Genomic DNA, 40,753 nt, shown 5'->3' on the forward strand with positions numbered 1-40,753 from the left:
CCAGCGCCGCCTCGTCAAGCGCGGCCTCGGCTGCTGCAAGTTATGACCAGTTCGACGACCGCTACCTTGGCCCCAAGTCTGCAAACCCAATCCTCGACAACGACGGCAACACTTTGCTTGTTGGTGCCATGTACTTCAACACCGCGGCTATGGAAACCCGCGTATGGAACGGCACCGCATGGCAAAGCGCCAGCGTTGTTGGCGGCACTGTCAATAGCTTGAATGTGACCGGGGCGCTTAGCTACCAAGGAACGCTGACTGGGGGGACGGGGGTTGTTAATCTTGGTGGTGGGCAGTTGGTTAAGGACATAGCTGGGAATTTAGGGCTTGGAATTGCGCCGAGTCCATTCATCTCGCCAACCATTCAAATCGGAGGTTTCGGGTCGGTGTTTGGTGATGGTAACACCCTTGCTTTAGGTCACGGTTATACAACATCCCCGTTCAATGGTAGCTCGATACATGCAACAACAGGTGAACGACCCCTTACCCTCAGAATCGACAAGAGCGATGGTGCGTTTAAGTTTTTTGTCGCACCTGCCGGAACTGCAGGTCAACCTGTTTCTTTTTTTGAGGCAGTCAGATTTACCGCCGACCTTAAGGTAGGCATTTCTCAACCGAACCCGAACGCTAAGCTTGACATTTTGCAAGGTGAAATTCGAGCCGGTACGCAAGAGTCTACCGGTGGATCAACGATACTTTCTGGGCAGTACTCTGGTAACGAGACAATCAATATATTCGGTGCGCGGCGTTCGTCGGGCGGCACAGTCATTGGTTATTCAGCAGAGCCAAGACCGGACGATGCAGGTTACAGATCAACCCAAGGTCAGTTTGTAGCGGCCCCGAAAGTGATTGAAATGGACAGCGATGGGTTCAAATTTTTAAGTGCCCCCAACGCGTTGACTTCAAGAAATGTCGCACTGACTATGAACGAACTGGGCAGGATGTCGAATAACGGTAACTTGCTTCTAGCTACGACAAACCAATTGGGGGCACTGGGAGGTTCGATTCGTCTAGGCGATGTAACAGCAATTGACCAAGATACGAACTCAACATATATCGCGGCGGGCTCCAGTGGCGCGGAGGTGTCCACTCGGTTGAAAACAGGGAACCTACCCGTTCAAATATCTTTAAACTCCGCTAGTGGTGCGATTATTTTCCGCAGATCACTTGCCGGAGCGGCTGGTGAGGTTTTCGCTTTTGCCGAGTCTGGGCGATTTACCTCGGGGGGGTACTTCAAGGTGAGTCCGACAGGGCAGTACGTTGATGGATCTAACTCCAACCGAATTGCAACCGATAATCATCTATTCATATCTAATGCCGGTGATGCTACTGTAATTGCATCAAATTTAATAGAAAACGTCTCGCAAGCTGCAACTTATGGATCAATTGTCAAGGCCGCTTTCACTGGTACGCATTTTATTGCGTTTACGGGCGGTTCCCTTGCATACCAAGTCCTCGCCAATGGCTCGGTTCAAAACGCCACCAACAGCTACGGTGCAATTTCCGATCCAAAGCTTAAAAACATTCTGGGCTCCAAAGGCTCTACTTGGCAGAAAACCAAAGCGTACAACTGGATCGAGTATTACCTAAAGTCAGATACCGAGCAAAACACCAAAATGCTTGGTCTGAACGCTGCCGATGCTCTCGAAGTTTCGCCTGGTGTAGTCGATTTCTCTGACGACATGCGCGAAGAAATTTATACGGAGACGTTCACCAAGATGGTGCCTGTCACCCAAACCGTTGTCAAAGAAAGCACCACAACTTCGATTGAGTTGGTTGATGGTCAATATCGTCAGGTGCTGAGCACAAAACCGGTTGAGGTTGAAGAACCTGTTCTCGATGAATTCCCGCTGTTTGATGAAAGCGGTGAACCTGTCTTGGAAGAGGTGTCGCCTTATAAAGCAGCAGTGCTTGATGAAAATGGCGAGGTGATAGAACCCGAGCAGCCCCCCGAATACCGGCAAAAAATGCATCTTGTGCAGCGCATGGAAGAGGTTACAGAGCAAGTTGAAAAACGCCGCATGGTGCCAACCGGTGAACAAACAATGTCGGTCAAGTACTCGGTCATTGGTATGCAGTATTTCCGCACTGTTCAAGAGTGCCAAAGCCGAATTGAAGGCCTTGAGACCTTCAGCCTTCAGTCTTCAGAGGTAATTGATCAGTTAATGGCGCGTGTCGCATCGCTCGAAGCCGCAAGCAATTGACTAAACCCCCACAGTAAACCCAAATCAAAAAGGACAAATAAACATGCAAGCAAACGGCAAAACCACAGAAATGAGCTACGACATCAAGGGTTTAAAAGCCAGTCAAGTGAACTACTTGCTCGAAGTGTTGGCCAATGTGCAGGCACCAATGGTGATTACACGGCCAATTTACGACCACATTGCAAACCAGGTCGAAGCGGTCAACAAAGCTCGCGAAGAGGCCCAGGCAAAAGCAAAGGCCGAGCTCGAAGCGCAAGCCAAAGCAAAGGCGGCAAGCGGGTCAATTCCAAACGAGGCTCCGGTGCTGAGCCAATAAGTAAGCAGCAAGCCACCACACCCACCAAACCACCTTCGGGTGGTTTTTTTTCGTCTGGAGGTTTTGTAATGCTGATTCTCACGAAGCTGGCCATAGCCGTTCTCGTTGCTTTTTGCCTTGGGTTTGCTCACGCAAACGATCACGACCAAGCCTACATAAACGCCGCTGTGGCCGATACAGCAACCACATGGGGCGCAATTGCCTCCGGTGCTGGGTATGAGTCAAACCCAATCGGCTTTCCTGCGGTCACCTTGGCCAAAGTGGCCGTCTATCAATATGCAAAAAGCCTCCCAGCTGAAGAGGGTGGCGAATTGCTCGATGTCACCACGGCAGCCATGGGCGGTGCTGCTGTCAACAACCTGTTGGTTGTGCTCGGCGCCGCAACTGGTGCATCGGTAGTCGCAGGGCTTGTCGCTTACTTCGTCATAAGGAATGATCAAAATGATTGAAACAATCAAAAAGTACTGGCGCTCACGCACAGTAAAAGCAGCAGTTGCAACCATGTTGCTTGGCGTAGTTGAGTATCAAACCAAGGTATTTGTCACAAGCTTGGGTGGTGAAAACGTTGGCCTGATTGTCACTGCGCTGGGTGGTGCCTTCCTTGTGCTGCGCGCCATCACCACTGAAGCGATTTCAGACAAATGAGCAAGCCACTCACGTTTAAGCAAAAGGCGGGCGGCGCGGTGCTGGCAGCCTCAGCCACGCTGTTGGGTACCGTTGCGCTTTGGGAGGGCACAGAATACGTGCCTTACCGCGACATCGTTGGGGTGCTCACAGTGTGCCAAGGCTACACCGGCCCCGGCATAGTGCCCGGAAAGGTGTACACCAAGGCCGAGTGTGACCAGTTGCTGGTGCAGGAACTAACTCACCATGGCCAAGGCGTACTGAAGTGCACCAAAGTACCGCTGAATCAGAACCAGTACGATGCGCTTGTTTCCTTCACTTACAACGTGGGGGTGGGTGCGTACTGTGGCAGTACGCTGGTGCGAAAGCTGAACCAAGGCGATTACACCGGGGCTTGCAATGAGCTTCGGCGCTGGGTGTATGCCGGTGGTAAACGGGTGCAAGGGCTGGCCAATCGGCGCGAAGCTGAGCGGTCGCTGTGCTTAAAGCCGCTGCCTTCGCCTGAGTCTGCCGAGGTGGCCGCCTCATGAAGTTGCATAGCTCATTCAAGGCCGTGGTGTTCATGGCCATACCCGTGGCGCTTTTGTTGCTGGGCTTCTATGTCGGCATGAAGGTGGAGGGCGGTGCCGCTGCAAAGGAAAAGCTCGAGCTGCAGGAACAGCACACCGAGCAACTGGCCGCAGCTTTCAAAGAGTATCAAGACAAGATCGAGGCCCAACGCAAACGAGACAAGGAAGTGATTGATGGATACATTGCCGAAATGGCTCAAATTGACAGCCGCTACCGTGAGCTTACTCGCACTGACCGCTTGCGCCTCCCGAGGTCAGTCTGTGATCCAGGCCCCGTGCCCACCAACTCCCCGGGTGAACCCCGCCTTGCTGAAGGAACTGCCCCCACCGTTGTACTTCCAGAACGAGTTGAAGCGGATCTTCGAGAGCTCGCACGAATAGCCGATGAGGTGACGGCTGCTTGTCGGGCTGTTAAATTAACATTAGAGTGAGGAAAAATGAATTAAGGACCTAAATTGGGAAGCTATGGCGGTAGTAACGGATGCAACGGTAGTGGTGAGAGGCCACCCGCTATTTCCATCAAAGGAAAGGTAAAAGGTCTTGTTGTTTCTAACAACACTTATGTGGGAAGTGGGAAACTGCTTGACGCTGAGGGAGATTTTGAAAACTTTCAGGCTTTTGAGAACACCCATATTGACCCTAATTCGTTTGCCGACAGTGACAAAACGTCAGTTTGGCCAACTACATTGATCAAGAAAAAAGCTTTATGGGGTTGGTTTGGCGCTGTTTCTTCTGCTGTGGTAGCTGGAGTAATTTTGCACTTACTTGGTTTTTATTAAATGACCTGAATGGGCGGAGACCAGCTGAGTATGGGTTTCAGCTGACCTCCATGACCATCTGACGGGTGGTCAAATGCTGAGTGCAAAGCCTGGTGAAAAAAGTTCCTAACCCTCAATACCAGGCTCTCGCATGTATGACCCGCAGCCATGGCCAACGGTCGCATGCTTGTATAGCTCGCACCACCAGTGTTCCATCAGCTGCTCGCCGCCGTATTCAATCACGTTGAAACGAGGCCTTGCGTAGGTGCAGAACTGGCAGGTGCCGGGGCGGTCTTCCAGTAGTCTTTGGCTGTTTGTATCGGGATTTGGACTGGCATCAAATACTGATTGAATAGACAGTATTCAATGATAGTTCAGAACTTGAATCGCTGGCGAGTTTGCCGCTAATATTGCTTATCGGGCCACGTGTTTATGCGACTTCCCAAGGGGTTGAAAACAAAAGAAATGTTAGCGCCTTGGGTATGTTATATTTTTTCAAATCAATAACTTAGGCTGTCAAAAAATACTTGCATGGGGTGCAAGGGGTCGGAGGTTCGAATCCTCTCATTCCGACCAAACAAATCAAGGGCTTGGGTGTAACAACCTAGGCCCTTGTTCTTTTCCGATCGCCTCTGTAACACCTCAAACAAGCTCTTCATTAAGTTAACGCGATGCTGCATCAAATTCAAGTGCTTGGTATCGCGCGCCATATCTCTTCAAAATCGAGGTTAAGGCCCATTTCATTCGATTGACCCTTGCCAGGCCGTAATATGATGAGGGCTCAGCATACAATTTCACATCAAGGACAATCATGACCCTACCCAGCCCTCTGGGCCGATTTCAAAAACCCGCTTGCGCGCTAATGTTGGTTGTTGGTCTGTCTACCCTGAGCGGTTGTGCGGTGGTGAGTGCTACAGCGGGGGCGGCAATTTCGGTCACTGGGGCAGTGGTTAGTACCGGTATTCGTGTAACCGGTGCGGTGGTTGAAGCAGGCATTGATGCCGCCACCGACGATTGACATCACGCTCTAATGGTTTGACACACTCGCCTTGGGCCGTTATTCTTTGCGCCTTCGATTAAACCCCTTGCGCATCAGTCCCTTGTAGTTCAACGCCTGCTCACCTTCGTTTTTCGGTTCAACCCATGCGCTGCCTGTGTGCAGGCGCTCGCCTATTTTTAAACCATGTTAAAAATGAATTCTGCGGACTGGTTCGCCAATGTCCGAAACGACCTTTTGTCTGGCCTGCTGGTGGCCTTGGCCCTCATTCCTGAAGCCATTGCTTTTTCGATTATTGCGGGTGTGGACCCCAAGGTGGGGCTCTATGCCTCGTTTTGTATTGCCACGGTGATTGCATTCACTGGCGGGCGACCCGGCATGATTTCTGCCGCAACGGGTGCCATGGCCTTGGTGATGGTCACCTTGGTGAAAGACCATGGCTTGCAATACCTTTTGGTGGCCACGGTGTTGGCAGGTGTGCTGCAGGTGTTGGCTGGGGTGTTGCGCTTGGGGCGCTTAATGCGGTTTGTGTCGCGCTCGGTGATCACGGGCTTTGTGAATGCGCTGGCCATTTTGATTTTCATGGCGCAGTTGCCAGAGCTGATGAACGTCACCTGGCATGTGTACGCCATGGTGTTGGCTGGTTTGGGCATTATTTACTTGCTGCCTTATGTGACCAAGGCCGTGCCTTCGCCCTTGGTGGCCATTGTGGTGCTTACCGCATTTGCAGTGGCCACGGGGCTGGACGTTCGAACCGTGGGCGACATGGGCGAACTGCCCGATGCACTGCCTGTGTTTTTGTTGCCCAACGTTCCGTTCACTTGGGAAACGCTGCAAATTGTGTTGCCGGTGTCGGTGACCTTGGCGGTGGTGGGTTTGCTGGAATCGATGATGACTGCGCAAATTGTGGACGACATGACTGACACGCCCAGCGACAAAAACCGCGAGTGCGTGGGGCAGGGGGTGGCCAACATCACGGCAGGCTTTATGGGCGGCATGGCAGGTTGCGCCATGATTGGCCAATCGGTAATCAATGTAAAGTCGGGCGGGCGAGGGCGCTTGTCCACGCTCGCGGCGGGTGTGTTTTTATTGCTCATGGTGGTGTTTGCTGGTGAGTATGTGGCGGTTATTCCCATGGCAGCCTTGGTGGCGGTCATGATCATGGTGTCAATTGGCACGTTCAATTGGGAATCGATCCGCAATTTGCGCAGCCATCCCAAGAGCTCCAGTGTGGTGATGCTGGCCACGGTGGCTGTTACCGTGGGCACACACGATCTGGCTCAAGGTGTGTTGGTGGGCGTGCTGTTGTCGGGCTTCTTTTTTGCCAACAAGGTTGGTCGAATTTTGCAGGTGCAGTCCACCACCCATCGCGATGGGCGCCACCGCACCTACACCATCACAGGCCAGGTGTTTTTTGCATCAGCGGACAGGTTTATTCAGTTTTTCGATCACACCGAGGCCTTGGAGCAAGTGACCATTGACGTCAGCGGCGCTCATCTGTGGGATATCACGGCGGTGAGTGCACTGGACAAGGTGGTGTTGAAATTCAAGCGGCGCGGTGTGCAGGTCGATCTGCTGGGCATGAACGAGGCCAGCCGAACTTTGGTGGACCAGTTTGGCGTACACAACCGGGAGGATGCGCTGGAGCGTGTTGGGGCGCATTGAGCGATGAAAAGCCTTCGAGGCGGCTTGCGCCTGGCGGACTCTTGTGCGGCCATGATGCACCTGTTTGGCTTGCTTACAACGCCTGTGTGGCTGACGTTGTAGCAAAACGATACAAAATGGCCGCGCAAATTTTATCGGTACCCGCCGTCGGCCATGACCACCTGTCCCATCAGGTAGGGCATGGTCAGCAGGTGCAGGGCGCACTGGGCCATTTCATCGGGCTCGGCCCAACGCTTCATCCAGATTTTGGCGGACTCTTTTTCCCGAACATCCGGGGGTAGGGTTGCGTTGAGGTCGGTGTTGATCCAGCCAGGTGCCAGACCATTGATGCAAATTTGGTCTTCAGACAGTTTTTCGGCAGCCACACGCACAAACAAATTGTTGGCGGCTTTGGAGGCGTCGTAGTGGGCCGACACGGGGTCCCAACTGTTGATGCCGTTGGTGGACGTCACCAGCACTATGCGACCGCGGAAATCACCACGCAGGGGGTTGTGCTTCATTTGCAAGGCGGCGTGCTTGGTCACCAGAAAGCTGCCGGTGGCGTTGGTGTTTTGTACCTGGTCCCACTCCGCCTGGGTTTGATCAAAAAATTCGGTGTTGGGCGAAATGCCTGCGCTGTGGATCACATAATCAATTTGCAGGCCTTCGCCTTGGATGGCATTGAAGAATGCAGCCACAGAGCTTTCTTGGCCAACTTCGCATGGAAACGCTTTGGCTTGTACTTTGGGGTTGGCCTGTTGAATTTGCTGCAAGGCGGCCTGGGTTTTTTCAGGTTTGCGGCTGGCAGAAACCACCACGTTGCCGCCGGCCCGCGCCACGGCCAGCGCGCAGGTTAGGCCTATACCGCTGGCGCCACCGGTGATCACAGTCCAGGTGTTAGAGAAGTCGAATTTCGCTGCGGCCACGGTTTGCTCCTTCCAAGTTGTTGAAATGGCAGTGTGGCACAGCTTTAACATTTGCGTGCGGCTTAATTCGAGGGTGCTTTGGGCCTTAATCTACCCTTAACCGGCCTTGCTTTTAGAGGCATTCAGCGTGTAGGCCCATCGCCAGCCCAGGGTTTGCAAGGGTGTAAAGCCATGGGCAAGCAACTGATTTGCGACATCCTCTGCGTTTTCAAAATCGGGGTCAGGGTGGTGCTCGCTGACCGAGACAATGCCGTTGGGCTTGAGCACTCGCCACGCTTCACTCAAAAAAGACTCCTGCTGCTCAATTTCGCCCAGCACGGTAACCATGAAAATTGCGTCAAACGATGCGTCGGGGAAGGGCAATGCTTTGCCATCTGCCAATTGAGTCTTGAAGTTGTGTAGCCCCGCAGCGCGAAGTCTTTCTTCGCATTTGCTGAGCATTTCTGGTTGTATGTCGAGCAGAGTCAAAAGGCCATTTGGAATTTTGCGTGCCACTTCGACGCTGTAAAAGCCCGAGCCAGCGCCAATTTCCAGCACATGGGCATTGGGCGCCACGGGCAAGCGATTGGCCACGGTGCTTGGAGACATGATCAACCCTCGGCCAGGCAGGTCGAGTATCCATGTCATTTGATGGGGGAACACGCCGCGACCAAAGGCACGGGACCATGTTTGGAACTGCTCTTGAAGTTGATCGCGTAATTTCATGACACACCTGTGTATGTGAAGGGGATTTAATTTTAAGCGTAACCTTTTACACCCAATTCGCGGCCCATGCCGGCAAACACCCGCTCGGTGCCGTCCACCAATTCAGCCATGGGTTGCTTGAAATCATTGGCCAGCCAGCTTTGGCACAGGTGAATAATGATACCCACGGCGCTTTTTGCCATCACACGAAGTACTTTGTTTGGGACCTTTGGGCCATGCAAAAAGGGCTGTGTAAACTGCAGCATCAGGTCCACAAAAGCGTCGTAGCGCTCGCCATACATATTGCCCAGTTGGCTGCGCACGGTCATGGCTTCAATCATGATGAGCCTTGCTTTGGCCGGGTTGCGTTTTACAAAGCCGAAGCTTTCTTGAAGGCCCGCGCGCACCAGTTTGCGTGCATCGCTTAAATGGGGGGCCACCGCAGCCAAAATGGATTGCATATATTCGCGCGTGGCCGCCTCGTAGGCGGCGCTTAATAGGACTTCCCGGCTTGCAAAGGCCTCGTAAAAATAGCGTTTGGTGAGCCCTGCTTCAGCACAAATTGCATCAATACTCACCGTGGCAAAGCCTTGCTCTCCAAACAAATGCACCGCCGCATCCACGAGGGCTTGTCTGCGCGCGGCTTGGCGCTCCTCTGCAGTTTTGCCGCCATAACTTCTTGGTTCGGTTTGCTCGACAGCGGCTGGGGGGTGGGTGCTCACGGCGGACCTCGTGCTCTGCTTTCAATAATTTGACACGGAATCGTATCATATTTATTCTGATACGGAAACGTGTCACATATTGCAGGCTTCCACATGCCAAACACCCCTTCACAGAAATGTCCCGCCCCCGCGCTGGCTATTGCGGTTTTGCTTTCCATGCTCCTGCTTGCATGTGGGGGAGAAGCATCCTCAGTGAATTCGGCCAGTGGCTCGGTGCGACCTGCTCAAGCCGATTTTTGTGCGCCTCAGTCAATCGCAGATCAACAGGGTAAAGTGGTCACTGCCTGGAAAACCGCCCCCGGCGATGCCCTGATAACCCACCCCATCAGCGGTTTATCGGTTCGGCAATCCTTTGCTCCGCATTGGTCAGGCAAGGTGGTGCGTTTGCGCTTGAGTAATCGGTACTCAAGCGTGCCTGTCACATTCAGCAATATTCATTTGGCCCGGGAAGCCACGCCTGGTGGGGCCGACATGGTGCCGGGCACCTCATGCAATTTGACCTTCAACGGTTTGCCCAGTGTTACCCTTCAGGCGGGCGAAACCGCTCAAAGCGACTGGGTGAGTTACCCAGTGGAGGCGTTTGAAAGGTTGGGTGTGAGCTTTTACGCGCCGGGCCCCACGCCACAGCTGACTCGCCACTTAAATGCCAATGAGGTGCTGTACATCAGCCTGCCTGGCGACTACAGCGCGAGTGCCGATGGGGCCATGTACCAGCCCGCGCCCCAGGGCTACACCGCCAATTTTTTGGTGATCGAAGCGCTTGAAGTGTTGGCATCGCCCTCGGTGAGCACCGTGGTGGCCGTGGGGGATTCGATCACCGATGGGTCCGATTCGACGACTGCGTTTTTGAGTGGCCGGGGTTCGCCATTGGTGGCCACAGACCAACGTTACCCTAACCATTTGCAACGGCGCTTCAACCGCGCAGGCTTGCCTTTTAGTGTGGCCAATGCGGGTATTGGGGGCAATGAGTTGCTGCGCGATGGCTGGTTGCCTCAGTTTGGTAAAGCCCTGCTTACGCGCTTTGATGCCGATGTATTAGCCACTGCGGGTGCCAGCCATGTGTTGGTGATGATCGGCACCAACGATTTTGGCAATCCCAAAACTGGTCAGGCGCCCACATCTGAACAACTCGTTGAAGGGTACAAACAGTTGATAGCCCGTGCCCAGAGGGCCGGTTTAAAAACCATTGTGGGGACCATTCCACCAGCAGAAGGCACCGTTACAGAATTGGTGCCGGTGCTGCATGGCACTGCAGCAGCTCGCCTGGCACGCGACCAGACCAACGCATGGATTCGAAGCCAAACCCTTAGCGATGGCGTGGTTGATTTTGCGGCGTGCCTGGAAGACCCGCTGCGCCCCGGGTATTTGGCACCGCAGTTTAACAGTGGCGATAACCTTCACCCCAACCCTGCGGGGTACGCCGCCATGGCTGAGTGCGTGAACTTGAATTTATTTAAAAATTAATCAGAGAGACGTCGATGAATACCTTGCTCACTTGCCGCATCCATTGGGCCCGGCCATTGTGCCTGGGCGCTGCCACAGTGATGTTGGCCGCCTGCCTGGGGGGCAGCAACCCTCCAGTAAACCCCGGAGCTGGCGTTGTAACAGGCAATGAATCGGACAGTGGGGTGCAAGCCACCCAGGTGAGCCTTGGTGAGCAAACCGTGAGTCTGCGAAACACCAATGGCCGAGTGGAGGTGCTAAAAAACCCGTTGAGGATTCGCGTCTTCAATGGGAATGACGAGCTGGTTCTAGAGCAGGTGGAAAGTGCAGGCGGCGCTCTTGAGCCCGGTGTGGCGCTCAATGAACCCTTGGGTAGCGACTATGTTCCAAGGCGTGTGTTGAGCGCACCTTTCGCTTTCATCGTGGGGGCTGAAGTGGCCCCCCAGGTGCGCGCCACGCCCTGGGTGGGCAATTACCTCACCCAAGGTTTGTTTGGGTTGCAATACCACGGCACCGAAGTGCTGGAAGCCGTGCCGACAGTCAACGGTGTGGCCCTGACCATTGCGACGAATGACCCCAGTGGGCGTTTGCTCAATGTGAATATTCAAGCGGTAGACAACAATGCATTTGAAGTGCGCCTGGCGGCCAATCCCGCTCAGGGGGTGGTGATGGTGGCTGACAGTTTTGTGTTGCGCGGCGATGAGTCGTTTTATGGCTTCGGGGGACGGCACAATGCCGTTAACCAGCGCGGCAATTTGCTCACCAATTTTATTCAGGCGCAGAACGTGGGGGCCGGGCCTTTGGGGCCTGTGGCCAATACAGCGTCGGGCAAGGGGGACGTTTACATGTTTCCATCGGGGCCAGATGCGGCGTATTACATTTCAACCGCCTTTGCCTCCAGCAGCGGCTATGGCTTTATGCTGGACAGCACACGCCCATCACGCTACGACCTGGGGGCCACCAATCCGCAAGCGTGGCAAGTCAATGTGTCGGGCAGCGACATGGTCTATCTAATCACGCCCGGGGACGAAAAGAAGGCGCTCAGAAGTTTGTCGGGCCTGCAAGGCCGTCACCGCGTGCCTTTGCAAGCCGACCTGGGCCCCACGTTGTCCCGTGCAGTGCGGGTGTTGTCGGCCCAGGCTGATGATGCCGCCAGTTATGAGGCCAAGATATGGGAAGACCTGGCACAAATTGATGCCCTGCAGTTGCCGGTCAAAGGCTACGCTTTTGAAGGCTGGGAGATCTTGCCCCGCCAAACCAGTAAAACAATCATAGAAGCCCTGCACGACCGCAATATTCGGGCCTATCTGTACATTCGCAACTACGTGGGGCTGGATCCGGCCAACACCGAGCGCCCAGAAACCTTCACCGAGGCCTTGGAAGCTGGTTATGTGGTCAATGATGCAGCCGGTTTGCCTTATTTGTTTGGCACGCCATTTGGCGGGCTTGGCGCGGCCATCGACTTCACCAACCCGGCTGCGGTGGCCTGGTGGGAGGGGCGTATTCGCGAAATGCTCGAAGACCTGGGGGCCGATGGTTTTATGCAGGACTTTGGTGAGCACATCGCGCTGGACATGCATTTTTTTGATGGCAGCACCGGGCAGACCATGCACAACCATTACCCCACGCTGTTTCATCAAACCACCCGAAAAATCATTGACGACATTGAGAGCAAATCGGGGCGGCGCATTTTTTTCTGGACCCGCGCTGGTTATTCGGGGCGGCAAGGCAGCTCGGGCTTTGAATCCTCGAATTTTCCCGGCGATGAAACCAGCGATTGGTCGCGGGCCTCTGGTCTGGCATCGTTGACCACCGACATGCTCAGCCGTGGCGCCACTGGCTCCTATGGATTCAACACCGACATTGGTGGCTACTTTGATTACCACACCGGCCCGGCCGATGCCGAGCTGTACACGCGGTGGTCTTTTTGGGCGGCCTTGTCGCCGGTGTTCCGTGTGCACAATTCATCAAGCAACGGGGTTCGTATGCCTTGGTTCTATGGGGATGAAACTCTGGCGCATTGGCGCAAGGCCGCCGAGCTGCATTTGAAAGCGGCTCCTTTGATCATGAAGCTTTGGCAAGAAGCGCAATCCTCCGGTGTGCCCCCTGTGCGTGGGCTGTGGGTTGAGTTCCCCAAAGACGAACGTGCTCGGCAAGAGGACCAGCAGTGGATGTTGGGCCCCAACGTGTTGGTGGCCCCAGTGGTGGAGCAGGGTGCCACGAGCCGCAACGTGTATCTGCCCCAAGGTTGCTGGAAGCATATGGACACTGGCATGCAATTCATGGGGCCAAGGGACGTGACAGTGCCTGCCCCTATTGATTCCTTACCGTATTTTTTTAAATGTGGCGTGAATGCATTTTGAGTCTTAAAGTCGATTAAACCGCTCAATCGGTTAGCATGGTAGCCATGTTAACTGCGCGGTTTTATCCATGCCTTCTTTGTCTGACAGTGAATTTTCAGCGCTAAGTCAAACTTTCCCAACCGGGCCATATCGCCATTACAAAGGTGGCCTCTATGAGGTGCTGGGCTTGGGGCGTGAAGAGGCCACACTGGATGTTGTGGTGATTTATAAATCCTGCAAGAACAACACCTGGTGGACACGCCCAATTGAAGTGTTTACCGAGAAGGTGGACACTGTGGACGGCTTGCGCCCCCGCTTCGAGCCCGTGGCATGAATACCACCGAAGGCAGCTTGGATGTCCACCCCCGAGCCCCGCAAATTTGGGTTGATGCAGACGCCTGCCCCGTGGCGGTGAAAGAAATGCTGTACCGGGCAGCCGAACGCACCAAGCTTGAAGTTACCCTGGTGGCCAACCAATACATGCGTACGCCGCCTTCAAAATTCATTCGTCTTTTGCAGGTGCCCAAAGGTTTTGATGTGGCTGATGATGAAATCGTAAGACGTGCACAGGCGGGCGACTGGGTCATCAGCAGCGACATTCCTTTGGCCAGCCAGCTGATCGCCAAAGGCGTGCATGTACTCACCCCTCGCGGTGAGCGATTAAGCAAAGAAAACATTGAAGCCCTGCACACCATGCGTGACTTCATGGACACGCTGCGCGCCAGTGGTATTGAAACAGGCGGACCCCCTGCATATAGCCAGGCCGACAAAAAGGCATTTGCAGCCGAGTTGGACAAAGCCGTGTTGACCATGCAACGTCTAATAAAAAAAGGAGACAACGCCAAATGAACAACTTGAACGGCAAAACGGCTGTGGTCACCGGCGCAGCCAGCGGTATCGGATTGGCCCTAGCCAAACACGCTGCAGCCCAAGGCATGAATGTGGTGATGGCCGATATTGACGAGACAGCCTTAAGCAACGCAGCCGCTGATTTAAATGTGCCTGCTGACCGCTTGTTGACCGTGCCCACCGATGTTCGGCATGCCAGCGCAATCAAACATCTGGCCGACGCCAGTTATGCGAAATTTGGTGCTGTGCACCTGTTGTTTAACAACGCTGGAGTGGCCTTGGCCCGCACCACCTGGGAACACACCGCCGATGATTGGCAATGGGTTTTGCAGGTGAATTTAATGAGTGTGGTGCATGGCATCTCCGAATTTTTGCCTCGCATGCAGGCCCAGGGCGGGGCGGCCCATGTGGTAAACACCGCCTCGGTGGCAGGTTTTGTGAGTTACCCGGGCATGGCGGCTTACAACGTAAGCAAGCATGGTGTGGTGACCTTAAGCGAAACACTGCACACGGAATTGCAATTGACCCAAAGCCCAGTGCAGGTGCACTTGCTTTGTCCGGCGTGGGGGCCCACGGGCATTGGCAATGCTCAGCGCAACCGCCCCGCTGATGTGGCGCAAACTGTGTTGCCCACCGAGGGTTTGTCGGCCCAACTCAACAAGCGCATCGGCAAAGCCATTGCCAGCGGTCAATTAACAGCAGACGACATGGCAACCGCCACCTTTGACGCCCTGCGGGAAAATCGGTTTTACATCATTCCCCATCGCAACATCAACACCGCCATTGAGGAACGCGCGCAAAACATATTGCAGCAGCGCAACCCAGAAATGCCTCGGTGACACCATTAAAACCTTGGAGACAAACCATGAAAGCATTGATGTGCAAAACTTTGGGCATGCCCAACACCCTGGTGTATGAAGAGGTACCCGACCCCTCGCCGGGTCCAGGCCAGGTGCTTCTGGACATGCAGGCCGCAGGTGTTAATTTTCCGGATGCCTTGATCGTTCAAGGCAAGTACCAATTCAAGCCACCCCTCCCATTTGCACCGGGTGCCGAACTGGCTGGTGTGGTGGCCGCCTTGGGCGAAGGTGTCAAAAATGTGAAGGTGGGTGACCGCGTGATGGCCGCTTGTTCGCACGGCGCTTTTGCAGAAAAGGTGCTTGTATCGGCCAAGCAGGTTATTCCGCTGCCGCCCGCAATTTCGTTTGAGACGGGAGCCTCCTTCACCTTGGTGTACGGCACCTCGTACCACGCTTTGAAGGGGCGTGCGGCCTTGAAAGCGGGCGAAACCGTGTTGGTGTTGGGCGCGGCCGGCGGCGTGGGGCTTGCCGCCATACAAATTGCAAAGGCTTTGGGAGCCAGGGTGATTGCTGCGGCATCTACCGCTGAAAAGTTGGCAGTGTGTGAAAAAAATGGGGCTGATGCCTGCATCAACTACACCACTGAAGACCTTCGCGAACGCATCAAAGCCCTGACAGATGGCAAAGGACCTGACGTCATTTTTGACCCAGTGGGCGGGCAATATGCCGAGCCCGCATTCCGAAGCATTGCGTGGAATGGCCGCTACCTGGTGATTGGGTTTGCTGACGGCAGCATCCCCAGCTTGCCGTTGAACCTGCCTTTGCTCAAAGGCGCGTCTGTGGTGGGGGTGTTTTGGGGTGAGTACGTGGCGCGCCAGTTGTTTGATTTTATTCGTGACCTGGGTGAAATGTTTGCCTTGATTGAGCAAGGCAAACTGGTGCCGCATGTGTCTAAAACTTACCCTTTGGCCCAAGGCGCGCAAGCCCTGCAAGACCTCCTGGACCGCAAGGTGGTGGGCAAAGTGGTGATCACTCGGGGATAAAGGTCATGAAAATTCATCACTTGAATTGCGGCACCATGTGCCCAGTCTGCAGGCGGCTAATTAACGGGGACGGTGGTTTTTTTGAACGCGCCCGCATGGTGTGCCACTGCCTGTTGATTGAAACCGAAAAAGGCTTGGTGTTGGTGGACACCGGCCTTGGTATGGGTGACATTGAGCAACCCGCAGAGCGCCTTGGTAAAGGCTTTGTGGCCATGATGCAGCCGGTGTTGGAGCCTTCTGAAACTGCCATCGAACAGGTTAAAAATTTGGGCTACTCGCCCAAAGACGTGCGACACATTTTGCCCACACACCTGGATTTGGACCACGCCGGGGGCTTGAGCGACTTCCCGATGGCCCAAGTGCATGTGTACAAGCCCGAGCATCAGCACGCCGTCAACCCGAGCCTTAAAGATTCGATGCGCTACCGCAAGGCGCATTTTGCGCACAAACCCGATTGGACCATTCACAGTGAAGGTTCAGACACATGGTTTGGATTTCCGGTCATTAAACCGATTGCAGGCGTTGATATCTTGATGGTGCCCTTGGTTGGACACACCCGCGGGCATGTGGGCGTGGCGGTGCGCCAGGGCGGCAAATGGTTGATGCATTGCGGCGACGCTTACTTCCATCGAAGCGAAGTGCAAGCAAACCCGGTGGACCCCATGCCTCCAGGTTTGGCCATGTTTGAAAGGATGGTGCAGACCATTCCAAGGGAGCGACTGGCCACCCAGGCACGCTTGCGCGAACTTGTTAAAAACCATGGCGAGGTGGTCGAACTCTTTTGCGCGCATGATCCAGTCGAATTTGATAAATGCGCGAAAAAAATAATTTAACTTTTCCGGGCTGCTGCCGTAAACCCGTTATCACCCAGTTGGAATTCATCCTTGGGGGACAGGAGGCCGGGTATGCAGCACGTTGACACATCAGTTTTGACCCAGGTGGCAAGCCCGCCCGATGTAAAACCAGATGAGTTAATGCAAAAGCTTGAGGAAGCGCAGCATCAGCTTCTTCAAAGCGAGAAAATGGCATCCATTGGCTCTTTGGCAGCTGGTGTGGCCCACGAAATCAACAATCCGATCGGCTTTGTGGGTTCCAATTTGTACACCCTGCGGTCTTATGTCAAAGACCTTCTTGCATTGATCGAATGCTTTAAACAGGCGGGGCAAGAGGCCGAGAAAATTGAAGCCGCCCATTTGTTTTGCAAAGAACTGGATCTCGAATATCTTCAATCCGATGTAATCCAGTTGCTTGACGAGAGCCAAGACGGCATCGCCCGAGTGCGGCAAATTGTTCAAGATCTCAAAGACTTTTCTCATGTTGACCACGGGGAGTGGGTGGTTTGCGATCTTCACAAAGGCCTGGAATCTACCTTGAACATGGTCAACAACGAGCTGAAATACAAGGCCGTGGTGGAACGTGAATATGGCGACTTGCCAGAGATCACTTGCCTTGCATCGCAGATCAACCAGATTTTCATGAACCTGTTGGTTAACGCTGCGCATGCGATTGAACGTGATGGACTCATACGCATCAAAACCTGGGTGGACGACCAACGAGTTTGCGTCAGCATTTCAGACAACGGCTGCGGTATTCCGCCAGAGAATCTTTCGCGAATATTCGACCCGTTTTACACCACCAAGCCGGTGGGTAAAGGCACTGGACTGGGTCTGTCGCTCAGCTATGGGATCGCGAAAAAGCATGGTGGGCGCATTGATGTAAACAGTGAGATGGGCGTTGGAACCACATTCACCTTGGCCCTGCCTATTCAGCAGGGTGAGCAGGGGTGAGTCATGAATGCGATCAGCGAAGGCCAGTTGACCAGGAATTTGTTGATTGTTGATGACGAGGACAATGTGCTGCGTGCCTTGGTGCGCCTGATGCGACGCGATGGCTACACCCTGCACATCGCCCGTTCTGTGCGCGAAGCGTTCGAGATCTTGGCCACCAGGCCTGTGGAAGTTGTTCTGTCTGATCAGCGAATGCCCGAAAAAAATGGCACTGTTTTTTTAAGTGAGGTGAAGGAAAAATATCCTCACACCGTGCGTTTGATGTTGTCCGGGTACACAGAGGTTGGGGCCGTCACCTCGGCGATTAATGAAGGCGCCATTTATAAGTTTCTCACCAAGCCCTGGGACGACGAGCAGCTACGTGCCAATGTGCGAGAGGCTTTTCAGCGACACGACATGGAGTCACAAAACCATCGCCTGCACCGCGAGATTGAAGAAGTCAACGCGGAGCTGCTGTTGTTGAATCACCGTCTTGAACAAGAACTGCAGGCCAAGAACGAACGCATTCGCCGCGATTACTCGGTGGTCGGGGTATTGCAAGAAATGATTGACCTCTTGCCCCTCGGTGTACTGGGCTTGGACCACACAGGTGAGCTGGTGTGGATTAACGGGTCTGCCTGCGCGCTATTAAAGGAAGAGGGGCAATCACAAGAAGGCACCTACTTGGAGAGGCTTCCACAAAACTTGCAAGATCTACTGAGTGATTACCTGATGGCAGACGATGGCGAGCCTCAAACCCATTGTTTGCAAGTGAGCCAGCGAACGTTGCAGGTTGACATTAAGCCTTTGGGGGTGAGTAGCGAGTCCTTGGGTTGTATGGTTGTTTTACAGGTCTGCGCGAAAGGGGGGCAGAGATGAGTCATTTGTGTGAAGCGCTTTGCTTGCCTGCCCTGAGTTTATCGTCCCCCAAGCTACTAAACAAAATGCAGGCTGACGACATTGGTTTGAAAGAGTTTGCTGATTGCTTAAAGCTCGACCCCGGCCTGTGTGCTCGCTTGTTGCGCGTTGCCAATTCACCTTTTTTTGGGGTCAGTGGTCAAATCTCCTCTGTAGAAGAAACTGTGATGCTGCTCGGCATGCGGCGCACACGCCAGTTTGTCACTCTGGAGGTTTTAAAAAATCTGTTGCAACGCCCACCGTGGGATCAAGTTGATTTGAAAGGTTTCTGGCAACGGGCAGTGGTGATGGCTGCCTGTGCTGACGCCTTGGCGCATCGAGTTGGTTTTACCGATTGCGATGCTTTCACGGCTGGGATTTTTTACAATGTAGGATGTTTGGCCTTGCTACCACAAGCCCCAACCGATTACCTGTCGGCGTTGTCTTCTGGGCGATCCAATCAGGCCTTGCTCACACTTGAGCAAATGTTGTTTGAAACCAATCATGCCGATATGGGTAGCCAAGTGTTGGCACAATGGAACTTCCCCCAGACCATGTGCGTCGCGGTGGGCACGCAGTACATGCAGCCTTTTTGTGATCACTCTGTTTTACAACAGGTGATGCAGTTCTCCCATGTGGTGCTGTCCAATGATTTCCAACCCTCGGCCTACCATGCAAGCCTTTATTTTTCATTGGGCCTTGAAACCTGGAAAGACAAAGACTATCGAGGTTTGCTCGAAGCCGTGCACGAGCAATTCGAACAGTGGAAAACCTTGTTGGGGATGTGAGCCATGAGCAGTGAGCTTCGGGAGCATGCGGTGTTGATTATCGACGATGAGCCCAATGTATTAAATGCGCTTAGACGCACCTTGCGCAGTGAGCCTTACCGGCTAGAGAGCACCACCGACCCGTTGAAAGCGCTTGAGATTGCCAAAACATTTGAGCCAGATTTGGTGTTGTGCGACATGCGCATGCCCGGTTTGAATGGCGCTGAGGTGTTTGCAGCGTTAAGCCGCAGCAACCCCAAGTGCACCAAAATTTTGCTCACGGGCTATGCGGACATGCGCTCTACGATCGCCGCCATCAATCAGGGGCAGATCGACCGTTACATGACCAAGCCGTGGAATGATGATGACCTAAAACAAACATTGCAACAGCAATTGCGCCTAGTTGCGCTTCGCAATGAAAGAGACCTGCTTGCACAACGCTTGACTGCGAAGGTGAAGGATTTAAACGCACTGAATGCAGACTTGGACCAGCGCGTCGCAGCACGCACGCAAGAGCTTTACCAAACCAATCTTTTTTTGGAGCAGGCCTTTGGTGAGTTGAGCGCTCAGTTTATGAATGCGGTGAAGGTGTTCTCAAATTTGATCGAAATGAGCGCACCCGGCATGGCTGGCCATCATCGTCGGGTTGCGGATTTGGCCCGCCTGTTGGCGCTTGAATTGGATTTGCCAGACGCAGAAGTGCGCGATATTTATATCGCTGGTCTTTTGCATGATGTGGGTAAAGCCGGCTTGTCAGAGCATGTGTTTCAGCGTGCCTTGCCTGAGCTCGAACCTGGTTTGCGAGCGGCCATGATCAAGCATCCCATGCGTGGGCAGGCTGCGTTGTTGCCCCTTCCTGAATTGAACAATGCGGCACTTTATATTCGTCAGCACCATGAGCGTGTGGATGGTCAGGGTTTTCCAGATGGCTTGGTGGGGGACGAAATCAGCCGCGGCGCAAGAATACTTGCTGTGGCCGAAGATTGGGACGAACTCCAGCTGGGGTGGCTGCTTAGCCGAAAGTTAAACCCGCCAGAGGCCATGGAGCATCTGCTAAGTGGCGCGGGCAAGCGATATGACACCGCTGTGCTGGCTGCCTTGCCCGCAGCCCTTGCTCGCCTGGAGGATTATCCCGCAGACCATGAAGAGCTTCTGGATAGCCAGGCCCTCGTCCCTGGGATGGTGCTGAGCAGGGATCTATACAACCGCGATGGTTTGATGCTGATCTGCAAAGGCACTGTGTTGAATTCCAAGATGACGCTTCACCTTCAAAGACAGCACGCAGCGGATGGTCAGGCTTTGAAGGTGTATTGCAAACGCAGGCTGCATTAAGGGCTTTGCTGTCTTCAATTGCCCTTGGCTGCCCGTGCTGCTGCCAACTGCGCTTGCAATGCGTCAATGCGTTGATGGTTGTCTTCCGAGCCAATATAACTGCGGAACAGCCATTCTTGGGTTCGCATCGAGGTGTCCAGGTCTTGGTTGAGCACCTGGTTGGATAAGCGTTTGGTCTCTATCAAACAGGTGCGATCAAATTTGGCCATGTCGCGCGCAATTTGCCCGACGCTGCTGAGCAACTCACCTTCAGGGAAAACTTTGCTCACATAGCCCATGCGTTCGGCTTCGGTTGCGTCGTAAATGCGGCCAGTCAGCGCCACCTCTTTGGCGCGGCCCATGCCTATGATTCGCCACAGCGGGTCCATGATCGGCGTCAGGGAAAGCACCACCTCGCGCTGGCCAAATTTGGCTCGTGTGGAGGCGTATCGAATGTCACACATCATGGTCAGGTCAAAACCCCCGGCAATGGCGGGGCCACCCACGGCACAAATCACGGGTTGCTCACAAAACAAAATAGCGCGGTAAGCTTTGTGAAACAAGGCGGTGTAGGCCTCGTTGCTGACCTTCTCCAGCTTTCGAATTTCATTCAAGTCAAAACCGGCAGAAAAATACTTTTCACCACCGGTGAACACAATGACATTCACATCGTCACGCTCGCCCAATTGGTTAAACATGGCTGTGACTTCTTGCAGCACATGAGGGGCCAACGCATTGCCCTTGTCGGGGCGGTGCAAGGTCACAGTGGCTACACGCTCACTCACCTCAAGTTTCAGGTATTCAAAATTCATGTTTATTTCCAGGCTCCGTTGCTGACACGCACCACATAAAAGCCCTGGTAGCCGTCGGTGTACCAGATCTCTTTGCGTTCTGGCACAAACGCGGGGCTGGACATGGCCCAGTTGCTGGCGGGTGCGGGTTGAGTGATGATCCGGTCTTTCACCGGGGCGTTGTAGTATGCCACCTCCACCGGGTTGGCCGGGTCGCGAATGTCAAACACCCGCAGGCCAGAGAGGATCATGCTGCACGCCACAATGGTGGGGTTCACACGCGTCGGGATGTTGCAATAATGAGCGGCGTAACCGCCGGTGGGGTTTTGTGCACCAGGGTCGCCAGCGATTTCCTCGCGGTTTTTCTGGTTGTGAACCTCAAGCCGAAGATTCGACAACACCTTGGGTTGCTGTGGGTTGCTCATGTCGATGATTCGTGCAGCGCCAACCAGGTCTCCGTGCGCGCTCACACCACCGCCACCACCGTTGGAAGAATACTCGTCCACTTCCATGACGTACTGTTTGCCGTTTTGGGTGAACGGAATCGCGTTTTGCGGAATGGTGACCGTGTCCCAGCTTACGGTGGAAATTACCCGCACCTCTGGGTTGGCCTTGCGTGCTTGAATTTCAGAGACGTCCAACACCACCATGCCTGCGGGGTCGCCAATGCTGGCCACGTAGGCGGTGTTGCCATCGGGGCTCAAACTTAAACCATGCGATGAGTACTGCCCGTACCACAGTGGCCGAGGCACGCTGGGGTTGGAAATATCCAGTGCCACAATCGTCGAGGTGCCTGGCGAAGCCGAGTAAAAGGTTTTGCCGTCGGGTGACAAACCACTTTCATGCCCAAAAACACCCAAGGGCGTGGAGGACTTCAACACTGGGTTGCGGCAATCTTCAGAAACATCGTACACATCCACAATACCAGGGCCAAACGCCGGGTTACCCAACACCGCGGCCAGCACGCCGCCTTCTTGGCTGACCACCAAAGACTCGTGCGGCGACAACATGGCGGGCGTCACCAAGCGGGCAGTGCGCACGGGTCGCGTGGGGTCGCTCATGTCAAACACATTCACCCCGATTTCCTGATCGGCCAGGTTGGTCGGGAAGAGCAGGGTACTATCTGCAAAGGCGCAATCGCGCCCGGCTTTGTCGCGGTAGCGCTCCACCTTGAAGCCACCCACTGTGCCGATCACACGTTCTGGTGCAAAAGAGCCCACCAACTGCATATTGCAAGAAAAGCCCGCTGCTGCGAGGCCTGCATCGTGGTCAGCCTGTGACACACGGCCCTGCATGCCGGTTTCCGGGCTTGAGCCCGGGCCACATTGCCCCTGGGGTGTTGCGCTTGGCGTCGGCCCATCCACCACGGTTTGGCCACTGGGGGAAAGGCGTCCATTGGCACTGCTGGTGGCTGGGGAGTCCCCCAGGCAGCCTGCAATCAACAGGGGCAACAGCGACATGGCCCACGGAAGGCGCTGCTTGGTTTGAGTGAACATAAAAGGCGTCTCCGGTTTTGAGTTTATTGGGTGTATGTGTTGAGCTTGACCTGCATCCAGGCAATCTCCATGCCCTGTTCACGGATCATGGTGGTGGCCAATGCTTTCACAAGGCTTGATTCGCCATTGCGGTGCGCAAACCAGGCCATGGGTAAGGCTGCTTGGTGGTGCGCAAGCATCAATTCAAGAAACAATTTTTCTTTGGCTTTGCCGGTGGCTCGTTCAAGTTGTGCCAGTTGTTCGGGTGTGGCCAAGCCAGCCATTGCGCCACCCTCAGCCTTGCAACGTGCCTGGTAAAGTTGGTCATCCAGGTGGCGCACATTGGTGGCGTTTTCAACCCAGGCCATGGGAGCACCGTCCACCAGGGGCGGCTGGTTCCAGGCAGACAGCCAACCTTCCATCACCCCGATTTCTCGGGTTTGTTTCAGTACGATGGACTGGGCAATGGCCTGCATTTCAGGCGATGCGGCGCTGCGCATCAACATGCTCATTTGAATGGCTTGGGCGTGGTGCTGAATCATGCTGCGGGCAAAACCCGCATCCACCGCATTAATCGCAAAATTTGTGGGGTTGGCCAAAGCCTCATCGTGATAGGCCGTGTAGCTCGCTGCGTTGCGGTGTGCAGAACTGCTCGCAAGCCACCATGCGCCAGCGCTTAGGCCAGCCAACACAATCAGCGCGGCGAGGCCTGCTCCACGTTTGTTGGGCAAAATAGAGAGGGGCATGTGTCTCGAATGTTTATAGTGTGTCTAGGTGTTTTTACTGACAACGCGCCCTGTCGGATTCAAAATGTGTCGGTAAACTGCTCATTACATCCCAATCAATCACCCAACCGGAGTGTTGCTTCATGATTGTTCGCCCGCGCCCGCGTGCCCACCAGTTGATCTACATTGTCCGAGGCTCCGTGGTGAGGCGCATTGCCTGGAAGGTGTTGCTGATTGCGGCCTTGTCCACTGCGGTGGTGTTGTTTTACCAATCCAATAATCTGCAATTTTTGAATGCGGGCCTTGGCACGTTTTCTATTTTGGGTTTGGCTTTGTCGGTCTTTTTGGGTTTTAGAAATAACGCCTGCTACGACCGGTGGTGGGAGGCACGCAAACACTGGGGTGATTTAATCGTACATTCCCGAAGCTTTGCGCGGGAGCTTGCTGCCCTTTACCCGCAGTTAGAGCTGCGCCAAGCCATGGTCCGAAGAATGATCGCCTATGCCCATGCGCTGGCTGCGCGCCTACGAGACCAGAGCGAGGCCGATGCCGCCAGGCCTTGGTTGTTGCCGGCTGAGCATGCCCTGCTAACCCATGCCAGAAATGTGCCCAACGCTTTGCTGTGCATGCAAAGCGATGAGTTGGCCAAACTGTACCGCCAACACCAATTAAGCGATATTTTGTACCAAACCTTTGGTAACAAATTGGCTGCAGTGGCTGTGATTCAAGGCGCCTGCGAACGCATCAAAACCACGCCAACGCCTTTTGCATACTCACTGCTGTTGCGCCGCACGGCCTGGCTATTTTGTTTGTTGTTGCCGTTTTCGTTGGCTCCAAGCCTTGGCATGTTGGCACCGCTCATTGTGGCCGCCATTGCGTACACCTTTTTTGGATTGGACTACCTGGGCGATGAACTGGAGGAGCCTTTTGGCCTGATGGACAACGACCTGCCCCTGAACGCCTTGGTTCGTGGCATCGAGGTGGACATGCTCGAAAGCCTGGGCGAGAAGGAGCTGCCGCCTTATTTGCAGCCGGTGGATTACTTGTTGCAATAGAGGATCGCGTGCAATTGAAGGTGCTGTGGCTAGGCTTGCCAACAGCACCTTTGTTGCACGTTAGTCTTTCAACTCAAGTGCGCGGTTTAAGCTAAGGGCAGCCAAGGAGCCCAAAGCCCCCGAGAGCAGGTACAACGTGACATATTCAAGCCCAAAGTGGGCTGACAAGCCCAAGGCCACCAGGGGTGCAAAAGCCGCGCCCACCAGCCAAGCCAAATCGGCTGTAAGCGCTGCACCGGTGTAGCGGTACTTGGCCTTGAAGTTGGCTGTTACGGCACCAGCAGCCTGCCCATACGACAAACCCAACAGCACAAAGCCAATCAAAATGAATGCGGTTTGCCCGTTGTAGCTGCCGTCCATCATGCTGGGTATAAAAAAGCTGAACACGGCAATGGCCACAGCCAAGCTGCCCAAGGTATTTCGGCGGCCCAAGCGGTCGGCGATGACACCACTTAACACCACTGCGCCAGCGGCGAGGGCTGCACCAATGATTTGAATCACCAAGAATTCTGGAATGGAGCGTTGCTGTTCAAGCACAATCCACGACAAAGGAAACACGGTGACCACGTGGAACAGCGCATAGCTGGCCAAAGCCGCCAAAGCGCCCACCAAAATATTGTGTCCTTGCGAGCCCAGCATTTCGCGCACCTTGACGGGCTGCAGTTCACGTTCCTCCAGCATGCGGGAGTATTCGTTGGTGGACACCAAACGAAGGCGTGCAAACAGGGCTACCACGTTGATGGCAAAGGCCACATAAAAGGGGTAGCGCCAGCCCCATTCAAGAAAATCTTCGTTGCTCAGCGCAAACAACAGGTAGGCGAACAAACCTGCAGCGATCATGAAACCCACAGGGGCCCCCAACTGGCCCAACATGGCATACCAGCCGCGTTTGTTGGGTGGCGCATTCAGGGCCAACAGGGAGGGCAGACCGTCCCAAGAACCGCCCAAGGCAATGCCCTGGCCAAACCGCAAAATCGACAACAGCACAATCGCCCCCGCGCCCAGCGTGGCATAGGTGGGCAAGAAGGCCATGCCTGCCGTGCAAATGCCCAACAAAAACAGCGCCACAGTGAGCTTGACCTCACGCCCGTGGTGCTGCTGTACCTTCATCAGGGCCAGCGTGCCCAGGGGGCGGGCAATAAAAGCAAATGAGAAAATAACAAACGAATACAGGGTGCCTGTGAGTGCATCTTCAAACGGAAAGAACACCGCCGGAAACACCAACACCGAGGCGATCGCATACACAAAGAAGTCGAAGTATTCCGATGCCCGGCCAATGACCACGCCAATGGCGATTTCGCCCGGCGTGACGTTGCTGTTGCTGTGGTGGTGGCCCGGTGCGGGTTGCCCGCCTTGGCCTTGCTCTGGATTCACCATGGTCGCACTGGACATTTGAACTTCTCCTCGATTTTCTGGACACATCACTTTTTTTATTATTTTCAGCAATTTATAAACAAACCTGCATGCCCTTGGACAATTTGTCCAATCCTCACAGGCTGTTCGCATTAGTAAATTAGCATGGATTTCATACGTACTTTTGCTGGAATAGATGTTCATGCTACTGAAACGTGGGCTTTTTGTGGGGCTGCTGGCCTCTTTGCTTGCAGGGTGCAACACCATTGTGATGAACCCTGCCGGGGACATTGCTTCCCAACAGGCGGATCTGATTGTGTTGGCCACTGTGCTGATGTTGATCATCATTGTGCCGGTTATTTTTCTGACCATTTTCTTTGCCTGGAAATACCGGCAAGCCAACAATGCCGAGTACGATCCCGAATGGGACCACTCCACCAAGCTGGAGTTGGTCATTTGGGGTGCGCCGCTGCTTATCATTATTGTGCTTGGCCTGGTGACATGGGTGAGCACTCACAAGCTTGATCCCTACCGGCCTTTGGACCGAATTGCTCCGGGCAAACCCCTGGCTGCAGACCACAAGCCCTTGGTGGTCCAAGCCGTAGCGCTGGATTGGAAGTGGCTGTTTATTTATCCAGAGCAGGGCATTGCGACCGTCAATGAGCTCGTGACCCCGGTGGACGTGCCTGTGCGGTTCAAGATTTCTGCCAGCACGGTCATGAACGCTTTTTATGTGCCTCCACTGGCCGGCATGATTTACGCCATGCCTGGCATGGAGACCACGTTGAACGCGGTCATCAACCAGCCCGGTGAATGGAAAGGGTTTTCTGCCAATTACAGTGGTGCAGGGTTTTCTCACATGCGTTTTGACTACCGCGGCGTGAGCCAGGCTGAATTTGACCAGTGGGTCGGCCAGGTGAAAGCCAGCTTCAAGGTGCTGGACCGCGAGCAATATGTGGAGCTTGAAAAGCCCACCATCAAGCACCCAGCCGAGCGCTATGGCACTGTGGAACAAAACATTTTCCACGCCATTGTGAATCGCTGTGTGGCCGAAGGCACACAGTGCATGGATCACCAAATGATGGCGGACTCCATTCGCAACGGCAGCCGTTTAAGCGCTGAAGAAATTTCCATGTTGATCAACGAGGCCATGTGCACCATTGCACCCAACGATGATGCCTTGCCCATTGTGACTTCTGCGAAGTAAAAACCATGACGATTTATCCAACCGAAACAAGCCCGATTTTTGGACGCCTCACCTGGAACGCCATTCCATTTTACGACCCCATTATTTTGGGCACGTTTATCGTGGTGGCCATTGGTGGCTTGGCCTTGCTGGGTCTGATCACCAAATACCGCCTGTGGGGCACTTTGTGGAATGACTGGTTTACCAGCATCGACCACAAGAAGATCGGCATCATGTACATGATTCTTGGCTTGGTGATGCTGATGCGCGGCTTTGCAGACGCCATTATGATGCGCATGCAGCAGGCCATTGCCTTTAACGGCAATGAGGGCTTTTTGCCGCCGCACCACTACGACCAAATTTTTACGGCGCATGGTGTAATCATGATTTTCTTTGTGGCCATGCCCTTGGTCACTGGTCTCATGAACTACCTGGTGCCGCTGCAAATTGGTGCGCGCGATGTGGCATTTCCTTTCCTGAACAACTTCAGTTTTTGGATGACCACCTTTGGCGCGGTACTCATCATGGCTTCCCTGTTTGTGGGTGAGTTTGCCATGACTGGCTGGCTGGCTTATCCACCGCTGTCGGGTATTTTGCAGAGCCCATACGTGGGGGTCGACTATTACATCTGGGCCTTGCAAATTGCCGGGGTGGGTACGCTGTTGTCGGGCGTCAACCTGATTGTGACCATCGTGAAGATGCGGGCACCCGGCATGAACATGATGAAAATGCCCGTGTTCACCTGGACAGCGCTGTGCACCAACGTCTTGATTGTGGCTGCCTTCCCGGTGCTCACTGCCGTGTTGGGCATGCTCACCATGGACCGTTATTTGGGCACCAACTTCTTCACCAACGACCTGGGTGGCAACTCCATGATGTATGTGAACCTCATCTGGATTTGGGGTCACCCCGAGGTTTACATTCTGATTCTGCCGCTGTTCGGTGTGTTCTCTGAAGTGGTGTCCACCTTCAGCCGTAAGCGCTTGTTTGGTTACAGCTCCATGGTGTACGCCACTGTGGTGATCACCATCCTGTCGTATTTGGTGTGGCTGCATCACTTCTTCACCATGGGCAGTGGGGCCAGCGTCAACTCCTTCTTTGGCATCACCACGATGATTATTTCCATCCCCACGGGTGCGAAAATTTTCAACTGGTTGTTCACCATGTACAAGGGCAAAATTCGCTTTGAGTTGCCCATGATGTGGACCATCGCCTTCATGATCACTTTTGTGATTGGTGGAATGACCGGTGTGCTATTGGCCGTGCCCCCAGCTGACTTTGTACTGCACAACAGCTTGTTCCTGATCGCGCACTTCCACAACGTGATCATTGGTGGTGTGTTGTTCGGCCTGTTTGCCGGCATCAACTTCTGGTTCCCCAAGGCCTTTGATTTCAAGCTCGATGAGTTCTGGGGCAAGGTGTCGTTCTGGTTCTGGGTGATCGGTTTCTACTTCGCATTCATGCCCTTGTATGTGCTGGGCCTGATGGGGGTTACCCGCCGCATGAGCCAGTTTGACGATCCGTCGTTCCAGATCTGGTTCCAAATCGCCGCAGTGGGTGCCTTCATGATCGCCATCGGCATTGCCGCCATGATCATGCAGTTCTGGGTCAGCTTCCGTGACCGTGAAAAGCTGCGCGACACCACTGGCGACCCCTGGGATGGTCGTACCCTGGAATGGGCCACCTCCAGCCCGCCCCCAGACTACAACTTTGCCTTCACTCCAAAGGTGTACGACAACGATGCCTGGGCCCACATGAAAAAAGAAGGTTACCAGCGCCCTTTGAGCGGATTCACCGACATCCACATGCCAAAAAACACGGCAGCCGGTTTTGTGATCTCTGCCCTGAGTGCGGTGGTTGGTTTTGCCCTGGTGTGGCACATCTGGTGGCTGGCTGCTGGTGGTTTTGCCGCCATGATGGTGGCCATCATTGCCCACACGTTCAACTACAAGCGTGACTACTACATCCCTGCGGAAGAAGTAACCCGCACGGAAGAAGCACGAACCAAATTGTTGGAAAGCCATGTCTGAACTTACTTTGAACCAAAACAACAGCGAGCGTTTTTACGTTCGTGAGCACCACCCCAAGAACGGCTCGCTCTTGGGCTTCTGGCTCTACCTGATGAGCGACTGCTTGATTTTTGCAGCGCTGTTTGCAACCTACGCCGTGATTGGCCGCAATTACGCGGGTGGGCCCACTGGGTCCGAGATTTTTGATCTCAATCTAGTGGCCATTAACACCGCCTTCTTGCTGCTCAGTTCCATCACCTACGGCGTGGCCATGGTGAACATGCAGGCGCGCAAGCTCAATGGCACCGTGCTTTGGTTGGGCATCACCGGGGTATTGGGCTTGGCCTTTTTGGCGGTAGAACTATATGAGTGTTGGCACTTCATCAGCATTGGTGCCACGCCTCAACGCAGTGGTTTTTTAACCGCCTTTTTTGCGCTGGTGGGCACCCACGGCTTGCACGTGTTCTTTGGCATTATTTGGTTGGTGGTCTTGTTGTTCCAGCTTAAAAAGCACGGGCTGATTGTTGAAAACCGTCGCCGCGTATTCTGCCTGTCCATGTTCTGGCACTTCCTGGACGTGGTTTGGATCGGCGTATTTACCTTTGTTTACCTGATGGGAGTATTGCCATGAGCGTACATTCTCACGACCTGCATCACGACGCACACCACCACGACGAGGAAGACGAAATCCACGTCAGCATGCGCGAGTATGTGATTGGCTTTGTATTGTCGGTTATTTTAACGGCCATTCCCTTTGCGCTGGTGATGGGCAAAATGATCGACAGCTCGGTGACCACGGCCATGGTGATCTTGGGCATTGGTGCAGTTCAAATAGTGGTGCACATGGTGTACTTCCTGCACATGAATACCAAGAGCGAGGGTGGCTGGACCATGCTTGCGCTGGTGTTTACCCTCATTTTGGTGGTGATCACCTTGGTGGGTTCAATTTGGGTGATGTACCATCTGAACACCAATATGATGCCCGGCATGAACCATGAGGCCATTGAAGCCCTCCGTGAACCTCGCTGAGCGCAAACGCTGTAAAACAAGGCTGCTGGCGTATGCGCTGGCGGTCTTTTTGTTTTTTGTGTTTTGTGCCTTGGGCACATGGCAGGTGCAGCGTCTGCAGTGGAAACTCGCTTTAATCGAGCGTGTAGAAACCCGAGCCACAGGTGCACCCCAAGCATTGCCGTCCCCCGAACACTGGGCCAGTGTGCAGCGGGGCTCCCACGAATATTTGAAGGTCAAACTCTCAGGCCATTACCTGCCGCAATACACCACCCGGGTACAGGCCAGCACCGTGTTGGGGCCAGGGCAGTGGTGGCTAACGCCGATGCAGACCGAGCAGGGTGTGGTGTGGGTCAACCGGGGGTATGCGCCCAATGCAGAAGTCGATTTGCTGGATGAACAAGCGGCGCAAGCCGTGGTTGACGTGGTGGGCCTGTTGCGCATCACCGAGCCCAAAGGTGGTTTTTTGCGCAACAACCAGCCTGCACAAAACCGTTGGTTTTCGCGCGACATTGAGGCCATGTCCAAGCACCATGGCCTGAGCCAGGCAGCCCCGTTTTTTGTGGATGCGGGTTTGCCTCGCAACATCAACCCAGAAATGGTCACCTTTCAACCCCAAAGTTATCCGGTGGATGGCTTAACCATTGTTCGCTTCACCAATAACCACCTCATGTATGCCATCACTTGGTATGCTTTGGCCTTGATGGTGTTGGGCTGCGCCTGGTGGTTGCGGCGCTCCCGTTCAACAGCTTGAAGTAGGGCAGTTCATGGCGATCAATTCCGACATTGTTTCTGTGCGTCAGGGTGGCCATGGGCCAGTGTCTGAAAGCCATGTGGCGCAAGAAACCGGTCACAAAAACATGCTGCACCTGATTCACCTTCGGTGGTTGGCCGTTGGTGGGCAGATCATCACCATGCTGGTGGCCTCGTTTGGTCTGGGCATTACTTTGCCTCTCAAAGAAATGCTCACCGTCATGGTGTTTTTGGTGGCCTTCAATGTGGCCAGCCATTTGCGCTGGCACGAGGAGCGGGTGGTCAGCAATCGCGAATTGTTTTTGGCCATGTTGGTGGATGTGGCCAGCCTCACCGCCCAGTTGTATTTCACCGGGGGCATCAACAACCCCTTCGCTTTGCTGTTTTTACTGCAGGTTATTTTAAGTGCGGTGTTGTTGCGAACGGAGTCGGCTTGGACCGTGGTGTGGATCACCACGCTGTGTTTGGCGGGCCTGTCGGTTTTTAATCGGCCCCTGCAATGGCCAGCCAATACCAGCATGGTGTTTGCCGACTTGTATGCCCAAGGCATTCTGATTTGTTTTGTGCTCAATGCCGCTTTGCTGGTGATGTTCATCACTCGAATTAGCCGCAATTTGCGCGCCGGCGATGCGCAGTTGGCCGCCATGCGTCAGCGCGCAGCCGAAGAGGAGCACATCGTCCGGATGGGGCTCTTGGCCTCGGGCGCTGCGCACGAGCTCGGCACGCCCCTGGCCACCATGTCGGTGATTCTTGGCGATTGGAAACACATGCCAGCCTTCCGACACAGCGCGGGTTTTCAGGAAGAACTTGAGGAATTACAAACCCAGTTGATTCGCTGCAAGCGAATTGTGAGCGGTATTTTGATGTCGGCTGGGGAAGCACGCGGGGAGGGCTCCCAACGCACCACGCTCAATGTGTATTTTCAGTCCCTGGCCGATGAATGGCTGGAAAGCCGTTCGCCCAAGGCATTTCAGTTCACCAACCAAATTCAACAGCCCTTGCCCGTCGCATTCGATTCCACGGTGGCGCAAATGGTGTTTAACTTGCTCGACAATGCCTTGGAGGCCTCGCCTGCATGGGTGGGCATGGATGTTCGGCTAGAGGGCGATGCATTGTTGGTGCGCGTCAGCGACCGTGGGCCGGGCTTTTCCCCAGAGGTGTTGGAGCAGCTTGGCAAACCCTACAATTCCACCAAGGGTCGCCCCGGTGGTGGCTTGGGGTTGTTTTTGGTGACGAATGTGGCACGAACCTTGGGCGGTGTGGTCCAAGCTGAAAACCGCAGTGATGGCGGGGCCCGCGTACAGGTCAGTTTGCCGCTGGCCTCGCTGGTGTTGCAGGAGAAGTAGTTTGGAGCAATTGGAAACAAACCCAGATCGATTGTTGTTGGTGGTTGAAGACGACGATGCTTTTGCCAAAGTCTTGACCCGGTCTTTTGAGCGTCGGGAGTACACCGTGATTCGTGCCAGCAATCAAGATGAAATGCAGGCGCTTTTGCAAAATCACCACCCCACGCACGCCGTGGTCGACCTTAAACTCGCTGGCAATTCATCGGGTTTAAGTTGTGTGCAGGCCCTGCACGAGTTTGACCCCACCATGCTGATTGTGGTGCTCACTGGCTTTGCAAGCATCAACACTGCCGTGGAGGCCATCAAACTGGGTGCATGCCAATACCTGGCCAAGCCTGCGAATACCGACGACATCGAAGCCGCTTTTTCACACGTGGCCGGTACAGAGCCTGTGGAGCTGAGCAATCGCGCCACTTCCATTAAAAACCTGGAGTGGGAACGCATCCACGAAGTGCTGGTCGAAACCGACTTTAATATTTCTGAAACCGCGCGGCGCCTGGGTATGCACAGGCGCACTCTGGCCCGCAAACTTGAAAAACGCCGCGTTAAATAAGCAAGCAACAAGAGGCAGTACCCATGAGCACAACCTTACCCCCCCACCACGGATTCACATTCAACCACACCATGTTGCGCATCAAAGACCCTGCCGTGTCTTTGAAGTTTTACGAGCAGGTGTTGGGCATGGCCTTGCTGCGAAAACTCGACTTTCCCGAGATGTCGTTCTCTCTTTATTTTTTGGCAAAATTGAGCCCGGATGAACAAGCGCCCGTCGACGAAGCGGAGCGCACCGTGTGGACCTTCAGCCAGCGTGGCATATTGGAGCTTACTCACAACTGGGGTACAGAAAAAGACCCGGAGCAGCGCTACCACGATGGCAACGCGCAGCCTCAGGGTTTTGGTCATATTTGTTTTGCAGTGCCCAATCTTGAGCATGCCGTGGCTTGGTTTGATAAAAACGGCGTGCAATATGTCAAGCGCCCAGAGCAAGGCAAAATGCGCAATGTGGCCTTCATCAAAGACCCAGACGGCTATTGGATTGAAATCGTCCAGCCCAATTTGTTGGCTGGGCTTGGCAAAGCCCAGGCTTAACATTTTCAGTTCAGTTCATCTTCGCTGGGCACGGGCGGCAGGGCAAAAATCTCGATCCCCTCATCTCGCAGCTCTTCAAATTCCTCAAGGCTGGCCTGCCCGCGTATGGCGCGAACGGGAGCCTCTTCGTAGTGAATTTTTCGGGCTTCTTCAGCAAAACGGTCGCCCACATCTTCTGAATGATTAATCAAGGCAGCAAGCGCCTGCCTGGCCATCACAAATGCGGTGGTCACCTCCATGGCATTGCTTTTTCCGCTGCTGGCTGATGGGGTTTGCTCGGGCTGGCTGGCAGCAGAAGCTGCCTGTTGGTGCACTTCAGATGCCACGGCCTTGCTTTGCCCAATATTGATTTTTGAAGGCACTTTGCGAATAGCGTCAGTGCCGCATTCGGGGCAGGTGAGCAACTTGCGCTCACGTTGCTCGTCAAAATCTTCGCTGGACCTAAACCAACCCTCGAAGCGGTGGGCGTACTCGCATTCAAGGTCGTAAATGATGATTGCCACAATATTTGAATCTAAACCGGAATTTCGCTATTTTACAGTGGAATGAATTGCCTACCGGTGGTGCGCAAACTCTTCTAGAATTTGATGTCTGTTCAATCAAAGCCCAAAGAGGTTGGTATGTCCCGCAAAAAGTCGCTCGAGCCTCATCTGCGAGGTCTGGTAGACTTGATTTCGGCTTCCCTGGACCAAGGCACGCGCCAAGTGGAGGGCGTGCACCGTCGTATTGCAGACATTCCTTTTTCGGTTCTAAAAAAGATCAAGCCAATTGCGCCAATTTCCTCGGCTGTGCACATGGTGGAGAAAAAAATCACCCATTCCGCCTACGACACGGTGCGCTTGGTGGCCAAAGTGGGTGCACAGGCTGTGCACAATGTTCTGCCCACCGATCCGGCCAGCCATGGCATTTCCCAGCCCGAGTACCGCATAGATCATGAGGCCTTGCGCAAGCAAAAGCCTGTGACCAAGCAACCTGCCAAACCCGCGGTCAAATCACCCAAGAAACCCTAATTCATTCCCGCAAGTGCAAAAATTCTTACGTCTGCAGAGGGTGTAAAAACACTTGCAAGTGTGTCCGGTTTGTCTTAACTTATAAACATGAGCATATGCTCATACAAATAATTAGAAAGTGGAGACACACCTTGTCATTGAACATCGCCTCGGACACGCCCCTGGGCCGTGTGGCCAGAGCGCCAGAGAATTTTTTAAGCCGTCAGGATGTCGCTTTTGTCAACAGAGCCGGCGCGGACGACCGCAGAGCCTTTTTCAAAAAGGCGTTTGCGGCCGCCGCAGCGGCCACACTGGCAGGCGCCCGCCCCATGCAAGCCATCGCCGCTGAGGGCGATCCTGCCATCTTGAATTTGCCTGAGCACACCCGTGGTTTGGGTTTGCCCGTTGCAGCCAGGCCTTATGGCATGCCCTCCCAGTTTGAGCAGAATCTACAACGCCGAGAGTCACCCGGGCTCACACGGGTGAGCGCAGCCTCGGTGTCGTTTTGCCCACTGCAAGGCCTGTTTGGCATTATTACCCCCTCGGGCCTGCATTTTGAGCGGCATCACCAGGGGTGGTGGGACATTGACCCCAGCCAGCACCGCCTGATGATCAATGGCCTGGTTAAAACGCCCATGGTGTTCACGGTGGATGAACTCATGCGCATGGAATCTGTGTCGCGCATTCACTTTATCGAGTGCGGAGCCAATTCGGGCATGGAGTGGGCCAATGTGGCCGTGCCCACCGTGCAATACACCCACGGCATGTTGAGCTGTTCCGAGTTCACTGGCGTGCCTTTGATCAAGGTTTTGGAATACTGCGGGGTCGACCTTAAAAAAGGCCGATACATTTTGGCCGAGGGTGCAGATGGTTCATCCATGACCCGCACCATCCCCATGGAATTGGTGGAAAGCGGCGAGGTGCTGTTGGCCTACGGTCAAAACGGCGAAATGCTGCGTCCAGAGAACGGCTACCCCCTGCGTTTGGTGGTGCCCGGCGTTCAGGGCGTGAGTTGGGTGAAGTACCTGCGCCGCATTGAGGTGGGCGATCAGCCTTGGGCCACCAAAGACGAAGCCATTCACTATGTTGACCTGATGCCCGACGGCACCCACCGGCAATACACCTCCATCCAGGAGTGCAAGTCGGTGATCACCACACCGTCGGGTGGGCAGCGTTTGCTCAACCCGGGGTTTTACAACATCACCGGGCTGGCCTGGAGTGGGCGTGGAAAAATCAAAGCCGTGGATGTGTCGGTGGACGGCGGCAAAACCTGGGCAACGGCCCAACTTCAAACCCCCGTTCTTGATAAGTCATTGACCCGCTTCAGCTTGCCTTGGGTGTGGAAGGGGCAAGACGTGATTTTGCAAAGCAGGGCCATGGACAGCACAGGCTATGTACAACCCAGCTACCGCACTTTGCGCGCCAAGCGGGGTGACAAAAGCATTTACCACAACAACGCCATTCAAAGCTGGCGCGTGGACGCTGGCGGTGAAGTACACAATGTGCATGTGGGGTAGGGCATGAGAACGCTCATTTTTAAAACGCTGGCGTTATTTTTAAGCGCAGGCCTGTTGGGGCAAGCCAGCATGGCGCAGGCCATGGAAGGGCTTGGGCGGCCAGCCACAGTGGCGGAGGTAAAGGCCTGGGACATTGATGTTCGCCCAGACTTCAAAGGACTGCCCAAAGGCAGTGGCAGCGTGGCCAAAGGCATGGAGGTGTGGGATGCGCAATGCGCCTCTTGTCATGGTGTGTTTGGCGAGAGTAACGAGGTGTTTACTCCCATAGTGGGCGGTACCACTCGGGAAGACATACTGCGCGGTCGCGTGCAATCGCTCAAAGACGGCTCTGCGCCCCAACGCACCACCTTGATGAAAGTACCCACCCTGTCAACTTTGTGGGATTACATCAACCGTGCCATGCCTTGGACCAACCCCAAGTCACTGACCACCGAAGAAGTGTATGCCGTCACCGCTTACATTTTGAACATGGGAGGTGTGCTGCCAGACGACTTTGTGTTGAGCGATGCCAACATGGCCGAGGTGCAACAAAAATTGCCTAATCGCAATGGCATGCAAACCAATCATGGCCTGTGGTTGCCCTCGGGTAAACCCGATGTAAAAGAGGCACGTTGCATGTCAAACTGCACCCCTAATGCAAAGGTGCTTTCATCCTTGCCTGAATATGCCCGTGACGCCCATGGCAACCTGCATGAACAAAACCGCTTGGTGGGGCCAGTGCGCGGTGTGGTCACAGTGGCACAAGGCACGGGTGCAACTTCTGATACCGCTCAGGTCAAACCTGTTGAGTCTTTGTTCAACGCCAACGGTTGCGTGGCCTGCCACGCCGTGAGTGAAAAAAAGTTGGGCCCCTCGTTGGTGGATATTTCCACGAAGTATGCCAAGCGGCCCGATGCACAAGCCTACCTGGCCGACAAAATACGCCAGGGCAGTCAGGGTGTATGGGGCAGCATGCCCATGCCAGCGCAATCGCATTTGTCCGATGCCGATGTTGAAAGCCTGGCCAAGTGGGTGTTGAATACCAAAAACAAGTGAACGAGCAATGTTTCTAGGAGGAATCGCTCAATGAACGAAAACAGACGTGCCGTATTGAAGGCCTCGTCCAGCCTGACTGTGCTGGGATTGGCGGTGGCCGCAGGCCTCATCAAGCCCAACGTGGCCTTTGCATCCCAGGGTTGGCCCAAAAAAGCCTTCGAGAGCAAATCCATGGATGAACTCATGAAAGCCTTGGGTGGCAACATGCCCACCGAGAGCGCTGACATCACCGTGATTGCCCCCGACATTGCAGAAAATGGCGCCGTGGTGCCTGTGGGTGCCGACAGCAAATTGAAAAACACCACCGAGGTGTCTTTGCTCGTTGAGAACAACCCCTCCATTTTGTCTGCACAATTCATGATCCCCGCAGGCACGGAGGCCAAGGTCAACACCCGCGTGAAAATGGGCAAATCCAGCAATGTGTACGCCCTGGTGAAAGCCGATGGCAAATACTACTTTGCCAAAAAAGAAGTGAAAGTAACCCTGGGCGGTTGCGGCGGCTAACATCAAGAATCAAAAGGAGCTCAACATGGCTGATCCAATGAAAATTCGCGCCAAAGCCAACGGCGATGAAGTAGAAGTAAAAGTATTGATGGCGCACGAAATGGAAACCGGTCAACGCAAAGGCGCTGACGGCAATCTGGTGCCCGCGTGGTTTATTCAGAACGTCACGGCCAAGTGCAACGACAAGGTGGTCTTGCAAGCCAACTGGGGTCCGGCCGTGGCCAAAAACCCATTCATGTCTTTCTCGTTCAAAGGCGGTAAAGTGGGCGATACCGTTGAAATCACCTGGACAGACAACAAAGGCGAATCCCGCACAGACAAAACCAAAGTGGCGTAATCTCAAATCAATTCATAAACACAACAAAGGGGCGTGAGATGAGATCTGTTAAGCACCTGGCTGCCAGCGCGGCAGCCGCCAGCCTGTTGACCATGGGGGCGTTTGGCCCTGTGGCTGCCCAAAAATCCACCGAGCAGGGCATTCAGGAATATCGCGACATGTTGGCCGATGGCAACCCTGCCGAATTGGTCGAATTGCTTGGCGAGGACCTCTGGACCAAGCCTAGAGGCCCGAAGAATGCTTCTCTTGAACAATGCGATTTGGGCAAGGGTCCCGGCAAGCTGGAAGGTGCCGTGGGTCAAATGCCCAGGTTTTTTTCTGACACAGGCAAAGTGATGGACGTGGAAAGTCGCATTGTGCACTGCATCGTTACTTTGCAAGGGCGGGATGCCAAAGAGGTCACTGCCAAGCCGTTCTCTGGCGCGGGCCAGCGCCCCACCGAGATGGAATCCTTGGTGGCGTATGTGTATGCCCAGTCTCGCGGCACCACCATTGCTGTACCGCAATCCCATCCCGAGGAAATTGCCTCCCGCGCCCGCGGCGAGAAAATTTTCTTTTTCCGTGGGGGCCCCTACGATTTTTCCTGTGCCAGTTGCCACGCGGCCGACGATCAACGCATTCGCTTGCAGGGCCTGCCCAATCTAACCAAAACAGAACCCGCCCAAGCTGCATTCGCGGCCTGGCCAGCGTACCGGGTGTCTCAAGGGGCAGTGCGCACCATGCAGTGGCGCATGTATGACTGCTTCCGTCAGCAGCGTTTTCCAGAACTTCAATATGGCTCGCAGGCCGCCATTGACCTTATTACCTTCTTGGGTGTGAGGGCCAACGGAGGCACCATGCAAGCAACGTCCATCAAACGCTAAGGAGGGCACCCCCATGAAACAAAACACACTGAGCATGGCAGGCGTGTTGGCGGCGGCCCTCATTGCGGGTTGCGCCAATACGGCCCAGGAGTCTGCGGCCAAGGTGAGTGATGCCGAAGTGCATCAAGTCATCATGGCCTCTTTTAAAGAAAAAGGTCAGGCTGGCATGGATCGCTTGAACCAATCCGAGTTGCAAAAGGCCTGTTCTTTGGCGGCGCTCGACCCCAAAGGATTGCCTCAATCCAAGCGCACCGAGCTTGAACAGGCTGCCCTTGCTGCGGTTAAATACCCAGCCGATGGCAAGTATTTGGGCGACTGGAAAGCGGGCGAAAAAATTGCCCAAACCGGCGTGGGTTTGCAGTTCTCTGACAAGCCCGATACCCCTGCAGGCGGCAACTGCTACGCCTGCCATCAACTGGCGCCACAGGAATTGAGTTACGGCAACTTGGGCCCCTCGCTCTACCAGTATGGCAAATTGCGGGGCAACTCCGAAGAAATCATGAAATACACCTGGGCCAAGATCTGGAATTCTCACGCCTACAACGCATGCTCCAACATGCCGCGTTTTGGGGCTGAGGGCATACTTACAGAAGAGCAGCTCAAAGACGTGATGGCGCTTTTGATGGCGCCAGACTCGCCGGTCAACAAATAAAGTTGCCCGCTGGTCTGCCCGTGCGCGCTGCGCGCCGGGCAGTCTCCACTTCAATCATTCATTGGAATCACCCATGCAAATGAATCGACGCGAATTCATGGGAATGCTGGCTGCTGCCTCGGCTGCGGGCATGGCGCTGGACGCGCCCCATGTGCTGGCTGGCAATGCACCGCAAAAGCTCTACGACTTAAAACCCTTTGGCAACGCCAGTGTGCTGCATTTCACCGATTGCCATGCTCAGTTGGTGCCCATTTATTTTCGTGAGCCGAATGTGAACATTGGTGTTGCAGACGCCGCCGGCCGCGCTCCTCATTTGGTGGGTGAGGCCTTGCTCAAGGCATTCAACATCCCGGCGGGGTCGGCGCAGGCGCACGCATTCACCTACCTTAACTTTGAAGAGGCAGCCAGACGCTATGGCAAGGTGGGCGGATTCGCCCACTTGGCCACCTTGGTAAAAATGATGAAAGCGCAGCGCCCCGGCGCCCTGCTGCTGGACGGGGGCGATACCTGGCAAGGTTCGGCAACGGCCCTGTGGACCCATGCGCAAGACATGGTGGACGCGGCCAAATTGCTTGGCGTGGACGTGATGACCCTGCACTGGGAATGCACCTATGGCTCAGAGCGCATTTTGGAGGTGGCCGAGAAAGACTTTAAAGGCAAAATCGACATCGTTGCTCAAAACATTAAAACTGCAGACTTTGGCGACCCTGTGTTTCCAAGCCATGTCATGAAAACCATCAATGGTGCGAAGGTCGCCATCATTGGCCAGGCCTTCCCCTACAGCCCAATTGCCAACCCCCGGTACTTTGTGAAGGATTGGTCATACGGCATTCAGGAAGAAAGCATGCAGGCCGTTGTGGACGAGGTGCGCCAAAAGGGCGCGCAAGCGGTGGTATTGCTGTCGCACAATGGCATGGACGTGGACATCAAAATGGCCAGTCGCGTCACAGGCATCGACTTTATTTTGGGCGGGCACACCCACGATGGCGTGCCCAACGCCATCCCTGTTAAAAACGCCAGCGGCGTTACCCACGTCACCAACGCGGGCAGCAACGGCAAGTTTTTGGGGGTGCTCGATATGGATATTCGCGGCGGCAAGTTGCAGGGCTTTATGTACCGCCTGCTGCCCGTGTTTTCAAATATGTTACCCGCTGACCCAGCCATGCAGGCTTTTGTCGACAACGTTCGCAAGCCATTCCTGGCCAAATTGGCCGAGCCCTTGGCCACCACTGAGGGCCTGCTGTACCGCCGCGGCAACTTCAACGGCAGTTGGGATCAATTGATCATTGATGCCTTGATGGAGGTGAAGGGCGCTGAAATTGCGTTCTCACCAGGATTTCGCTGGGGAACCAGCCTGCTGCCCGGCCAAACCATCACCCGCGAGCATGTGATGGATCAAACCGC

44 protein-coding genes and 1 pseudogene are annotated in these 40,753 nt (G+C 54.5%); 37 read left to right on the forward strand and 8 right to left on the reverse strand.

The features are described 5' to 3' along the window. The 9 genes and pseudogenes from ACEQU8_RS11980 to ACEQU8_RS12020 form a co-directional block, all read left to right on the forward strand. Positions 1–2,204 (forward strand): annotated as a pseudogene (locus ACEQU8_RS11980) (hypothetical protein); the annotation flags it as partial. A gap of 43 nt (positions 2,205–2,247) precedes the next feature. Next, the gene (locus ACEQU8_RS11985; RefSeq protein ID WP_370263879.1) at positions 2,248–2,520 is read left to right on the forward strand and encodes a hypothetical protein; all 273 of its coding nucleotides are present in this window, start codon (positions 2,248–2,250) and stop codon (positions 2,518–2,520) included. A gap of 68 nt (positions 2,521–2,588) precedes the next feature. Beyond that, positions 2,589–2,969, forward strand: a complete 381-nt coding sequence (locus ACEQU8_RS11990) for a hypothetical protein (protein WP_370263880.1) — start codon at positions 2,589–2,591, stop codon at positions 2,967–2,969. Beyond that, positions 2,953–3,165, forward strand: coding sequence for a hypothetical protein (locus ACEQU8_RS11995; RefSeq protein WP_370263883.1), 213 nt, complete (start codon positions 2,953–2,955; stop codon positions 3,163–3,165). Before ACEQU8_RS11990 ends, ACEQU8_RS11995 begins: the two co-directional genes overlap by 17 nt. Next, on the forward strand, positions 3,162–3,674 hold the full coding sequence (locus ACEQU8_RS12000) for a lysozyme (protein ID WP_370263884.1): 513 nt from the start codon (positions 3,162–3,164) through the stop codon (positions 3,672–3,674). Before ACEQU8_RS11995 ends, ACEQU8_RS12000 begins: the two co-directional genes overlap by 4 nt. After that, on the forward strand, positions 3,671–4,144 hold the full coding sequence (locus ACEQU8_RS12005) for a hypothetical protein (RefSeq protein WP_370263886.1): 474 nt from the start codon (positions 3,671–3,673) through the stop codon (positions 4,142–4,144). Before ACEQU8_RS12000 ends, ACEQU8_RS12005 begins: the two co-directional genes overlap by 4 nt. Before the next feature lie 24 nt (positions 4,145–4,168). Beyond that, entirely contained in the window at positions 4,169–4,492 is a 324-nt protein-coding gene (locus tag ACEQU8_RS12010; RefSeq protein WP_370263887.1) for a hypothetical protein, read from the forward strand. Positions 4,493–5,282: 790 nt separating this feature from the next. Next, a complete protein-coding gene (locus ACEQU8_RS12015; RefSeq protein ID WP_370263890.1) occupies positions 5,283–5,489 on the forward strand; it encodes a hypothetical protein in 207 nt (68 codons plus the stop codon). A 165-nt stretch (positions 5,490–5,654) separates the two neighbouring features. Further along, the gene (locus tag ACEQU8_RS12020) at positions 5,655–7,133 is read left to right on the forward strand and encodes a SulP family inorganic anion transporter (RefSeq protein ID WP_370263892.1); all 1,479 of its coding nucleotides are present in this window, start codon (positions 5,655–5,657) and stop codon (positions 7,131–7,133) included. A gap of 131 nt (positions 7,134–7,264) precedes the next feature. On the opposite strand, the gene ACEQU8_RS12025 is transcribed toward ACEQU8_RS12020, so the two are convergent. The 3 genes from ACEQU8_RS12025 to ACEQU8_RS12035 all read right to left on the reverse strand — a co-directional run bounded on the left by ACEQU8_RS12025 (position 7,265) and on the right by ACEQU8_RS12035 (position 9,444). Then, entirely contained in the window at positions 7,265–8,038 is a 774-nt protein-coding gene (locus tag ACEQU8_RS12025) for an SDR family NAD(P)-dependent oxidoreductase (protein WP_370263894.1), read from the reverse strand. A gap of 96 nt (positions 8,039–8,134) precedes the next feature. After that, on the reverse strand, positions 8,135–8,743 hold the full coding sequence (locus ACEQU8_RS12030; RefSeq protein WP_370263896.1) for a class I SAM-dependent methyltransferase: 609 nt from the start codon (positions 8,741–8,743) through the stop codon (positions 8,135–8,137). A 32-nt stretch (positions 8,744–8,775) separates the two neighbouring features. Next, positions 8,776–9,444, reverse strand: coding sequence for a TetR/AcrR family transcriptional regulator (locus tag ACEQU8_RS12035; protein WP_370263898.1), 669 nt, complete (start codon positions 9,442–9,444; stop codon positions 8,776–8,778). A gap of 192 nt (positions 9,445–9,636) precedes the next feature. Here ACEQU8_RS12035 and ACEQU8_RS12040 point away from each other — a divergent pair, with 192 nt between their 5' ends. The 11 genes from ACEQU8_RS12040 (at position 9,637) to ACEQU8_RS12090 (ending at position 20,683) form a co-directional block, all read left to right on the forward strand. Continuing rightward, positions 9,637–10,908 carry a GDSL-type esterase/lipase family protein gene (locus tag ACEQU8_RS12040; RefSeq protein ID WP_370263900.1) on the forward strand — a complete coding sequence of 424 codons (1,272 nt, stop codon included), beginning with the start codon at positions 9,637–9,639 and terminating at the stop codon, positions 10,906–10,908. 14 nt (positions 10,909–10,922) lie between these two features. After that, positions 10,923–13,250, forward strand: coding sequence for a TIM-barrel domain-containing protein (locus tag ACEQU8_RS12045; protein ID WP_370263901.1), 2,328 nt, complete (start codon positions 10,923–10,925; stop codon positions 13,248–13,250). Between the two features lie 67 nt (positions 13,251–13,317). Further along, the gene (locus ACEQU8_RS12050; protein ID WP_370263903.1) at positions 13,318–13,563 is read left to right on the forward strand and encodes a DUF1653 domain-containing protein; all 246 of its coding nucleotides are present in this window, start codon (positions 13,318–13,320) and stop codon (positions 13,561–13,563) included. Beyond that, complete coding sequence (locus ACEQU8_RS12055) at positions 13,560–14,078, forward strand: YaiI/YqxD family protein (protein WP_370263905.1); 519 nt, start codon at positions 13,560–13,562, stop codon at positions 14,076–14,078. Before ACEQU8_RS12050 ends, ACEQU8_RS12055 begins: the two co-directional genes overlap by 4 nt. Continuing rightward, positions 14,075–14,917, forward strand: coding sequence for an SDR family NAD(P)-dependent oxidoreductase (locus ACEQU8_RS12060; protein WP_370263906.1), 843 nt, complete (start codon positions 14,075–14,077; stop codon positions 14,915–14,917). Before ACEQU8_RS12055 ends, ACEQU8_RS12060 begins: the two co-directional genes overlap by 4 nt. Positions 14,918–14,943: 26 nt before the next feature. Further along, positions 14,944–15,921 carry an NADPH:quinone oxidoreductase family protein gene (locus tag ACEQU8_RS12065; RefSeq protein WP_370263907.1) on the forward strand — a complete coding sequence of 326 codons (978 nt, stop codon included), beginning with the start codon at positions 14,944–14,946 and terminating at the stop codon, positions 15,919–15,921. 5 nt (positions 15,922–15,926) lie between these two features. After that, positions 15,927–16,754 carry an MBL fold metallo-hydrolase gene (locus ACEQU8_RS12070; RefSeq protein ID WP_370263909.1) on the forward strand — a complete coding sequence of 276 codons (828 nt, stop codon included), beginning with the start codon at positions 15,927–15,929 and terminating at the stop codon, positions 16,752–16,754. A gap of 72 nt (positions 16,755–16,826) precedes the next feature. Next, positions 16,827–17,708, forward strand: a complete 882-nt coding sequence (locus tag ACEQU8_RS12075) for an ATP-binding protein (RefSeq protein ID WP_370263910.1) — start codon at positions 16,827–16,829, stop codon at positions 17,706–17,708. Positions 17,709–17,711: 3 nt separating this feature from the next. Then, positions 17,712–18,566 (forward strand): response regulator, encoded by an 855-nt coding sequence (locus ACEQU8_RS12080; RefSeq protein ID WP_370263912.1) that lies wholly within the window; start codon positions 17,712–17,714, stop codon positions 18,564–18,566. After that, positions 18,563–19,372 (forward strand): HDOD domain-containing protein, encoded by an 810-nt coding sequence (locus tag ACEQU8_RS12085; protein WP_370263913.1) that lies wholly within the window; start codon positions 18,563–18,565, stop codon positions 19,370–19,372. Before ACEQU8_RS12080 ends, ACEQU8_RS12085 begins: the two co-directional genes overlap by 4 nt. 3 nt (positions 19,373–19,375) lie before the next feature. Next, entirely contained in the window at positions 19,376–20,683 is a 1,308-nt protein-coding gene (locus tag ACEQU8_RS12090) for an HD domain-containing phosphohydrolase (RefSeq protein ID WP_370263915.1), read from the forward strand. A gap of 14 nt (positions 20,684–20,697) precedes the next feature. Here ACEQU8_RS12090 and ACEQU8_RS12095 read toward each other — a convergent pair whose 3' ends face one another. From ACEQU8_RS12095 to ACEQU8_RS12105, 3 genes are read right to left on the reverse strand one after another with little or no spacing between them, the layout of a single operon-like run. Further along, complete coding sequence (locus ACEQU8_RS12095; RefSeq protein WP_370263917.1) at positions 20,698–21,474, reverse strand: enoyl-CoA hydratase/isomerase family protein; 777 nt, start codon at positions 21,472–21,474, stop codon at positions 20,698–20,700. A gap of 2 nt (positions 21,475–21,476) precedes the next feature. Further along, positions 21,477–22,949, reverse strand: a complete 1,473-nt coding sequence (locus ACEQU8_RS12100) for an LVIVD repeat-containing protein (protein ID WP_370263919.1) — start codon at positions 22,947–22,949, stop codon at positions 21,477–21,479. A gap of 23 nt (positions 22,950–22,972) precedes the next feature. Then, a complete protein-coding gene (locus ACEQU8_RS12105; RefSeq protein ID WP_370263920.1) occupies positions 22,973–23,674 on the reverse strand; it encodes a DUF305 domain-containing protein in 702 nt (233 codons plus the stop codon). 122 nt (positions 23,675–23,796) lie between these two features. Between ACEQU8_RS12105 and ACEQU8_RS12110 the strand changes: the two genes are divergently transcribed. Next, positions 23,797–24,708, forward strand: coding sequence for a bestrophin family protein (locus ACEQU8_RS12110; protein WP_370263921.1), 912 nt, complete (start codon positions 23,797–23,799; stop codon positions 24,706–24,708). 60 nt (positions 24,709–24,768) lie between these two features. Here ACEQU8_RS12110 and ACEQU8_RS12115 read toward each other — a convergent pair whose 3' ends face one another. Further along, positions 24,769–26,100, reverse strand: a complete 1,332-nt coding sequence (locus ACEQU8_RS12115; protein WP_370263923.1) for an MFS transporter — start codon at positions 26,098–26,100, stop codon at positions 24,769–24,771. A gap of 163 nt (positions 26,101–26,263) precedes the next feature. On the opposite strand from ACEQU8_RS12115, the gene cyoA reads away from it, so the two are divergent. Genes cyoA through gloA form a run of 8 tightly spaced genes read left to right on the forward strand, consistent with a single transcriptional unit; the run spans position 26,264 to position 33,452 of the window. After that, on the forward strand, positions 26,264–27,268 hold the full coding sequence (gene cyoA, locus ACEQU8_RS12120; protein WP_370263924.1) for a ubiquinol oxidase subunit II: 1,005 nt from the start codon (positions 26,264–26,266) through the stop codon (positions 27,266–27,268). 5 nt (positions 27,269–27,273) lie between these two features. Further along, complete coding sequence (cyoB, locus tag ACEQU8_RS12125) at positions 27,274–29,277, forward strand: cytochrome o ubiquinol oxidase subunit I (protein ID WP_370263926.1); 2,004 nt, start codon at positions 27,274–27,276, stop codon at positions 29,275–29,277. Continuing rightward, the gene (cyoC, locus tag ACEQU8_RS12130; protein ID WP_370263928.1) at positions 29,270–29,887 is read left to right on the forward strand and encodes a cytochrome o ubiquinol oxidase subunit III; all 618 of its coding nucleotides are present in this window, start codon (positions 29,270–29,272) and stop codon (positions 29,885–29,887) included. The genes cyoB and cyoC overlap by 8 nt, the downstream gene beginning before the upstream one ends. Further along, positions 29,884–30,285 (forward strand): cytochrome o ubiquinol oxidase subunit IV, encoded by a 402-nt coding sequence (cyoD, locus tag ACEQU8_RS12135; RefSeq protein WP_370263930.1) that lies wholly within the window; start codon positions 29,884–29,886, stop codon positions 30,283–30,285. Before cyoC ends, cyoD begins: the two co-directional genes overlap by 4 nt. Further along, the gene (locus tag ACEQU8_RS12140; protein WP_370263931.1) at positions 30,251–31,018 is read left to right on the forward strand and encodes an SURF1 family protein; all 768 of its coding nucleotides are present in this window, start codon (positions 30,251–30,253) and stop codon (positions 31,016–31,018) included. The genes cyoD and ACEQU8_RS12140 overlap by 35 nt, the downstream gene beginning before the upstream one ends. A 13-nt stretch (positions 31,019–31,031) precedes the next feature. Beyond that, positions 31,032–32,363 carry an ATP-binding protein gene (locus ACEQU8_RS12145; RefSeq protein ID WP_370263932.1) on the forward strand — a complete coding sequence of 444 codons (1,332 nt, stop codon included), beginning with the start codon at positions 31,032–31,034 and terminating at the stop codon, positions 32,361–32,363. 1 nt (position 32,364) lies between these two features. Further along, positions 32,365–32,916 carry a response regulator transcription factor gene (locus tag ACEQU8_RS12150; RefSeq protein ID WP_370263933.1) on the forward strand — a complete coding sequence of 184 codons (552 nt, stop codon included), beginning with the start codon at positions 32,365–32,367 and terminating at the stop codon, positions 32,914–32,916. Between the two features lie 23 nt (positions 32,917–32,939). Continuing rightward, a complete protein-coding gene (gene gloA / locus ACEQU8_RS12155; protein ID WP_370263935.1) occupies positions 32,940–33,452 on the forward strand; it encodes a lactoylglutathione lyase in 513 nt (170 codons plus the stop codon). 5 nt (positions 33,453–33,457) lie between these two features. Here gloA and ACEQU8_RS12160 read toward each other — a convergent pair whose 3' ends face one another. Next, on the reverse strand, positions 33,458–33,955 hold the full coding sequence (locus ACEQU8_RS12160; protein ID WP_370263936.1) for a DUF1178 family protein: 498 nt from the start codon (positions 33,953–33,955) through the stop codon (positions 33,458–33,460). A gap of 117 nt (positions 33,956–34,072) precedes the next feature. Between ACEQU8_RS12160 and ACEQU8_RS12165 the strand changes: the two genes are divergently transcribed. The 8 genes from ACEQU8_RS12165 to soxB form a co-directional block, all read left to right on the forward strand. Beyond that, entirely contained in the window at positions 34,073–34,462 is a 390-nt protein-coding gene (locus ACEQU8_RS12165; RefSeq protein ID WP_370263937.1) for a hypothetical protein, read from the forward strand. A 131-nt stretch (positions 34,463–34,593) separates the two neighbouring features. Next, positions 34,594–35,958 carry a sulfite dehydrogenase gene (gene soxC, locus ACEQU8_RS12170; protein WP_370263938.1) on the forward strand — a complete coding sequence of 455 codons (1,365 nt, stop codon included), beginning with the start codon at positions 34,594–34,596 and terminating at the stop codon, positions 35,956–35,958. Positions 35,959–35,961: 3 nt separating this feature from the next. Continuing rightward, the gene (locus tag ACEQU8_RS12175; protein WP_370263940.1) at positions 35,962–36,993 is read left to right on the forward strand and encodes a c-type cytochrome; all 1,032 of its coding nucleotides are present in this window, start codon (positions 35,962–35,964) and stop codon (positions 36,991–36,993) included. Positions 36,994–37,023: 30 nt separating this feature from the next. Beyond that, positions 37,024–37,497 (forward strand): thiosulfate oxidation carrier protein SoxY, encoded by a 474-nt coding sequence (soxY, locus tag ACEQU8_RS12180; protein WP_370263942.1) that lies wholly within the window; start codon positions 37,024–37,026, stop codon positions 37,495–37,497. Positions 37,498–37,522: 25 nt separating this feature from the next. Continuing rightward, positions 37,523–37,834, forward strand: a complete 312-nt coding sequence (gene soxZ, locus ACEQU8_RS12185; RefSeq protein WP_370263944.1) for a thiosulfate oxidation carrier complex protein SoxZ — start codon at positions 37,523–37,525, stop codon at positions 37,832–37,834. A gap of 38 nt (positions 37,835–37,872) precedes the next feature. Next, complete coding sequence (soxA, locus tag ACEQU8_RS12190) at positions 37,873–38,697, forward strand: sulfur oxidation c-type cytochrome SoxA (protein ID WP_370263946.1); 825 nt, start codon at positions 37,873–37,875, stop codon at positions 38,695–38,697. A 13-nt stretch (positions 38,698–38,710) separates the two neighbouring features. Continuing rightward, positions 38,711–39,349: a sulfur oxidation c-type cytochrome SoxX gene (gene soxX / locus ACEQU8_RS12195; RefSeq protein WP_370263947.1), complete on the forward strand. Its 639-nt coding sequence runs from the start codon at positions 38,711–38,713 to the stop codon at positions 39,347–39,349. 79 nt (positions 39,350–39,428) lie between these two features. Then, positions 39,429–40,753: thiosulfohydrolase SoxB (soxB, locus tag ACEQU8_RS12200; protein ID WP_370263948.1), on the forward strand; the 1,325-nt coding region annotated here is incomplete at its 3' end.

The organism is Limnobacter sp. (assembly GCF_964228395.1).
In the GTDB taxonomy this organism is placed as follows: Bacteria; Pseudomonadota; Gammaproteobacteria; order Burkholderiales; family Burkholderiaceae_B; genus Limnobacter.

What these genes read in the sequence shown, in the direction of transcription:
- cyoC (WP_370263928.1), top strand. Translation starts at nt 29,270, where the DNA reads ATGTCTGAACTTACTTTGAACCAAAACAACAGCGAGCGTTTTTACGTT.
- soxA (WP_370263946.1), top strand. Translation starts at nt 37,873, where the DNA reads ATGAGATCTGTTAAGCACCTGGCTGCCAGCGCGGCAGCCGCCAGCCTG.
- gloA (WP_370263935.1), top strand. Translation starts at nt 32,940, where the DNA reads ATGAGCACAACCTTACCCCCCCACCACGGATTCACATTCAACCACACC.
- ACEQU8_RS12065 (WP_370263907.1), top strand. Translation starts at nt 14,944, where the DNA reads ATGAAAGCATTGATGTGCAAAACTTTGGGCATGCCCAACACCCTGGTG.
- cyoB (WP_370263926.1), top strand. Translation starts at nt 27,274, where the DNA reads ATGACGATTTATCCAACCGAAACAAGCCCGATTTTTGGACGCCTCACC.
- ACEQU8_RS12080 (WP_370263912.1), top strand. Translation starts at nt 17,712, where the DNA reads ATGAATGCGATCAGCGAAGGCCAGTTGACCAGGAATTTGTTGATTGTT.
- ACEQU8_RS12115 (WP_370263923.1), bottom strand. Translation starts at nt 26,100, where the DNA reads ATGTCCAGTGCGACCATGGTGAATCCAGAGCAAGGCCAAGGCGGGCAA.
- ACEQU8_RS12015 (WP_370263890.1), top strand. Translation starts at nt 5,283, where the DNA reads ATGACCCTACCCAGCCCTCTGGGCCGATTTCAAAAACCCGCTTGCGCG.
- cyoA (WP_370263924.1), top strand. Translation starts at nt 26,264, where the DNA reads ATGCTACTGAAACGTGGGCTTTTTGTGGGGCTGCTGGCCTCTTTGCTT.
- ACEQU8_RS11985 (WP_370263879.1), top strand. Translation starts at nt 2,248, where the DNA reads ATGCAAGCAAACGGCAAAACCACAGAAATGAGCTACGACATCAAGGGT.
- ACEQU8_RS11995 (WP_370263883.1), top strand. Translation starts at nt 2,953, where the DNA reads ATGATCAAAATGATTGAAACAATCAAAAAGTACTGGCGCTCACGCACA.
- ACEQU8_RS12095 (WP_370263917.1), bottom strand. Translation starts at nt 21,474, where the DNA reads ATGAATTTTGAATACCTGAAACTTGAGGTGAGTGAGCGTGTAGCCACT.
- ACEQU8_RS12175 (WP_370263940.1), top strand. Translation starts at nt 35,962, where the DNA reads ATGAGAACGCTCATTTTTAAAACGCTGGCGTTATTTTTAAGCGCAGGC.
- ACEQU8_RS11990 (WP_370263880.1), top strand. Translation starts at nt 2,589, where the DNA reads ATGCTGATTCTCACGAAGCTGGCCATAGCCGTTCTCGTTGCTTTTTGC.
- ACEQU8_RS12005 (WP_370263886.1), top strand. Translation starts at nt 3,671, where the DNA reads ATGAAGTTGCATAGCTCATTCAAGGCCGTGGTGTTCATGGCCATACCC.
- ACEQU8_RS12075 (WP_370263910.1), top strand. Translation starts at nt 16,827, where the DNA reads ATGCAGCACGTTGACACATCAGTTTTGACCCAGGTGGCAAGCCCGCCC.
- ACEQU8_RS12090 (WP_370263915.1), top strand. Translation starts at nt 19,376, where the DNA reads ATGAGCAGTGAGCTTCGGGAGCATGCGGTGTTGATTATCGACGATGAG.
- cyoD (WP_370263930.1), top strand. Translation starts at nt 29,884, where the DNA reads ATGAGCGTACATTCTCACGACCTGCATCACGACGCACACCACCACGAC.
- ACEQU8_RS12145 (WP_370263932.1), top strand. Translation starts at nt 31,032, where the DNA reads ATGGCGATCAATTCCGACATTGTTTCTGTGCGTCAGGGTGGCCATGGG.
- ACEQU8_RS12110 (WP_370263921.1), top strand. Translation starts at nt 23,797, where the DNA reads ATGATTGTTCGCCCGCGCCCGCGTGCCCACCAGTTGATCTACATTGTC.
- soxZ (WP_370263944.1), top strand. Translation starts at nt 37,523, where the DNA reads ATGGCTGATCCAATGAAAATTCGCGCCAAAGCCAACGGCGATGAAGTA.
- soxX (WP_370263947.1), top strand. Translation starts at nt 38,711, where the DNA reads ATGAAACAAAACACACTGAGCATGGCAGGCGTGTTGGCGGCGGCCCTC.
- ACEQU8_RS12050 (WP_370263903.1), top strand. Translation starts at nt 13,318, where the DNA reads ATGCCTTCTTTGTCTGACAGTGAATTTTCAGCGCTAAGTCAAACTTTC.
- ACEQU8_RS12100 (WP_370263919.1), bottom strand. Translation starts at nt 22,949, where the DNA reads ATGTTCACTCAAACCAAGCAGCGCCTTCCGTGGGCCATGTCGCTGTTG.
- ACEQU8_RS12000 (WP_370263884.1), top strand. Translation starts at nt 3,162, where the DNA reads ATGAGCAAGCCACTCACGTTTAAGCAAAAGGCGGGCGGCGCGGTGCTG.
- ACEQU8_RS12020 (WP_370263892.1), top strand. Translation starts at nt 5,655, where the DNA reads ATGTTAAAAATGAATTCTGCGGACTGGTTCGCCAATGTCCGAAACGAC.
- ACEQU8_RS12045 (WP_370263901.1), top strand. Translation starts at nt 10,923, where the DNA reads ATGAATACCTTGCTCACTTGCCGCATCCATTGGGCCCGGCCATTGTGC.
- ACEQU8_RS12140 (WP_370263931.1), top strand. Translation starts at nt 30,251, where the DNA reads ATGAGGCCATTGAAGCCCTCCGTGAACCTCGCTGAGCGCAAACGCTGT.
- ACEQU8_RS12165 (WP_370263937.1), top strand. Translation starts at nt 34,073, where the DNA reads ATGTCCCGCAAAAAGTCGCTCGAGCCTCATCTGCGAGGTCTGGTAGAC.
- soxY (WP_370263942.1), top strand. Translation starts at nt 37,024, where the DNA reads ATGAACGAAAACAGACGTGCCGTATTGAAGGCCTCGTCCAGCCTGACT.
- ACEQU8_RS12060 (WP_370263906.1), top strand. Translation starts at nt 14,075, where the DNA reads ATGAACAACTTGAACGGCAAAACGGCTGTGGTCACCGGCGCAGCCAGC.
- ACEQU8_RS12070 (WP_370263909.1), top strand. Translation starts at nt 15,927, where the DNA reads ATGAAAATTCATCACTTGAATTGCGGCACCATGTGCCCAGTCTGCAGG.
- ACEQU8_RS12085 (WP_370263913.1), top strand. Translation starts at nt 18,563, where the DNA reads ATGAGTCATTTGTGTGAAGCGCTTTGCTTGCCTGCCCTGAGTTTATCG.
- ACEQU8_RS12030 (WP_370263896.1), bottom strand. Translation starts at nt 8,743, where the DNA reads ATGAAATTACGCGATCAACTTCAAGAGCAGTTCCAAACATGGTCCCGT.
- ACEQU8_RS12055 (WP_370263905.1), top strand. Translation starts at nt 13,560, where the DNA reads ATGAATACCACCGAAGGCAGCTTGGATGTCCACCCCCGAGCCCCGCAA.
- ACEQU8_RS12105 (WP_370263920.1), bottom strand. Translation starts at nt 23,674, where the DNA reads ATGCCCCTCTCTATTTTGCCCAACAAACGTGGAGCAGGCCTCGCCGCG.